The following is a 48,554-nucleotide window of genomic DNA, read 5'->3' as shown; positions in this document are numbered from 1 at the left end:
TCTCACCACCACCATCGGTGATCACGCTCCGGAATTTTTGTACCGCTTCCTTTGCCTGTGCTTCAGACAAAACGGGAGTTAAAATGAAAACGGTTTCGTACTGGTTTAACATAATGATTTAAAATTAATTAATTAATTTTTAGGCCTGCAAAGATAGAAACTTTTTCCTTTATTGAAAATTTTTTGGCATCCGATCAAGGAAGTTTACCATATTTTATGAGGAACATCTTTGTTAATGCCTTGTAAATCAAAAAGATAAATTTCCCCTTGCAAATTGACTGATCTCTTTCCATGCTGGCATGAATTGCAGGTTTGACACAATTCCGTTTTGCAAACAATTTTTCAGCTTGTTGGAGAAAATGCCAATCCTGTGGTTGCGAAACACGGGATACGAACAACATATTTTACTACATTTGTACCCATGGAACGATTCATTGTATCAGCCCGCAAATACCGTCCGGCAACTTTTGGCTCGGTCATAGGGCAGGAAGCAATTACAACCACTCTTAAGAATGCAATAAAAAACGGTCAGCTGGCGCAGGCTTACCTCTTCTGTGGCCCGCGCGGCGTAGGAAAAACCACCTGTGCCCGGATTTTTGCCAAAACCATTAACTGCTATCATCTTGACGAAAATACCGAGCCATGCAATCAGTGCGAATCCTGTCTGGCATTCAATGAATCGCGTTCCTACAATATCCATGAACTGGATGCCGCTTCCAATAACTCGGTGGATGACATTCGGAACCTGATTGATCAGGTGAGAATTCCTCCTCAGATTGGTAAATACAGTGTATATATTATCGATGAAGTACACATGCTGTCGGCTGCTGCCTTCAACGCCTTCCTCAAAACCCTCGAGGAACCTCCGCGGCATGCCATTTTCATCCTGGCAACCACTGAAAAACATAAGATCCTGCCAACCATACTGTCACGCTGCCAGATTTTTGATTTCAACCGGATTAAAGTTCGGGATATAGTGAATCATCTGGCCGATATTGCCGCCCGTGAACAGATAGCAGCCGAACCGGATGCTCTTAATATCATTGCATTAAAGGCTGAAGGCGCCATGCGGGACGCCCTTTCTATCTTTGATCAGATTGTCAGTTTTTCAGGGGGGCAGGTTACCTATGCCAATGTTATCAAAAGCCTTAATATTCTTGATTATGAATATTATTTCCGGCTAACCGACAGCTTCCTTGAAAACGACAGCGTTTCGGTTCTTCTTTTATTCAATGAAATTCTGGAACATGGATTTGATGCCCAGAATTTCATTATCAGCCTCGGAAACCACTTCAGGGATCTATTGGTATGCAAGGATCAAAAGACAATTGACCTGCTGGATGTCGGAGAAGGAATCAGGCTCAGATATCTGGAACAGTCGGCAAAATGCGACCCTGCGTTCCTGCTTCAGGCTATCGATATATGCACCCAATGCGATGTTCAGTTCAGATCATCCCGTAATCCACGGTTGCTTGTCGAACTGAGCCTTTTAAAACTTGCGGGTTTAACAGCTGAAAAAAAAAAGTATCCGGTAAACCCATCTGAAACCACTGCGCCTGCCGCTAAGGAGACCCCGGGTAAAACAACCGAAAAAAGCGTTTCTGACAAGCCGGATCAGAAACAACCGGCCGGCAAAAAACAGATCGTTATTACAAGCTCCTCCTCCCTTTCATTAAAAGACATCCTTTCGACGGGGAATAAAGCCACAGGGAAATCACCGGAAGGAGAGGAGGATGCCGATAATGCACCTGTGGTCGAAGAACCACGGGGGAATGAAAATGAAGCCTTTGGAGAAGACCAGCTCGAATCGGCTTACAGGGAATTTGTTCAGCAACTCAAATCGGAAAAACCAAGATTGCACAGTATCCTTTTATCAAAAAAACCTGTTTTGAAGGAGAATTTTTCTATTCATCTCCTGATGGACAATGAAACCCAACTGGAAGATTTTAACCTGAATGTAAAAGCGGATCTGCTGAACTATTTGCGTAAAACACTGAACAATTCCGCTGTCAGTATTGTTACGGAAATAGAAGAAAAGGAATCACCGAGAAGGATCTATACAGCCGAGGAAAAGTTTCAGGAACTGGCTTCCCGAAATCCTCTTCTGAACAGAATGCGCAAAGATTTTAATCTTGATTTTGATTAGCCATGAAGGGAGAAAAAATACGAAAGAAGGAAAATCAGCTGGAGGTTCCCGACTTTCCTGTCATTCCTTATATTGAAGGAGACGGAACCGGTCCGGACATCTGGTCAGCTGCCGTAAAAGTGTTTGATGCGGCTGTTGAAAAAGCGTATGGAACCACACGGAGAATAATCTGGAAGGAAGTATACGCCGGCGAAAAGGCATTCAAAAAGACCGGAAACTGGCTTCCTGATGAGACGCTTGATGCCATACGGGAGCATCTGGTTGCCATAAAGGGCCCGTTAACAACCCCTGTTGGTGGTGGTATCCGTTCGCTGAACGTTGCATTGCGGCAGTTGCTTGACCTTTACGTATGCCTGCGACCCGTCCGCTACTTCAATGGTGTTCCCTCACCGGTAAAGCATCCCGAAATGGTTGATATGGTCATTTTCAGGGAGAATTCTGAAGATATTTATGCAGGAATTGAGTGGCTGGCAGGAACCGATGAGGCAAAAAAAGTTATCCGGTTTCTCCAGGAAGAAATGAAGGTTTCCAAAATCCGGTTTCCCGAAACAAGTTCGGTCGGAATCAAACCGGTTTCAAAAGAAGGAACCGAGCGCCTGGTGCGCGACGCTATTCTGTATGCCCTTGCACATAAACGTCCTTCGGTTACCCTGGTGCATAAAGGTAACATAATGAAGTTCACGGAAGGAATGTTCAAGGTATGGGGTTATGAACTGGCTGAAAGGGAGTTCGGAGACAGAGTCTTTACCTGGGCTATGTATGACAGAATTGCTGCATCACAAGGACAGTCTGCCGCTGAAGAGGCAATGAACGATGCATCAAGGAAAGGCAAACTGATCCTTAAAGATGTTATTGCCGATGCTTTCCTCCAGCAGATTCTTCTGCGGCCCTCAGAATATTCTGTAATTGCTACACTGAATCTCAACGGTGATTACATTTCCGACGCTCTTGCCGCCATGGTCGGCGGAATCGGAATAGCTCCCGGCGCCAATATCAACTATCAGACCGGACATGCTGTTTTCGAAGCAACACATGGCACCGCACCCAAATATGCAGGCCAGGATAAGGTAAATCCCGGATCGGTTATTCTTTCGGGCGTCATGATGTTTGAGTATATGGGCTGGAATGAGGCCGCCCGGTTGATTGTGAACGGACTGGAAAAAACCATTTTATCCAAAAGAGTAACCTACGACTTTGAACGCCTCATGGAAGGGGCAACTTTATTGAAATGTTCAGAATTTGCAGCAGAAATCATTCATAATTTGTCGTAAATCCTTAAAAATCAATGAAATATGAACAAGAAAATTGAATCCATTCTCAACCGCCAGGTTGTGCGCGAAGGCTACTCCTCCCATCTTTACCTGGCCATGGCATCCTGGGCCGAAACAGAAGGCTATAAAGGGATTGCCGGATGGCTCTATGCCCAGGCAGAAGAAGAACGTCTTCATATGCTGAAGGTGATCAAGTATATCAACGAACGCGGCGGTAAAGCCATTATTCCCGAAATTGAAAAACCGCCCGTACGGTATGCCGGAGTGCTGAAAATGTTTGAGGAAGTACTTAAGCATGAACAATTTATCACGGCATCCATCAACGAAATTGTTCAAACCTGTCTGGAGGAAAAAGACTTTAATACTTATCAGTGGGTACAGTGGTTTGTCAACGAACAACTTGAAGAAGAAGCCTCTGTGCGTTCCCTGCTGGATAGTCTGCGCCTCGCCGGAGACCAGCATTTGTACCTTTTTGACCGCGATATAATGTCAATCCGTCAGAAAGAAAAAGATGCCGGTACTGCTGCTGAATAATGTTTACCTGGCTTTTTTCCAGATAAGGCTTTCAGTCAGTTTTTCCAGTTCTTCTTCGAATTTTTTGAGACCCGCCGGGGCGTTGTCATAATCAGTTATGATCCGGATGTTGCCACCGGAAATATATCGGATGTAAGTTGTTGGAAGATCCGGCCGGAGCGAAAGATAGGAATCCCTGAAGGAATCAAGCTGAGCCTCCCTGACCATATCATTCAGTTTTTTCATTTTTTCTTCCGGGAGTCTGGCATAATACCTGCCGGTGCGGGGAGCAAAGGAATATCCTTCGTATATGGCCCTTGCATTTGAATAAAAACTAACCTTGTATTCCGGACATTGTCCCCTGCACGAAGTTTTTTCCATCTCAAGCCAGGGTGTCTCATCCTTACTAAATGGATGAAAACTGCAGGAAAGGAAAAAAATTGTTGGCAGGAATAAAATAAATCGGCAAATTTGTTTCATGGTTTGGCGGTAAATATTCGATTGTAAAGATACGGTTTTGTTATGTCTTGCTAATGATAACGTTTTATGAGAAAGACAAGTGTTTTGTTTTCTATTTTACTGCTTATTTTTATAGGGAAGGGTACGGCCCAGGTAACTTTTTTCGGAGAACCGGTAACGTTTCCTCCTCCGGTATGTTATGGTTTGCCGGTTGATGCCAATACCAGAATATTACCACGCCCTGAATTACTATCCCGCCTCAAGTCTGCTTCTGTCAAAAAGGCGGATATCAGGGTAACGTATCATGACTTCCCTTCGGCGGCGAAAACCGCTTTTGATTATGCAGTGAGCCTCTGGGCTTCCATGATAACTTCTCCGGTGCCAATAAGAATTGATGCCACCTGGGAAAAACTGCCCTCCGGTGTTCTTGGAAGTACCGGTCCATCAGTATATTACAGAGGCTTTGACGGGTCTTCCGATGTATTTAAGTTTTTTCCCGTGGTGCTGGCAGAACGGATGCTTGGCCGCGATATTAATGGCGAAGACCAGCCTGATATTTACGGTTCTTTTTCTAATGATCTGTCCCTCTGGTATTTTGGAACCGATGGCAATTGCCCTTCCGGTAAGTATGACTTTGTAACAACTGTTCTGCATGAACTCTGCCATGGTCTGGGTTTTGTCAGAAGCTTTACGTATTATTCTGCCACGCGCGAAGGTGATTATGGACTTGGTTCTACCGGGATTCCGGTTATTTTCGATAAGTACGTAACAAATATCTATGGTCTTTATCTTGTCGACACGAATTACTATCCCCGTCCATCAACATTGCTCGGATCAGCGCTGAGAAGCAATAAGGTATATTTTGACGGAATCGTTGCCCGAAGCGCCAATTCAGGGTTTAATGCAAAACTTTATGCTCCTTCCAAGTGGGATCAGGGATCCAGTATTGCTCATCTTGACGACAGCAAATACGATGGGACTATAAACGGCCTTATGACACATGCCACCCAGACGATGGAAGTTATTCATGACCCGGGCCCGATTGCCCTCGGAATCCTCGGAGATCTGGGATGGATTCATACCTGGATCAAACACGATACACTGCCCGACATTGAAGATCTTACCTCACGGGTCACTGTTAGGGCTGTTGTTACCAGTGATACCGCTCTTTCACGTAATTCCGTGAAATTGTATTTTTCTTCTGATACTTTCAGAACCTCAACCGTAAAGCCATTGCTGCCAACCGGAAATCCCAATGAATTCTCTGCTGATATTCCTTTGACAAAACTGGGACAACGAATTTTCTATTATATTTCCGTAAAAGATACCTTCCAGCGTTTGTTTACTGCTCCTTCAGGGGCTCCTGATTTTGTTTACTCCTTCTATATAGGTGAAGATACCATCAAACCCTATATTCAGCATCAACCTGTTCCGTATGTTCTTGATGTAGCCGATTCTGTTATTCTGGAAGCAGTGGTGCGGGATAACCTGGGAGTGGATACAGCTTTTATAGAATATCTGGTGAACAAGACCCCTCAACCTGCCATAGGTCTCCGGCATGATTCGCTGGTTTATTATTCAGCCTCCATTCCTGTCAGATTGGCAGGTATTACAGCCGACGATACGATTTTCTATCGCATTGTGGCAAGAGACAAGTCAAAGGCGCATAACGAAACCCGTCTTCCCGAATCAGGATACTTTACTCTTCAGGTCGAGCCGGTCCCGGAACCTGTCCGCAGTTATCACAATGATTTTAATTCCGGAACATTTGATTTTCTGATGAATGGCTTTTCCATTGACCAGCCGTCAGGCTTCTATACCCTGGGATTGCACAGTGAACATCCTTACAAAAGTCCTGATATGGATAATCAGAAGCTGAATTTTACGGCTCAGTTGCGAATTCCGGTTATTCTTACAGGACCGGCAACCTACATGACCTTCTGGGAGATAGCCCTGGTGGAACCGGGAGAGGAGAACAGTGTGTTTGGCAGTACTGATTTTTATGACTATGTGGTGGTGGAAGGTTCTAAAGATGGAGGAAGTACCTGGAAACCATTCGTCCCCGGCTGGGATTGCCGTGCATACCCTGAATGGCTTGCAAAGTACAATAGTTCAAAAGATATCCGTGGTAATTCGCTTGCCGTTGGTGATATGTCGCTGTTTAAGGTGCGGGTTATCAATTTGCTTTCCGATCCCTATTTTCAACCGGAGGATACGGTTCTCATAAGGTTCCGCCTTTTCAGCGATCCTTATGCACATGGCTGGGGATGGGCCATCGACAATATTCATATTCAGGATTATGTGGATGTGCCTTCGGTTTCAGTTACACATGAGAATCTTTCGGTTTTCCCGAATCCTGCATCAGAGTATCTTTACATTTCGCTTAAAGGATTGCCAGTCAGAGACAAGGTTACATTGACCATCGTCAATCTGCTGGGACAGGTACAATGGTCGGAAACTTTGTCAGGAACTCAGAACGATGTGGCATTGAAAATTCCTGTACAGCAGTGGAAAGACGGCATGTATCTGATCACATTGTATACAGCCAGTGGAAATGTTTCCCGTCGCCTGGTAATTTCGCACTGAAAAACCCATGACGTTTTGTGCATTCTGGTCTGCTTTTTGCACAGGAAGTGCAATGTTTTTGGTTTTTCTCTTAAGGAAACAGTATTACTGTAATATTCATTACTTTTGTACTTTGTATTTTTTGAATCATTTTACTGATGAGCCTAATTAATAAAATTCTTTCCGGTTTTCTGGGCAATAAGTCCGAAAGGGATATCAAGGAGATAATGCCCATAGTTGATAAAATTCGTGATATTTATCCTTCCATTACCAAACTGTCGCATGATGAACTGCGGGCGCGTTCGGCAGCATTGCGGACCAAAGTTAAATCCAGTGTAGCTGATTTGGAAGCTGAAATTGCCCGCCTGAGGGAGGAAGTTGAGCGGACCGACGATTTTGACCAGAAGGAAAATCTTTATGAGCGCATTGACCGGATCGAGAAGGAAATTGATGCGCGGCTTGCGGCAGTGATGGATGAAGTTTTACCCGAAGCCTTCGCCATCATGAAAGATACTGCAAGAAGATTTGTGGAGAATGATGTGGTGGAAGTTACGGCAAATGATTTCGATCGGGAGATGGCCGCCAAATACGATCATGTTGAAATCAAAGGTGACAAAGCACTGTGGCATAGCAGCTGGATGGCCGGAGGAAACCGCATCCGCTGGGACATGGTTCATTATGATGTCCAGCTGATCGGAGGTGTGGTTCTCCATCAGGGGAAAATTGCTGAAATGGCAACCGGCGAAGGAAAAACCCTCGTTGCCACCCTTCCCGTTTTTCTCAATGCGCTTTCCGGCCGCGGTGTTCATATCGTAACTGTAAATGATTACCTCTCGCGCCGTGACTCGGAATGGATGGGGCCATTGTATCAGTTCCATGGTCTTTCCGTTGACTGTATTGATAAACACCAGCCCAACAGCGAGGCCCGCCGCAAAGCCTACCAGGCAGATATTACCTTTGGAACCAACAACGAATTTGGTTTTGATTACCTGCGCGACAACATGGCTCTCAGTCCTGAAGACCTGGTCCAGAGAGAACATATTTATGCCATTGTGGACGAAGTCGACTCGGTGCTTATTGACGATGCCCGCACACCACTTATTATTTCAGGGCCGGTGCCCAAGGGAGACGATCAGCTCTTTGAAGAACTCAAACCGCGTGTCGAGAACCTGGTCAATGCCCAGCGCAAACTGGTCAATCAGATACTGGCTGATGCCCGAAAATACCTTGCCGAAGGCAACCTGGAAAAAGCAGGATTCAACCTTTTGCAGGCATACAAAGGTCTTCCGAAACATAATGCCCTCATAAAACTGCTGAGCGAACAGGGAAACAAGGCGCTCCTGCTCAAGACGGAAAACTTTTACATGCAGGAGAACTCCAAAAACATGCATCTTGTTACAGATGACCTTTACTTTATTATCGATGAAAAAAACAACTCAGTTGAACTCACCGACAAAGGGATTGATCTGATTACAGCTGCCTCGGAAGACCCGCATTTTTTTATCCTGCCCGACATAGGTTCTGAAATTGCTGAAATTGAACGATCCAATCTCTCCAATGCAGAAAAACTGGCAAAGAAGGACCAACTGCTTCAGGATTACGCAGTTAAATCGGAACGTGTCCATACCGTTCACCAGTTACTGAAGGCATACGCGCTTTTCGAAAAGGATGTAGAGTATGTTGTAATTGACAATAAGGTCAAAATTGTTGATGAGCAAACAGGTCGTATTCTGGAAGGCAGAAGGTATTCCGACGGACTGCATCAGGCTATTGAAGCGAAGGAGCGGGTGAAGGTTGAGGCGGCTACACAGACTTTCGCCACCATTACCCTCCAGAATTACTTCCGTATGTACAAGAAACTGGCGGGTATGACCGGTACTGCCGAAACGGAAGCCGGTGAGTTCTGGGATATTTACAAACTGGATGTTGTTGTAATTCCCACCAATAAGCCCGTTATCAGAAAGGACATGGAGGATCTGGTCTATAAGACCAAACGCGAAAAATACAATGCAGTTATTGACGAAATTGAACATCTGTACAAGATAGGACGCCCTGTCCTTGTCGGAACAACGTCGGTGGAAGTATCAGAGCTTCTGAGCCGTATGCTGAAGCTCAGAGGTCTGAAGCACCAGGTGCTGAATGCCAAGCTACACGCCAAGGAAGCTGAAATTGTGGCCGAAGCGGGTAAAAAAGGCACCATTACCATTGCTACCAATATGGCTGGCCGGGGTACCGACATCAAAATAACAGAGGAAGTTCGACAGGCAGGCGGGCTGGCCATCATCGGCACAGAGCGGCATGAATCCCGCCGGGTTGACCGCCAGCTTCGAGGTCGTTCAGGTCGCCAGGGAGACCCCGGAACTTCCCAGTTCTTTGTTTCCCTTGAAGATGACCTGATGCGGCTCTTTGGATCGGATCGAATTGCCAACCTGATGGATAAACTGGGCCTTAAAGAAGGTGAAGTGATCCAGCATCCCATGATCACCAAATCAATCGAACGGGCCCAGCGCAAGGTGGAGGAAAACAACTTCGGCATCCGTAAACGACTGTTGGAATACGACGATGTGATGAATTCCCAGCGCGAAGTGGTTTACCGCCGCCGCCGTCATGCCCTCTTCGGCGAACGGCTGGAAGTCGATATCGCCAACATGATGTATGATGCCGTGCAGTCAGTTGTTGAAACCCACTATGGTGTTTCTGAATTCTCTGACTTTACCATGGATCTCATCCGGACACTCTCCATGGATGCTCCTGTTACTGAGGAAGAATTCAGGCAGAAAACCATTGAAGAACTTACCGACAAAATTTACAGAGCCCTGGTGGCCCAGTACAAAAGGAAATCTGAATTTATTGCTTCACAGGCATATCCTGTCATTAAGGACGTCTACGAAAAGCAGTCCCATATATACGAAAATATTGTTGTTCCTATAACCGACGGACAGCGGGTATATCAGATCATAACCAACCTCAAGAAAGCTTATGAAACAAAAGGAATGGAGCTGGTCCGTTCCTATGAGAAAACCATTATACTGTACACCATTGATGAGGCATGGAAGGAGCATCTGCGCGAAATGGATGATCTCAAAACGTCGGTGCAGAATGCAGCCTATGAACAGAAGGATCCTTTGCTGATTTACAAATTTGAGGCATATGAATTGTTTAAAAATATGCTTGATAAAGTGAACCGCGAAGTGGTCAGTATCCTGGTCAAAGGGCATATTCCGATCCGCGACAGCAGCCAGATTCAGAGGGCTCAGGCTCCCAGGCGTCTTGATCTCAGCAACCTTAAGGAGAGCAAGTCGGAATTCGGCTCATCCCTTTCCCAGGCAGGTGCACAGCAGCAGCAGCAGCCTCAGCGGAGCCAGCCGGTTAAGGTGGAAAAGAAGGTGGGACGAAATGATCCTTGCCCCTGCGGAAGTGGAAAGAAATACAAAAATTGCCACGGTAAAACTGTCCCCGTGAATTAACCCCAGAAAAGGAAAGCGGAGAATACTATTTCAATATTGCATCGGCGGCCGATGCCAGTTTCTGATAAGTGGCTTCGGTTACCGGAACAAGGGGCAACCGGAGTTCGTTTTTAGCCAGGCCCAGATGATGGAGCACGGCCTTTATACCGGCCGGACTTCCTTCAGAAAACAAAAGCCTTGTTACTTCCATCAATTGGTAATGATAGGGCAGAGCTCCCCTGAAATTTCCTTCCAGGGCATGGCGCACCATGGTACCAACCTGCCTGGGAAAAGCATTTGCCGAAACGGAAATAACCCCAGCCCCTCCGCAGGCAATAATGGGCAGAGTGAGCAGATCATCTCCTGAAATGACCAGAAAATCAGACGGTTTATCCCGTATGATCTGCATGATTTGTTCCAGATTTCCTGATGCTTCCTTTACGGCCACAATGTTTTTGATATCATGGGCCAGGCGCACCGTGGTGTCAGCAGCAAGATTAGTCCCCGTTCTTCCCGGAACATTGTAAACGATTACCGGTACTTTGCATTCTCCGGCCACTGCCTTGAAATGTTCATATAACCCTCTCTGGTTGGGCTTGTTGTAATAAGGACACACCGACAAAACTGCATCAACTCCTTCATAATCAAATTCCCGGATGTTTCTGAGAACTTCCTGCGTATTGTTACCGCCGATTCCTACTACAATACCGGCTTTCCCTTCTGCGGTATGAATAACTTTGTGTACAACCTGCTTTTTCTCTTCTTTCGATAAAACAACTGATTCGCCTGTGGTACCCAGTACAACTATATACTCTACCTTGTTGTCAACCAGATACCGTGTGAGCTTACTCAATGATTCAAAATCCACCGTCTTGTCCTCATGAAACGGTGTAACAATGGCAACCCCTGTGCCGGTCAAAAATTTTCTGTTCATTTTTCTGCAGGTATATGTTGGTTAATGTCTGTTTCATTGCCGGTTCGTAAATCCATCAGATAGGTTTTTATCTGTTCGATCAGATAACCAACTGATGTGTCGTCCTTCAGATTGATCATAAAGTCAAGATGCTGATGATAGGGGAAAAACCTGCCAACCTTAAAATATGCTTTCGAAAGGCTTGCAAGATAACGCAGGGGAAATAAATCTGCTGTATCAAGAGAAAACAGGATATCAAAATTCTTTTCGCAGAAATTGACAGCATGCTGGCTTACCGGCCTGAATGTCCAGCTAAGTTCGTTTTTGGAAAAAAAGTGAAAACTGCGCCGGAGAAGGTAGGAATCAGGGATTTTCTTATCGTTTATGTATCCAAGAACATGGGTATGAATGCCTTGATCCTGTAAAAAAGCGATGAACGATCGCACCGGTTCATATTTTTCCAGAGTGGTTGCATCAAAAAGAATTCCTACTTCTTTTGCCTGCCGGAGATTGAAAGCCTTTACCTGGCGATGTGTTTTTTTCATCTGCCTTCTGAGAGATGCTTCTCCCAGCTTATAGCGCCATTTTTCAAGAAATGCCACGGTCCGAAATTTGCCAGCCAAGTTACATGTTCCCGCTTTATTTTCCAAACCTACTCCAGCATTTTCAGAAACTCCTCCTCGGTTATTATTTTAATATTGAGTTTTTTAGCCTGTTCCATTTTGGCTGGACCCATGTTTTCTCCTGCCAGCAGATAGTCGGTTTTTGAGGTTACAGAACTCAGGTTTTTTCCTCCGTTTTCTTCGATGAGTCTTTTGAGTTCATCCCGCGAATGCAGACGGAAGACTCCGGAAATGACAAAGCTTTTTCCTGCCAGTTTATTACTTGCAGGCTGAACTGGTGCCTTTTCGGCAAATTGCAATCCTGCATGTTTTAAATCCTCAATCAGTTTCTGGTTGGAAGGTTTACTAAAGTACTGGCGGATGCTTTGTGCAATGGTCTCTCCGATTTCTTCGGCTTCGGTAAGTTCCGCCAGATCTGCCTTCATCAGATTATCGATACTTCCAAAATGCCGGGCCAGTTTCTTTGAAACGGTTTCACCCACATATCGGATACCGAGGGCATACAATACCCTGTGAAAAGGAACCTTTTTTGATTCTTCAATGCTTTTCAGAAGATTTTTCGCTGATTTTTCCCCGAACCGTTCCAGCTTGACGATTTGTTCAAATGTAAGTTGGTAGAAGTCGGCAGGAGTGCGCACCAGCCCGTTGCGGTACAGAAGGTCTATGGTTGCTTCAGCAGCATTAATGTCCATCGCTTTGCGGCTGATGAAATGCTCCAGCTTGCCCTTGATCTGTGGCGGGCATCCGTCTTCGTTCGGACAGTAATGGCGTGCTTCCCCTTCATTCCGCACAAGGGGTGTGCCGCATTCCGGACATTGGGTGATGAATTCAAGGGGTTTGCTCTGAGCCGAGCGTTTCGACACGTCCACGCCCACAACCTTGGGAATGATTTCACCGCCTTTCTCAACAATCACATAATCCCCGATACGGATATCCAGCAGAGCCATTTGATCTGCATTGTGCAGGGATGCTCTTTTGACGGTCGTCCCTGCCAGAAATACAGGCCGGAGGTTTGCAACGGGCGTTATGGCCCCCGTGCGGCCAACCTGATAACTAACGGATTCAAGCACCGTTACAGCCTGTTCCGCTTTGTACTTGTAAGCCACTGCCCAGCGAGGTGATTTGGCAGTGTTTCCCAGTATTCTTTGTTGCGCGAGGGAGTCCACCTTTATCACAACCCCGTCGATGTCAAAGGGAAGATTATTTCGTTCCGTTTCCCAGTATTTTATAAAGTTTTTTATTTCGTCAATGCTATGGCAAAGCCTGATCCATTCCGGTACCTTGAATCCCCAGGAACGTGCCTTTTTCAGGTTCTCAAAATGGGAATCCGAAGGCAGATCGTCTCCGAAAAGAGCGTAAAACATACAATCAAGCGGACGCCGGGCAACTTCAGAAGATTGCTGGAGTTTGATGGTTCCTGCCGCTGCATTGCGCGGATTGGCAAAAGGCGGTTCCCCGTTTTCCTCTCTCTCTTCGTTGATTTTGCGGAATGCATCATGGGTGAGGATGATTTCTCCTCTGATTTCAAATTCCGCCGGATAATCACCCTGCGACAGGACCATGGGAATGCTCTTAATAGTGCGGATGTTGCGTGTAACAACATCCCCCCGGGTTCCATCCCCCCGGGTCAGGGCCCGCATTAGCTTCCCGTTCCGGTATGTCAGGCTGATGGAAACGCCATCGTATTTAAGCTCACAACTGTATGCAACTTTGTCCTGTATGGTTTCATCAACCCTCCTTATAAAATCCAGCAGTTCTTCTTCACTATAAGTATTGCTCAGCGACAACATCGGATATTTGTGCTCACCCTGCTCAAATTCAAGGTTTCTGTCGTCGCCAACCCGCATGCTGGGCGAATTTTCATCAACCATTTCAGGATGCTTCTGCTCGAGTTCAATTAATTCCTGCATCAGGCGGTCATACTCCTGATCCGATATCACCGGCTGCGATAGAACATAATAGCGGTAATTGTGCTCGTGCAATACCTTTCTGAGTTCCAGTATCCTTTGCTGTTCCTTTTCTTTTTCCATAGGAATGAGAAATTTGTGCTAAAGATAATAAACAAGCACGCTTGTTTGATGTGAAAAAATTGTTTAAACATTTTTGTTCTCCTGATAACTACCGGATGAATTTATTGCTACTTTTGTCCTCAGAATGGTTTCACTGTCGTATAGCAAACGATGGTGATGAAAAGGGAATGCCGTGCAAATCGGCAACAGTACCCGCTGCTGTGAGCCCTTGTTTATGTTTTGCAGCAACCTGGCCACTGTCCGTTGAACCCGGGCGGGAAGGCGCTGCAAAGGGGTGAGTCAGAAGACCTGCCATTCGGATTTATCCGCCGGACTGCGGATAGATGTTCGGGTTAAACATTAGGAACTATGAAACATTCCTTACCTTTTTCTGTTGTATTGCTTTTTCCGGGCATGTTATGCCTTTCCGCCGTGGCGGAAACACCGGATACCCTTCTCAATTACTCTCTTAATGAGGTGTGCATCGTTCAACCCAGGGCGGTTTATTATTCCGATGCATTCAAGATTAGAACATTCGGCCGCGAAGATCTCGCTTCCGTTACCGCCAGGGATGCCGGCCAGCTTTTGTCATCGGTTTCTTCGGTATTTGTCAAATCATATGGTGCACCCGGCAATCTGACCTCCCTGTCCTTCCGGGGAACTTTCTCCAACCATACCCAGGTCACCTGGAACGGATTCCCTCTCAACAGCCCTACAACAGGAGATGCTGATCTCTCCCTGATACCTCTTACTATTGCAGACAAAGTCTCCCTTGTTTACGGTGCATCAGGATCCTTATATGGTGGCGGAACGTTCGGCGGATCGGTTGACCTAACATCTTCACCTTCCTCCGAACAGGGTTTCTCATCCGGACTATCTACCGAAGCCGGATCGTATGGTTCATGGTTTACGGCAGGAAACATAGGATATTCCGGAAAAAAAGTATTGGTTAAAAGCATCTTTTTTACACGCAACGCAGAAAACCGGTATCCCTACAAAGACATTTACAAGTATGGTTCTCCTGTGCTGACGTTGCATCATAACCAGCTTCGCTCGTACGGAATGTTCCACACGGTTTCCTTTAATATAAATCCTTCCCGGCAGATTCAGGCAGGTATCTGGTATCAGGACAGATTCAAAAACCTTCCTGCCGTCATGGGCTCGTATGTACCCTCTGTGGCAACCCAGAAAGATTCTACCCTGAAAATTTTCCTCCGGTATGTGCGCACCATGCGGCGTTCTTCCCTGGTTTTCAGGAATGCCTTTTTCAATGATAACCTTTTCTATAACGACTCTGTCAGCAGGGTGCATTCCGATATTTCTGCACAGCAATACCTTGCCGATATCAATTTCCGGAACATTGCCGGCAAAAGACTCACATGGGATGCAGGGGGAACATTCCAACATGTTCAGGCTCAGGTAGACAGTTACGGCCGGCGCATTGCAGAGGAACGGTTTGCTGTTTTTACCGCCGCGCGCATTGACCTGAAGGCTTTCATTATTAATACTGCTTTCCGCCTGGAAGTTATACCCAGTATTGCGCCGGTTCCATTGCCCTCAGCCGGAATCAGAAAGAACTTCCTGAACAACCATTCGTATGTTCGTGCTTCGGTAGCCGCCAAATATCGGCCACCGACACTTAACGAAAAATACTGGCAACCCGGAGGAAATCCCCATTTGCTTCCTGAAAAAGGGTATACCTCGGAAATCGGAACAGGACTTTCATTTACGGAACAGGATCGGTACAACCTGACCTTTGATCTGACGGCTTTTTCAACGCATATTAATGACCTGATAGTGTGGACGGGAGAAGGGAACTTTTTTAACCCCGTTAATTATAAGAAAGTATGGGCACGGGGAGCCGAATTCTCCTTTGCTCATTCCCTGGTACTTGGCAGTATAAAAATCCGCCAGCAGGGAGAAATTACTGCTGTCCGGTCAACCAGCACCGCAATCTACGACAATACTTCAGGAATTTTGGGTAAGCAACTTCGTTATGTTCCTCTGCTGAACGCTTTCTATTCAGGTACAGTGCAGTTGCGTCGTTTGTCGCTTACAACTTCTGTGAATTATACAGGCAAAAGATACATTACTGACGATCATTCCGGCAGGCCTTTGCCTTCCTTTATCCTGGCAGGCCTTTCGGCAGCCTTTCAGTTCAGGGCGCATACCCTGAACGGGCATCTTTATGCCAGAGCCGATAATCTTTTCAATACTTCCTACCAGATTATCAAAGGCTATCCCATGCCGGGCCGCTTCCTTGCCTTTGGTCTTCAACTTGGATTTCAGCGCTGACAATCAATCATAGTTTAAACCCTTAAATCATTTATTCTATGAAAAATACTGGAACTTTGCTTGTCGTGTTACTAATCAGCATTTTCGTGTTATCATGTGAGAAGCCGGACGATACCAGTAGTAACAATTCATTCCTTCACGGCATTATGATTACCAATGAGGGAAATTTCAGAGATAACAACGGTTCAGTCAGTTATATTCCTCTTACGGAAGATACCGTTATCAATAATATTTTTGAAGCGGTCAATAACCGGCCTCTGGGAGATGTGGTTATGTCATTTGCTTCATGGAAGAATAAAGGTTTCATTGTAGCCAATAATTCAGGGAAAGTTGAGGTGGTTGATCTGAAAACCTTTCAGTCGGTTGGAATAATTGAAGTATCTTATCCCCGCCATATTGTTGTTTCCAATGACGGGAAAGGATACATTACCTATGGTGCCTTTCCCGGGAAGGTAAAGGTTTTTAACCCGGAAACCCTCGAAGCGATAACCGACATCACTGTTGGCAATCAGCCGGAAAAAATGATTGTTGATGGTGACAAGCTTCTCGTGGCCAACGGGCAATGGGGAAATGACAGTACGGTGAGCATTATTGACCGAACCGCCAATGAGGTTGTATCAACCATTGTCGCCGGAGATGGCCCTGTTGCTTTTACCCGCGATGGCAGTGGCTCGGTCTGGGTATTGTGCCAGGGAAAGGTTGTTTACAGTCCCGATTGGTCATATATTGAATACGAAACGGATTCAAAACTGGTATCCCTGAAGCCGGGAACCTACGAACCTTCAAAAAGTTATGTAATTGGCCGTACAGGTGATTACTTCAATCCTTCTTCGGTAGCATCCGATCCTGGTGGCCAGTATGTCTATTTTGTTGAAAATGAAGGAGTATTTGCCTTCCGGATTTCCGATTCGCAGATTCCTGCAACTCCTTTGATAGCCGGATCGTTCAATGCAGTAAATGCCAACCCACTGAACGGGCGGTTGTATGTGACCGAGATCCAGGGTTATACGGCCTCGGGAAAAGTTCATATCTTTACCCCGGCCGGACAGGCTGTTAATACCTTTTTAGCAGGAATAGCACCCAACGGAATATATTTTTATTAATTAGCCGCAATAATACCCGCCTTTCGTGTTGTCAGATACGTTTCACATTGTTCTTAAACCAGGTGGTTCCCTGCCGGAGGAAAATTTTTCCGGCAGGGCAATACCATCGCGGATTATGGTTATGGTGTTATTTTTCCTTTTTCTTCCGGCCGGTCTTTTTCTGCAATCGGTAAATGCCCAGATGGAGCACGGAGGGTGGCCTCTCTCGGCAAGTCTGTCATCAAAAGGGAATGTGCCCGTTATTACGTTTCCCTCTGTTTCCCGCGATATGCTGACACCTGACGATGGCACCACTGCCAAGCCTTTGCAGTTCGCCGTTCCCTTTGACGGAAGATGGACCCCGGAAAACACTGGTATATGGACCGAATCGGGTAAATACCGTATCTGGCGTTGTGGTTTTCACGTTCCCGATGCCCTGTCAGTTGGAATTATCTTCAGCCATTTTGAGCTTCCTGAAGGGGCTTCTGTTTTTGTTTATACTGCCGGTTATCAGGATATGAAAGGGGCCTATACCTCTGAAAATGTTCTGCCTTCGCATTTTCTGGCCCTTCCTCATCTCCGCGGTTCCCTGTGCTATGTGGAGTACGATGTTCCCCCGGTGCAATATAAACCCAATCAATTGGCCATTGGACGTGTTGCCGGTGGCGTAATAGATGTCTTCGGCTTTCAGGAAAAAAACAATGAACAGATTGCTGTTTCCGGAGCGTGTGAGGTGGATATCAATTGTCCGGAAGGTACCTTATGGCAGAAGGAAAAGCGTGGGGTTGCAAAACTGCTGGTGAATGGTACCACGTTATGTACCGGGAGCCTTGTCAACAACACCGAACAAAACGGCAAGCCTTATCTGCTTACGGCAGGGCATTGTATTGCCGATCAGGATGATGCCTGGCGGACAGTTTTTACATTCAATTATGAACGTTCAGGCTGCGGAAGCGGTACTGCAAGCTCTTCACAAACAATCAGCGGTTCGGAACTGATCAGCACGGTCTCCGGCCTTGATTTCAGCCTGGTTCAGCTTACCGTACCACCGCCGCCTTCTTACAAACCCATTTACCTTGGGTGGGATCTGGATACCACGGGTGTGACTTCAACAGTTGCCATTCACCATCCTGCCGGAGATGTAAAGAAAATCTCAGTCGATAATGATGCTCCGGTTTACGGCAATTTCGGCGGAGGATATGACTATATGTCGCATTGGCAAATTATCCGGTGGGACAAAGGAGCCACCGAAGGAGGTTCGTCAGGAGCCCCTTTGTTCAACCAGAATCACAGAATCATCGGTACCCTTACCGGTGGGGATGCCAGCTGTTCCAACCCCGTTAATGATTATTTTCAGCGTTTCGACCGGTGCTGGGATGATTATTATCCTCCGGCCAACCAGCTTCGGGCATGGCTCGATCCGGGCCATACCGGAATTACGCATATTGATCATTTTGATCCGTATAATTATACCATTCTTAGTTGTGATACATTAAAAAACATTGCCCCCGGTGAAAAAACCGGTTTGAAGAACCTTGACTTCGGAGGATACGCATCAGGACATAACTGGCTGGGAATAAATGGCTTTGCTGAAAAGTTTATTCTGCCCGATTCGGCTACCCTGAGCGGGGTGTTCCTTTTTCCACTTAAACTCTATGACTTTAGCTCTGCTGACGGTTCATATATAACTCTGTTTGTTTCGTCTGGAAATCTTTCTCAGGAAAACCGGATTTATTCCGAAAAGATTCTGTTTACGGCACTTAAGGTGAATCAGCTGAATTTCATTCCTTTATGGCATTATCTTCCGGCAAAGGATACTATCTATGCTGGGTATGAAATCTATTACGGGAGTAAGGATACTTTTGCAGTGGCCCAGACGCTTGAACGTGCTCCGGGAAGCGCCAATTCTGCGTATGTTCGTTACCGGGACATATGGACTCCTTACGACACGGTTTTTTCTGTTCCTGCTTCCTTCTATATGGGCCTGCAGGTTTGCAATCTCACCTGGCTGAAGACAACCAGTGAAGAAAGTACCAGGCCGTATACAAAAGTTTTTCCGGTTCCTGCCACAGGGGAACTGAATCTTGTTCATAACGGATTATTTTCAGGGGATATAGTGGCCCGTGTGTTTGATCTGTCCGGGCGTCTCGTCTGGACTTCTTCATTGAACGCAGATGAAAACATGGCCCGTTTTTCCTTTGGATTCCTGAACAATGGGATTTATGTTCTGAAAATTACCACCCGGAACAATTCAGTATATTCTTTCCGTTTTGTCATTCAAAAATGAAACATACCGGTTGGCACATAATATTATTTCTGGCCCTGGCTCTGGGTTTATACTCCTGTATGGGGCAACCGGCAAGGAAAACAGTACGCGAGGCGTTCTCAGACAGTCTGGTTCCTCAGTATGCCGGGAAATTCCGCATTTATTTCACTCCGGAATATACCGTTTTCAGGGTTTTTTCTCCCTGGCAGGGTGGGAAGGGTACGACGGTTGAGTACTTGCTTGCTAATAACACAGCTTCTCTTCCCTTGGATGCGGTCAGGGGCAGGATTGTTATTGGTACCCCTGTAAAACGTGTGGTATGTATGTCCACAACCCATGTAGGAATGCTTTCCGCCCTTCAGCTTGATTCATCCATTGTTTCGGTTTCGGGAACACGATTCGTATACAGCGCAGCTATTCAAAAATTGATTCAGGACGGGCACATTTCCGAGGCAGGCTATGAAGGATCTTTCGACTTTGAAGGTATTGCAAGGTTAAAGCCGGATCTGATTTTTGCCTATGGAATCGGACCGGAAGTAACTTCCTGGTATGCACGGATGGAGAGTCTGCATATTCCTGTGGTTTATTTAGCCGAGTACCTTGAGGAAGAACCTTTAGGCCGGGCTGAATGGATCCGGTTTATCGGGAGAATGATGGGAGTTCCTCAGAAAGCCGATTCTTTTTTCTTTTCGGTCCGGGCTTCGTACCTTTCCCTCAGAAAGCTGGCAGAAAATAATACCCCGCAACCCGTTGTCATGACTGGTCTTCCATGGAAGGATGCATGGAATGTGCCCTCCGGCAATTCCTATACGGCCCGGCTTATATCTGATGCAGGCGGAATTTACTGGCGCAGCGATCTTACCGCCAGAGAAAACTATGAACTCTCAATAGAAGAAGCAGTTGGAAAGGCTTTTAACGCACAGATATGGATTAATGCAGGTACCGCGCGTTCACTGGCTGACATTAAGAACACCGACTTGCGCCTTGCTGCTATTCCCGCTTACCGCAACGGGAATGTGTTCAGCAACACTGCCCGTATTGGGCCCGGCGGGGGAAATGATTACTGGGAATCAGGTACCGTTCATCCCGATATTATTCTGAATGACCTGTACAGAATTCTGCATGGGCTGGCCAAACAGGAAAACGGATTGTTTTACTTTATTCATTTAAAATAACACTATTATGGCATCACGACGTAACCTTAAAAAAGACCTGAACTTCATTACCTGGGAACTGATATCAGAATGCCTGGTGTACCAGATTCTGCATCCTGAAGTTCCTGATGAGAAAATTATGCAGGCGATTGAAGAGATTGCAGAAAAACACAATGAACTTCTGGCGCTTGTCAATGCACCGGAAAATCGCCATGATCGTGCACTGGCAAAGAAAAACTATCTCGCTGTGAGAAAAGGTTTTCTTGACATGGTGCAGATCATCAATGCTCTTTCGGCTTCCTGAAAACCGTGTTCAAAATGCAGAAATGATCCGGCATAACAGCCTTTTATATATTTCTCTGGCGATTGTTCTGGTTATACTGGTTTGTGCTGATATACTGACAGGCACAACTCAGATTTCCCTGTTGGATGTCTTGCGCACTTTTACGGGAAACAACCGGGATCCCATGGTGCTGAACATACTCGTGGAATTCCGGATTCCGCGGGTAGTCACTGCACTGGTTGCCGGTGCTTCGCTCTCGGCGAGCGGACTTATGATGCAAACTTTGTTCCGTAATCCGCTGGCCGGTCCATATGTGCTGGGAATAAGCAGCGGATCGGCACTGGGTGTGGCATTGCTTACAATGGGGTTTCCGGGTTATGTGCTTTCCGGTTCCATACCCGGGCAGTTGAACCTTTTCCTGGCAGCTTTTTTCGGTGCAGCTGCAGTGATGGGTATTATGCTTCTGCTCTCCCTGCGCCTGCGAGATGTTTTCACCATGCTGATTATCGGAATGCTGTTGGGTAGCGCCCTCTCGGCCATTATAGGCATTATGCAATACCTTAGCAATGAATCGGCTTTGAAAGTTTTTGTCATCTGGACAATGGGCAGTTTGGGCGGAGTTACTTCAGATCAAATCAAAATTCTCGTTCCGGTGTTTCTCTTCGGGGTTATATTAACAATCGCGGGGATCAAACCATTAAATGCTCTTTTGCTGGGAGAACAGGAAGCCAAAACCCTGGGCATCAATATTATCAGAACGCGGATCTTGCTGCTTGTTGCTACCAGCATTCTTACCGGCCTTATTACCGGATATTGCGGCCCGATTGGTTTTGTGGGAGTGGCTGTTCCCCATATTGCCCGATGGTTATTTCGTACGGGTAATCATCGTGTGCTGGTGCCTGCCGCCATGCTCACAGGGGCTGCAGTTCTCGTCAGCAGTGACATAATTTCCCAGCTCCCCGGCAGGGGTATCATTCTTCCGGTAAATGCTGTTACGGCACTTATTGGTATTCCTGTTATTGTTTGGGTAATCGTAAGGCGACCCCTCTCTGCAGGCATCGACAGCTAATTCCAGGGAATATGATGCAAGAATCCAATAGGACAAGAAGAATCGATTTGATTATTTATTTCCGATTTTCCATTTCCAATTCATGGGGATTTGGGTTTCAAAGTATGATCCAATGCGAGAAATTGGAAATTTCCGGAAATTTATTCGGGTGATTAAAAGAGTATTTTTACAGGAAGGCATTGTATGATTTCCTTTCAGACGTTAACGACAGGGTATTTCAAAAGAAGCCAGCCGGTTGCTGTAAGCTGCGGAATATCTGCTTCGGCAGAAAAAGGGGAATTGATTGCCCTGATCGGATTGAACGGAACCGGAAAAAGTACGCTTTTGCGAACCCTGGCCGCTCTTCAGACTCCCCTTGTTGGCGAAATTCTCCTGGAAAACAAGAAATTGCGGTATTTTACCTCTGAAAGCCTTTCCCGTACCATTGCCTTTGTTTCTTCCTCCCGCGCACGGAGTCCTGCCGTAAAAGTCAGGGAAATGGTGGAACTTGGCAGATACCCTTATACAAACTGGGTGGGTAGTCTGACATCTGACGATAAAAGCAAGGTTCTGGAAGCACTTACCAGTGTGAATACCCTTCATCTGGCCGGTCAGCCATTGGATCAGATCAGCGACGGGGAATTTCAAAGGGTGCATATTGCAAGGGCCCTTTGCCAGGATACACCTGTTATTCTGCTCGATGAACCGACGGCATTTCTGGATGTAATCAACCGGTACGAAATTGTCGTGCTTCTCAGGGATTTATGCCGGCTGAAAAACAAAACGATTCTGTTTTCCACGCACGACTGGTCAGCAGCACTTCAGCTGGCCGACAGAATCTGGTATCTCCATGAAGGTACCCTGACGGAAGGAGCACCGGAAGATATTCTTATGACAGGACAGCTGGATGCACACTTTGACGGGAAAGATTTCTATGTCAATCCCGAAACAGGTCAGATCCGTTTTACGGAACACCCTATGTATCAGGTGGCATTGGACCCGGAAGCAGCTTCCAACGCCTGGTTAATGAAAGCTATGAAGAGGGCCGGGATTGTCCATAATCCGGGGGCGGAACTTTCAGTGGCTTTCCATGGAAATCAATGGGAATTAACATACGGCAGTAACTGCAGCAGGCATCAATCAATACTTGACCTGATCAACGCAGTGCGCAAAACTTCCCTAATAGCTTCACCTTCAGTGAACACATAGGAAGAAGTAGTGCATTTACCGGCTGTTCGCCTGAGAGAACCAGCAGCTGTTACCGGTTAACCCAAAAACAGTTCACGGTTTGGGAAATAATTTGTACCTTGGTGTGGTCAATCTGAACATTAAACTTTATACCATGAATCTTGTGAAGAAAATTACTTCCTATCTTCTGATTTTTCTGGTAGTATTGTTTACTACCGTGGCCCTTCTTGGTATCTGGGAGATTATCCCCCTGGAAAAGATAATGATTAAGATGATCTCCTCCCTGGTAGTGGTTTTTGCCTCTGCTGCCGTTGTCCTTTTTATTTTTTCTGTCCTGATTAAAGACTCCGATCACCAGCAGAATTCCTGAGTGCTTTCCGTTCTGATTACAGCCTTTAACGAAGACGTAGTTTCCCTGGTCGAATCTATAAGGACGCAGTGTATTGAAACTGCTGTTCCGTTTGAAATTATTGTATGTGACGATCATTCTTCTGAATTCTTCCGGAAGAAAAATGAAAGATTAGCCAACTACCCTGATGTCACCTACCGCTATCTGGAAAACAATATAGGAAGGGCCAGGATACGCAACCTGATGGCTTCCATGGCAAGGCACCAGTGGCTGCTTTTTGCTGACGGAGACTCGCGGGTAGTTTCATCTTTTTACATAAAAAAATACCTTGATGCACAGCAAGCTGGAACCGTACTATGCGGCGGGAGGGTATATGATCCGCAAAGGCCGCAAAAAAGGGAATTCCTTTTGCACTGGAAATATGGAATTGCCCGGGAACAAAAACCGGCAACCCTGCGAAACAGATTTCCCTACCGTTCCTTTATGACCAGCAATTTTCTGTGTCCTGCGGGTATTTTCTCTTCTGTAACCTTTGATGAATCCATTTCCGGATATGGACATGAGGATACCCTTTTTGGTCATATGCTGTGGCAAAAAGGAGTGCCGCTGGTACATACCGATAATCCGCTGCTGCACGAAGGATTGATACCGGCAGGTGAATTCCTGCAGAAAGGAGAAAATGCTGTTAAGAATCTCGCCGCTCTTTATATCCGTTTCAGGAAAGAAAGGGAACTCATTGAAGGAGTCCGCCTCCTGCGAACCTTTCTGCTTCTTGAAAAATGGCACCTGACTTCATTGATAGTCTTTTTTCTGCGCGTCTTTCACCCGCTTTTCATGAAAAACCTGAAGGGGAAGTACCCGGTTCTCTTGTTTTACGATCTGGTCAGGCTTTTATGGCTGATAGAGGAAGTCCGCAAACCGCATCTTTTATCTGCGCAACCGAGAGAATAATCAGTTTAATCCTGCCTGATTATCCAATTTGCTGTTAAACAATGTTAAAATTACTCTTCCGGTATAACTTTTTTTCATTTTGTACGTATATATTCATAGATCACAGGTTTTTCATAGGTTAGTTTTAGGGTTGGTAGGTTTAAAGTGTCGTCACTGCAATTGACGACACTTTTTTTATCTTTGCGACCTGACTTCTTTAAACATCCTCATGATTAGCATAGAGCAAAAAATATCCAGCGCTGTTGGCAAAGCGGCAACAGAATTATGGAATACCAGCCTTAACCCTGCAGAGGTGCAAATCCAGAAAACCAGGAAAGAATTTACCGGCGATCTGACAGTAGTGGTTTTCCCGCTGACGCGTCTCAGCAGAACGGGTCCTGAACAAACAGGAAAGGCCCTTGGAGATTATCTGCAGAAAGAATTGCCTGAAATCATCGATTATAACGTAATAAAAGGTTTTCTTAACCTGACGGTCGGGGAAGTGTTCTGGTCAGAGGTCATCAGGCATTTACGCACTGACAGTACATTAGGCTTATCTTCTCCCGGAGAATGCAGTGAAATGATTATGGTGGAGTATTCCTCTCCGAATACCAATAAGCCATTGCATCTGGGACACATCCGGAATAACCTGCTTGGTTTTTCGGTTTCCCGTATTCTGGAGGCCAACGGTAAAAAGGTCGTTAAGGTAAATCTTGTCAACGACAGGGGTATTCACATCTGTAAGTCAATGCTGGCATGGAAAAAATGGGGAAACGGGGAAACACCTCAGTCGTCAGGCATGAAAGGAGACCATCTGGTCGGGAAATATTATGTGCTGTTTGAGCAGGAGCTTAAAAAGCAACTGGCGGAACTGAAACAAAACGGGGGAGGAGAGGAGGAGCGTGCCGCCCGTACCCCGATTATGCAGGAAGCTCAGGAGATGCTGAGAAAATGGGAATCGGGTGACCCGGAGACCATTGCTCTCTGGAAGCAAATGAATGAATGGGTATATGAGGGATTTGACAAAACATACCGCGATCTGGGCGTAACCTTCGATAAGATTTATTATGAATCCGAAACCTATCTTCTCGGAAAAGCTATCGTACTTGAAGCTCTGAAAAAAGGGATTCTCTACCGGAAGGAAGATAATTCTGTATGGGCCGATCTGACAGATCGGGGGTTGGACCATAAGGTTCTTCTGCGTTCCGACGGAACTTCAGTTTATATGACCCAGGATATCGGCACAGCCGTTCAGCGGTTCAATGAATACCCTATCAGCCAGTTGATTTATGTTGTTGGCAACGAACAGAATTACCATTTTCAGGCTTTGTCCATTATCCTTGATAAGCTCGGTTATTCCTGGGCGAAAAACCTCCACCATCTTTCCTATGGTATGGTTGAGCTTCCCGAAGGCAAAATGAAATCCAGGGAAGGCACTGTTGTTGATGCCGATGACCTCATTGCCGAAATGATCGAAACAGCCAGGCAAATGTCGTCGGAACTTGGTAAACTGGACGGCTATTCACCGGAGGAAGCTGAACGAATTTACCGCACCATTGGTCTGGGTGCACTCAAATATTTCATCCTCAAAGTCGATCCGAAAAAGAACATGATGTTTGACCCGCGCGAATCAATCGACTTTAACGGAAATACCGGCCCGTTTATTCAGTACACCTATGCCCGTATCCGTTCTGTAATGAATAAGGCAGCCGAACAAAAGATTGCTGTAAATGAAGAAGCCCTCGCCAGGTGGAACATGAGTCCAAAGGAAAGAATGCTGGCCCGGCTGATATACGAATTTCCTTCAGTTGTTGAAAATGCAGCCGATACATACAGTCCCGCTGTTATTGCCAATTATGTCTATGAACTTGCCAAAGAATACAATCAGTTTTATCATGATTACAGTATTCTGAAAGCGGAATCCCCCGAGCTTGTCTCATCGCGGCTCCTGCTCTCCGAAGTCATTGGCAGGGTGATCGAAAAAGGCATGTACCTTCTGGGTATCGACGTGCCGGAAAGAATGTAAAATGGGAAAAAAGTATGTTTGAAAATTTAACTGATAAACTGGAAAGAGCCTTCCGGCTGATCAAAGGAGAGGGCCGGATAACCGAAGTAAATATTTCGGAAACGATGAAGGAAATCCGTCGGGCTCTTCTGGATGCCGACGTGAACTACAAAATTGCGAAATCATTTACCGATACGGTCAAGGATAAGGCTATAGGACAGGAAGTTCTCAAGTCGGTAAAACCCGGCCAGATGATTGTCAAAATAGTTCGTGACGAACTGGCCCGGCTGATGGGGGAGAGCGCTTCCGACCTGAACCTGAAAGGAAATCCCTGCATTATTCTCCTGGCCGGTCTCCAGGGTTCAGGAAAAACAACCTTTGCGGGAAAACTGGCAAATTATCTGAAGCAGAAAAGAGGACGCCAGCCGCTTCTTGTTGCCTGCGACGTATATCGTCCTGCCGCTATTGAACAGTTGCGGGTTCTGGGGGAACAAATCGGTATTCCGGTACATCTTGAACTGGAAAACAAAAATCCTGTTGCAATAGCAAAAGAAGCAATCAAATTTGCACGGTTGCGCGGATACGACACGCTCATTATTGATACGGCCGGTCGCCTGGCTATTGATGAAGCCATGATGGATGAAATCGCCTCCATAAAAAAGGCTGTTGACCCGCAGGAAATTCTTTTTGTGGTGGACGCCATGACCGGCCAGGATGCGGTTAATACTGCCAGGGCATTTCATGATCGCCTCCAGTTTGACGGGGTTGTACTTACCAAACTTGATGGGGATGCCCGCGGCGGGGCCGCCCTTTCCGTGAAAGCTGTGGTGGAAAAACCCATAAAATTCGTCAGCACAGGTGAAAAAATGGATGCAATCGATGTATTTCACCCCGACAGAATGGCTGACCGTATCCTCGGTATGGGGGATATCGTTTCTCTGGTTGAAAAAGCCCAGGAACAATACGACGAGGAAGAGGCAAGAAAACTGCAGAAAAAAATAGCCAAAAATCAGTTTGACTTCAATGACTTCCTTTCACAAATACGCCAGATCAAAAAAATGGGTAACTTTAAGGATCTGGCTTCCATGATTCCTGGTGTCGGAAAAGCAATACGCGATCTGGATATTGACGATAATGCATTTAAGGGCATCGAGGCTATTATCCAGTCCATGACGCCGGAAGAACGGAGCAATCCCGCTATTATAAACGGAAGCCGGAGGAAGAGGATTGCTGCCGGAAGCGGTACTACGGTTCAGGAAGTGAATCGTTTGCTGAAGCAACTCGACGAAACCCGGCGTATGATGAAAATGGTTTCATCCGCTGGTCAGAAAGGACGCATACCCGGTGGATTTTCTGGCAGACGTTAATTTCATGCGACCTTCTGAATGTCTGTAACCCCTCAGATCTTTTACACTGCAAACAACGAACAATCGATATAAACCAGGAAACGTAAAATCCGAAACCATATTAACACCCTTCCCGTTATGATATTGATTGACGGAAAACAGACTGCTGCCAACATCAGGAAAGAAATTGCCGCTGAAGTAGAAAGTATGGTACGGGCGGGCAAAAGACCGCCCCACCTTGCCGCTATCCTTGCCGGAAACGATGGAGGAAGCATTACCTATGTTAACAACAAAATCAAGGATTGTGCCGAGGTCGGTTTTACTTCTTCCCTGTTCAGATTTGATGAGTCAGTAACCGAAGAGGAACTTTTGCAGACTGTTGAAAAACTTAACCGGGATCCGGAGGTTGACGGATTTATAGTGCAGTTACCTTTGCCCCGTCATATAAGGGAGCCTCATATTATTGAAGCCATTAATCCGTCAAAAGATGTGGATGGTTTTCATCCGGTCAATGTGGGGCGCATGGCAACAGGCCTTCCCTGTTTTGTTTCCGCAACTCCGGCTGGTATAGTTGAACTGCTGAAAAGATACCAGATTAAAACTTCCGGTAAACATTGCGTGGTGCTTGGACGGAGCAATATAGTAGGCAGACCTCTGTCAATTCTTCTTTCACGGAAGGATGAATATGGCGATGCTACTGTAACTCTTTGCCACAGTCGTACGCCCAATCTGAAATACTTTACACTCCAGGCCGATATTTTGATTGCCGCAATGGGTCAACCAGGATTTGTCACGGCTGACATGATTAAAGAGGGAGCCGTGGTCATTGATGTAGGAACCACCCGCGTTCCTGCTCCACAATCCAAATCAGGATTTGTACTGAAAGGAGACGTACTTTTTGATGAAGTGGCTCCCAGATGCAGTTATATTACCCCCGTTCCGGGAGGAGTCGGCCCTATGACCCGCACGGCATTGCTCCTGAATACCCTGAAGGCAGCAAGAAAAGAAATCTAACCCTCTCTAAGGCATCAAACGCCTTAATATCGTAATAAGCAGATAACCGTTAGCAACCGCTGGTTATCGGGAAAAGTGCATTTACGGTTTATTCCTGTTCGGTCAGTGTATCCTCCTCTGACTCTTCTCCCTCTTGCTGAACATTGTTTCCCTCATCTTTGCTGGCTTTTTCCATTTCATTCAGCGCTTTTTCCCATTCTTTTGAGGTTTGTTCCATCTTTTCCCTGAAATCCTTTCCGTAAGGGTCCAAATGACGCACTGCTCTCCTTGCTCCCAGTCCAAGCAACATGAAAAGCACAAGCAAACCGGCGAGCACATACAGTACAATTCTGGTAGTGCCTTCTTTGGCCTGCAATGGTTGAACCAGAGCATGATACAGCATCCATAAACCGTACAGGTTAATTGCCAGGGAAATCAGGGAACCCAGAAGGTAATGAATGGAACCTGCAAAGCCAAAGAATGCGCTTATGGGCATTAGTACCATCAGGGCTGCCGAAACCCTCATGCAGGGTTCAAAGTCAGTCTTTCCGCCTGCAATGGCTGAAATGATCAGCACGATGACCGCACCGATAAAAACACCGATAACAGAAAAAATTATGGCAAAAAGCAGGACGGTAATTCCAACTGCACTGCCAAACATGCCCCCCACAGCCGCACTGACATGCAACAAACTCCAGATTAACCCAATGATTCCGGCTACTGTACCATAGATGAGAGCTTTAATAATCGGCTCACCCAGTCCGCCTTCGGTCTTCATAGAGGCAAAATATGCCTTCGGATTAACAAGGGAATCCTTTGATTCCTTTATGAATTCGTTGAAATTGAATGCATTTTCACTCATAGGCTAGTATTTTAAGGGTTATACATATGCAAGTTAAATTAAAATATCTAACTTACAATGATCATGATGTTAATTCTATCATTTTTGTATTTTCACCGCACGGAAGAACACAGGTATTTTAAAAGACAATTGACTTAATTGTGGCACAAACCGGTTTATAATGTACGAGAGGTGGGACATTGAGCAGTTGATTCTGAAGCATGCACCGGCCAAATACCGGCCCCTGGCAAAATTCATTAAAAAGGTCTTACGTCAGGAAAATTTTGCCCTTTTTCTTGAAAGCTGTAAGGATATTGAAGGGCAGGATTTTATCAGAGAAATCATCCGTTTTTTTGACGTTAAGATTAAATATAGCGGGATTGAAAATATTCCCGAAAAGGGACGGTACATTTTTGCTACCAATCACCCTCTGGGCGGACTGGACGGAGTTTGTCTTCTGGGGTTAATTTACTCCCACTTTGGCGAGGTAAAAGCAGTTGTAAACGAACTGCTGCTTTATATCGAAAACCTGAAGCCGGTTTTTGCGGGAGTTAATATTTACGGACGCTTCAAAAAATCCCAGTTGGTATCACTGGATGAATTATTCCGCAGCAACGATAATATTCTCGTTTTCCCGGCAGGAGTGGTTTCTATTTACCGAAGGGGAAAAGTTCGTGATTTACCCTGGCACAAAAGTTTCGTAGTCAAGGCCGTTCAGCATAAAAGAGATATTGTTCCGGTGTATGCTGACGCCCGCAATAGTTTTCTTTTTTACCTGATTGCTACGTTGCGCCGCTTCTTTAGAATTGATATAAGCTTTGAATCGTTTCTTCTTCCCAATGAAATGTTCCGCTTTAAAGGGAAGGAAATCCGCTTCTACTTTGGCAAACCTGTTTCATGGACCCATTTTACTTCGGAACGAAGCACCCGGGAATGGGTGGAAGAAATCAGACAAACAGTCGAACATCTCAGAAAACCCGATCAACCGATGAAAAGCTTTTCGTATGAAGAGATCCCGCAATCTGTAAAAAGAAGCCTTTTATAGATTGCCGGCACTGTTTCCCTTCCGGTTCCAGATTTCCCATGATTTTTCAGCCTGAAGTCTCAGCATCTCCAAACCGTTGCAAAAACCAGCACCTGCCTTTTCAGCGTAGGAAAGAAACAGGGTTTTTTCGGGATTATAAATCAGGTCATACAGCAAATGCCGGCTTGTAAGATGTTCGTAAGGAAGGGGAGGAGCCTGCTGCGTTTCGGGGTACATTCCAACCGGCGTACAGTTGATAATGAGGAGATGGTCTAAGAGGACCGTTCGGCTGAGTTCGTTATAGGTGAGCATTCCTTCCTGCCGGGTTCTCGATACAAAACGATAGTTTATTCCGATTTTTTTCAAAACCCATACCACAGCCTTTGATGCACCACCGGTTCCCAGAACAAGTGCATGCGTATGCCATGGCTTAAGGTGGTTTAAAAGGCTGAGCTCAAATCCGTAAACATCAGTATTATAGCCTTCCAGCAACCGGGAATTTCCATTGCGGATTACTGCAACGGTATTTACTGCCCTCACTTCACCGGCCACAGGATCCAAAATATCCAGAAAAGGGATAATCTTTTCTTTGTAAGGAATGGTAACATTGAGTCCCTCCAGATCGGGGTATTGATTAAGAAATCCCTTAAATTCACTGATGTCGGAGAGGGGAAAGTTTTCGTAAATACAATCGGTAATATTTTCCCGGGCAAATTTTTCAGTAAAGTATGCTTTGGAAAAGGAATGTCCCAGCGGATATCCGATGAGACCAAAACGTCGCATAGCCGGAGAATTATGGTTTGAATTTCTTCATTTCTTCCGGGAGAAATTCATAAAACGTATCTCCCCTCAAACCCAGCCGCAGCGCTTCAAGAGCTACCACCTCATTGGGGGGAATATTGCCCAGATTGACATTGGCTCCCAGCAGTTTGATGAACCATACCTGCTGGCTTTTCACCGGAGCTTCCCAGATGATGTTTTCCGTATTTACGTTGTTGATAATATCATCGATCAGCGCTTCGTTTGCAGTACCGTTTTCGTTATAAATCCCTATGTTCCCGCTTTCACGTGCCTCTGCAATTACTTTCCAGGCTCCTGCTGAAAGTTCGGCCTGCATCATGGCCACCCATTGTTTGGGAGGAATGTGCACTCCTTTTATCTTGCTTCCGACTTCAGAAATTACAGTTACCTGGCCAGACAGTATTTCAATGTACCTGAGTTTTTCTTCATGAGGGATATGGATGGAACCATCTGAAATTTCAGTATATTCCATTTTGTACTTGTCGAGCATTTTCCGGTAGTTGTCAAATTCGCCCCGTACCAGAAACATTTCAAACAAGGTACCACCGAAATATGGTTTTAAATTACCTTTCCGGTAAATGTTCAGTTTTTCCTGCAGTTCCCTGGTTATAAGGGCTGTACCAAATCCAAATTTCAGCAGGTCGGTATATTCTCCCGAAGATGCGACGAATTGTACTGCTTCACCGGCGCTAAGGCCTTTGTCCATTACCATGGTCAGGCCTTTTGAACGGGGCTTTGGTTCTCTTGAAGGAATATACGACAATTCAAAATTCATATGACTAAAGGTTCTTAAATGAATATTTCAGAATGAGATTTTCGATAACAGGATACTGGTCTGACTCAGGAAAATATTCAAAGAGAAGATACAGCAGATCGTAATTTTTCTTAAGGGCTTTCTCCAGGTGCTGCAATCCGTTTTCTATCTGTTTATGCTGAAAAAAGGCTGCAGCAGCTCTGTACAGCAGGTGGGCATCTTCTTCATTGTACACAAGAGCTTTTTCCAGAGCATTCAGCATGTCACTGTCTTTCCCCTGCATCTGAAATGCTTTTGCCAGGCCGAGCCAGCTTTTTGAATCGTGCGGATCCAGCTCACACGATTTTTCATAAGCCATCACTGCTTCATGCAGTTTGTCTGATTGAAAAAGGGCGTCGCCCAGAGTCCGCCAGAAAACCGGTTCCTGCTTGTTCATGGCAATGGCAGAACGTAAATACCGCAAACTGGCCTGAAAATTCTCTTCCATCAGGGAAACTACTCCCAATCCGTACCATGCATCAGGATTTTCGGGATCATGTTCCAGTGCCCGTTCATAAAAATCACGTGCTTTACCATAATTGGCCAGGTTTTCATAGCATTCACCTATGGCTGCCAGTACATCAGTCTGCTCGCCTTCCAGTTCAATGAATTCATTGAAAGCTTCAATTGCCTTATGGTATTCTCTCAGATTGGCATAGGCCAGCCCCTTATTGTAATATGCTACTTCATAGTTTTCATCAATGGCAGTTACAAAGTCGAATGCTTCCACTGCTTTCTGAAAATTCGACATACGCATGTAGACAATGCCAAGATAAAACCATGCCAGTTCGGAAAATGGATCCTTATCCAGATATTTCCGGTAAAAATAGATGGCCTTTCTGTTCTGGTTCAGCTTGTCATAAATGAAGGCCGTGTCAAACAGAAGGGAAGGCTCTATATGAGGCAGATAGTGGAGTGCCTGGTGCAGATATTTCAATGCCAGTCTGTATTCTTCGTTGCGGCTGAATGCTTCCGAAATCAAATGGTAGAGATTGGTTTTTTCCTCTTCGGTACGGGTCAGTGCCAGTGAAAAAAAACTGTCGGCTTCGGCAAATTTCTTTAAATCGGCAAAAGAAGACCCTTTCAGAAAAGCATATTCGGGCGACTCGGACTCAGGGAACGGAACCTTGGTAAGACAAACCAGCGCTTCTTCAGGTTTCCCTTCCCGCAAGAGCAGCTGGGCTTTTTGCATGGTCAGTGTACCTGACCAGGGAAACCGGCTCAGGCCAATATCAATAGCTTTCTGGGCTTTTCCGGGATTGTTAATTTCCAGATAATAATCAACAACTGTTTCAAATTCCTGCGAATCGAGAAATACATATCCCTCCGATTCGATCATTTGTTCGAATCGCTTAACCACATCAAGGGTTTCTGCATCCTCCCACCAGGCATCAAATTCTTCTTCCATAAATAAATTCCAGTACGTGCCAAAGGTAAGAATATTTTTGATGCATAAGGCCCTCAATTTACTAACAGGTCATGGCGCTGTTCCATTGGCATGAGCCTGTCAACTTTTGGAAGAGGGTGAATGTGAGGTGGTTAATCTACAGACTTATAACATCTATTCTAACGTATTGCCGAATGCAGTTATAAACATCCCGGTCAGATAAATGCCTGCAGTGATAGAGGAGACCAATCCCCGATAAAAATTTCAGGGGGGTAAATAATCCGGGTGAGAAAAAGTCCCTGGGGAGGAACAGATTCGCCCGCTTGCGATCGGTTGTGCGCCTCCAGAATATCATGCAGTTCATCAGGAGGCAGAGCTTCTTTCCCGATTTCAATCATGGTGCCGACAATGGCCCGTACCATGTTGCGCAAAAAACGGTCGGCAGTAATGCGAAAAATCAGCATATCTTCTTTCTCTGTCCATTCTGCCTCTTCCACTGCACACAGATGCGTCCGTGCCCCGGAATGCACTTTGCAGAAACTTGAAAAATCGTGTTTTCCGACAAGATATCCGCATGCGTTCTGCATAGCCTTTACATTCAGTTCTCTGTAGAACATCCAGGCATATTCCTGAAGGAAGGGATTCTTTCTGCGGCATATCCGGTATTCATATGTGCGCGAAATGGCTGAAAAACGCGCATGGGCATCATTTTTTACCGGTAAAATCCGGTAAACGGAAATATCAGACGGTAAAAACTGATTAATGTGGTAAAGAAAGGAAGTATCAGCATGCAGGTTCTCCCTTATGCTGTCAAAATGTCCGACGTAATATAAAGCATGTACTCCGGTGTCTGTCCTTCCGGCCCCTGTAACCTGTATTTCTTCTCTGAGGATGGATGAAAACCTTTCATTCAGTACTTCCTGCACCGAAATGGCATTTTTCTGAATCTGCCATCCGTGGTACCTTGTTCCTTTAAAGGAAATTTCGGCAAAATACCTGTATTTCTGTTCGTCTGCCATAGAAGGTTTTGGCAAAACTAAGGAGAATTCCTGTTAATCACTTCTTTAAGCTTAACAAAATTTAACAACGCGCAATGCAAATAATTGCCATTTTTGCATCGCCGGACGCCCTGCGTAAACAACCGGTATAAATTTTGCAGTACATGTAACATACTAATTTTTCCGATATGAGTGACAATGTGAACATCAAGGAATTGAATGAAAGAATTCAGAAAGAAAGCGCTTTCGTTGACCTGATTCAGATGGAAATTGGGAAAGTTATTGTCGGTCAGAAGCATCTTGTGGAAAGCCTGCTGATAGGTTTGTTGTCCGACGGACATATTCTTCTTGAAGGTGTACCTGGACTGGCTAAAACCCTGGCTGTTAAAACGTTGGCAGAAACTATCGATGCCAAATTCAGCCGCATACAGTTCACTCCCGACCTGTTACCGGCTGATCTGATCGGTACCATGATTTACAGCCAGAAAAAAGAATCGTTTGAAGTACGCAAGGGGCCCATCTTTGCTCATCTGGTACTGGCTGACGAAATCAACCGTTCGCCTGCCAAAGTTCAGAGCGCTCTTCTGGAAGCCATGCAGGAAAAGCAGGTTACCATTGGTGAACATACTTTCCCCCTGGAACAGCCTTTTTTGGTGCTGGCTACCCAGAACCCGATCGAACAGGAAGGAACCTATCCGCTTCCTGAAGCCCAGGTAGACCGCTTTATGCTGAAAGTAATCATTTCTTATCCGCAGAAGGAAGAAGAAAGAATTATCATGCGGCAGAATATTGCCAGGGAATTGCCCCACGCTTCCCGGATTATGAAACCGGAAGACATTTTCAAGGCACGTTCTGTGGTAAAGGACGTATACATGGACGAGAAAATCGAACAGTATATTCTTGATATTGTATTTGCTACGCGAAATCCTTCCCAGTACAAGCTGGAGAAATATGAAAACATGATTTCCTACGGTGCGTCACCCAGAGCATCCATCTACCTTGCCATGGCATCCAAAGCCTATGCTTTTATCAGGCGCAGAGGGTATGTAATACCGGAAGATGTGCGTGCCATATGCTATGACGTTCTGAGGCATCGTATCGGATTGACCTATGAGGCTGAAGCTGAGAATATTACTACCGAGCATATCATTACCGATATTCTTAACACAGTGGAAGTACCTTAATTCAGCATCCGGCTCTCAGGCACGAAACTATTTGTAACCATCATAATTGCAACCTATGCCGCGGATCCTTTTCATACTGATCCTCTTGTCCGGAAGCCTGTTTATCGCTTCTGGCCAGCATTTTGTCGGGTTGCCCAAAGATTCTGTGATGGTTCACGTACGAAAAGAGATGCGTTTTTTCCTTCCTGACAACAGCGGGAAAAATGATATGTACAGGTATCTGAAATTTGTTGATAAAATCAATGAGGAAACCTTATACTGTTTCCTCTCGGAAAAGGATATCTGTACCTCAACCCGTCTGATCAGCGATTACTCCAACCTTTACAAAAGGCTGGAGTGGCTGGACAAAAATTATAAAAGACAGAACGATTCAACCTGGTATTATTTCCGTAATGGAAAAAAATACCAGATTATCCTCCGGAAAGAGGAATGGTTTTTTGTTCTGGTAACCAAACCGTCTGAACAATAAATAACAGGTGCGTTGTGGAAGCAACAGAACTACTCAGGCAGGTAAGAAAAATTGAAATCCGTACAAGGGGATTAACCCGCCATATTTTCGCCGGGCAGTACCATAGTGCCTTCAAAGGTCGGGGTATTGCTTTCAGTGAGGTGAGAGAGTATCAGTATGGAGATGATGTCCGGACGATTGACTGGAACGTCACTGCCCGTTTCAATCATCCGTATGTGAAGGTTTTTGAGGAGGAACGTGAACTGACGGTTATCTTACTGGTGGATGTCAGCGGATCAGCTGTTTTTGGAAGCCGGCAACGGACTAAACGTGTGAGGATTGCTGAAATTGCTGCTCTTCTCGCTTTTTCGGCTATCCAGAATAACGATAAAGTTGGTGCCGTCCTGTTCAGCGACCGCCCTGAGAAATTTATTCCTCCAAAGAAAGGCCGTCAGCATATACTTCGCATTATCCGGGAACTAATTGAATTTCAGCCGGAACATCCTGCCACCAATATCGGTGAAGCTATGCGCTATCTCACCAATGCAGTGAAAAAACGTTCCATCGTTTTCCTTATTTCCGATATGTATGACAGCTTCGACAGCCGGCCCCGTTTCGAAGAACAGCTTAAAATCATCGCCAGGAAACATGATCTGATTGCTGTAAAAGTATTTGATAAACTGGAAAGGGAACTTCCCCGGGCGGGGTTGCTTTTCCTCCAGGATCCTGAAACGGGTCAGCAAGTGCTTGTCGATACCTCCGACAGGACTTTCAGTCAGAGGTACCATCAGCACATTCAAATGTATGATGAAGCGTTGAAAAACATTTTTGCACGGTACGGAATCGATAGCGTTGAAATAGCAACCGACCAGGACTACGTGCCTCCGCTGATACAGTTGTTTAAAAAACGATAGGATTTGAAAAACCAGTGACTGTATGAAAGGTGTCAGAGAAACACATTTTTGGGTAGAAATCCTTCCCGGTAAAACCCTTCTGTGCATCGGGCTGGCCGTTTTTCTTTTTGTGAATAAAACCGTTGCCCAGGAGGCCGAAATCAAGGTAAAAACCGATACCTCCTCTATACTTATCGGTGATCAGATCGGCCTTACCCTCGAAGTAGATGCCGAAAAGACCTGCCAAGTAGAATTCCCTCATCTGAATGATTCCCTTACACCAAACATCAGGGTAGTTCGCCGCATACAGGCTGATACCCTTATGTCAGGTACCCGCCAGAAAATTATTCACCGTTATCTTATTACATCTTTTGACAGCGGACTTTTCGAAATACCATCTTTACCCTTCAGATTAAACAGGGGAAATAATACAGATACGCTCTTTTCAACACCCGTGCAGCTTTCGGTTACATACCCCCCTACTGATACCATACCGACCCTATTTGACATTAAAAAACCTCTGCCTGCTCCCTATACGCTGGAGGATTACCTGCGCATAATTCTTCCGGTTCTGCTGGCAGCTCTGATCATATTCCTGATAATAAAATATGTGAAGAGGAAGAGAACCCTCAGGGACAAACAGGCTGAGCCGGAAAAACCTTCAGAACCGGCACATGTTATTGCCTTGCGTGAACTGGACAGATTGAAAGAAGAAAAACTCTGGCAGCAGGGACTCGTCAAGGAATACTATACCCGGCTTACTGAAATCATCCGGCGGTATATTGAACAGCGTTTCCATGTGCCGGCAATGGAGCAGACCAGTACCGAAATTTTGCAGAGCATGAAGCCGTTCGTCCTGGAGGAAGATACCCTCAGGGCCTTGCAGGAGCTTTTATTACTGGCCGATATGGTAAAATTTGCACGGGAACTTCCCATGCCTGATGAAAATGAATCGAATATGCTGAATGCATATGTTTTTGTAAATCATACCATTGAAGGACATACTCCAGGAAATGTAACTGCAAACAACCAAAAAGAACAGATGTAGTATGGGGAATCTGTCGTTCGTTCATCCGGAATTCTTTTTGCTGATTATTCTGGTATTGCTCGCTGCTGGCTGGTACATATATTCCTTCCGCTCCAGAAATCCGGTCATGATGTTTCCTCTGACAGGACAACTGAAAAAATATGCCGGTGGCTGGAGAAAAAATTTCGTTCATGTTCCATTTGTTTTGAATGCGGTTGCATCCGTTTTGCTGATTATTGTACTGGCACGTCCTCAATCATCCAACCGGTGGAAAGATACTTCGGCCGAAGGCATTGATATTATGCTTACCATGGATATTTCGGGTAGTATGCTGGCCGAAGATTTTAAGCCAAACCGTCTCGAAGCAGGGAAGAAGATTGCCGCTGAGTTTATTGCCGGAAGAAAGAATGACCGGATCGGTCTGGTGGTTTTCAGTGCTGAAAGTTTTACCCAATGCCCTGTTACCACCGATCACGTTACATTGGTCAATTTGCTGAATGCTGTAAAAAGTGGCATGATTCAGGATGGAACTGCTTTGGGCGACGGACTGGCTACAGCTGTTGGCAGACTGAAGGAATCGGCAGGGAAAAGCAAGGTGGTGATCCTGCTTACTGACGGTGTCAATAACACCGGTTCTGTCGATCCTCTTACTGCAGGCGAGCTGGCCCGTACGTTTCATATCCGGGTTTATACCATTGGAATCGGCACAATGGGTACCGCTCCTTATCCGGTACAGACTCCTTATGGAATTCAGTATCAAAACGTTCCTGTTGAAATCGATGAGCCGGTACTCAGGAAAATAGCCGATTTAACCGGAGGAAAATATTTCCGGGCTACCGACAATGATAAACTCCGGGCCATATACCAGGAAATTGATCAGCTGGAAAAAACTCGGGTCGAAGTGCGTGAGTATGCTAAAAAAGAGGAAGAATATGCTTTGTTTGCAACAGGAGCATTCCTGTTACTGGTGATCAGCGCAGGAATCAAATTATTTATCATCAGAACGATACCTTAAACTGTTTTGTGTATGTTCCGGTTTGCTCATCCTGAGTGGTTATATGCCCTGCTGATGATACCCGTCATGGTTCTGCTGTTTATGTTGAACCGGGCTCTGAGAAACAAAACTTTGCAGAAACTTGGCGATAAAAATCTTCTTCAGGAGATGATGCCCGGCTATACTCCGGTGCGCCCCCTGGTACGTTTTGTCTTGCTCATGTTGGCCGTGGGTTTTCTGATCGTGGCCCTTGCCAGGCCTCAGGTTGGCTCAAAGCTTACGCAAGTCAAACGGAAAGGCATTGAACTGTTTATAGCGTTAGATGTTTCCAACAGCATGCTGGCGCAGGATGTTCAGCCATCACGTCTGGAAAGGGCAAAACAGGCAGTAGCGCGTCTGGCTGACAAACTGAGCAATGACAGGATCGGGCTGCTCGTGTTTGCTGGTTCTCCTTATATTCAGGTGCCTGTAACAACCGATTATGTTTCCATAAAACAATTTCTTGACGGGATTCATCCGGGCATGGTCCCTGTACAGGGAACTGCCATTGGTGCTGCTATACGGCTTGCCGCTTCTTCTTTTGATCCGCAAAGCGGTTTGAAAAAGGCAATTGTAATAATTACCGACGGTGAAAATCATGAGGACGATGCAGTGGAAGCCGCACGGGAGGCTGCTGAAAAAGGAATTGTCGTTTTTGTCATCGGTGTCGGAACTCCTTCGGGTGCCCCCATTCCGCTTCCGGGAGGCGATCAGCAGAACTTCCTCAAAGATCAGTCAGGCCAGGTGGTGGTTACTCGGCTTGATGAAGCTCTTCTGAATCAAATCGCTGCCGCAGGCAATGGGACGTACATCAGGGCTACGGCCCTCCGGTTCGGTCTGGAAGAAATCCTTACAAAAATTGATGAAATGGACCGGAAAGAATACAAAGCCCAGATATACTCAGAATACGATGACCAGTTCATGTATCCTGCCGGCCTTGCGCTGTTTTTCCTCTTATTCGAATTATTTTTGCAGGACAGACGAAATCCCTGGTTGCGTAAATTCAATCTCTTCCGTCTTAAACTGTAATATTATGACTGCTCCAAAATATATATTGTTATTTGTCCTCCCGCTCATGCTGAACGGAATCCTTACTGCCCAATCATCAGCAGAACGAAGATTCGTCAGGCAAGGGAACAAACTGTATGAGGCAAAAAAATACAATGAGGCTGAAGTCAGCTACCGAAAAGCATTGCAGGAAAAGGGTGGTTCCCACCGGGCCCTGTTCAATCTGGGTGATGCACAATACAAACAGGGACGTTTTTCGGAAGCTGCAAACACCTTCGCTGACCTGACCGGTGATAAAACCAACCGGCAGATTCAGGCAAAGAGTTATTATAACCTGGGAAATGCACTGTTCAGTGATAAAAAAATTGAGGAAAGTATTGATGCATACAAAAAATCTCTTTTATTGAATCCTTCGGATATGGAGGCGAAACACAACCTGATGATCGCGCAAAGAATGCTCCGGCAGTCACAGCAGCAACAACAGCAGAACCAGAATAAAAATCAACAGCAGAATCAGGATCAGCAAAAACAACAAAACCAGCAAAATCAGCAGAATAAGAATGATCAGAATCAGCAGGACAAGCAGCAGCAGCCACAGCCACGGAACGAGATATCGCGCCAGGATGCGGAAAGAATCCTTCAGGCACTTTTAAACAATGAGAAACAGACAAGGGAAAAACTGAACCGGCAGCAGGCTGTTGCCAGGCGTACAACTGATAAAAACTGGTAAAAATGAGAAAGGAATTCAGATACGTTCTTCCTCTGGTACTGGTGCTGGTAAACTCTGTTACTCAGGTTCCGGCCCAGGATGTTGATTTTAAGGCATCAGCTCCTTCGGTAGTGGCAACGGGTGAACCTTTTGAAGTAGTTTACACCCTCAATGCAAGGCCTGAACAGTTCCGGCAACCCGAATTCAGCCCGTTTGAACTGCTCGGTGGTCCGTCAACCAGTACCAGCACTAGCGTCCAGATGATCGGAACCCAGATCCGGCAGAATATTACAGTGAGTTATACCTACTATCTCCGGGCAAATTCTACCGGAAAGTTTGAAATACCTCCGGCTCAGGCCACAATTAAAGGGAAGAACTTTTCATCCAATGCCCTGTCCATTGAAGTGGTGAAAGGGAGTACTCCTGCTTCTCAACCGCAACAGGGAGCCCGGTCCCCTTCAGGGGAGGAAGCAGAAAGTATTAAGGGGGGAAAAGATCTTTTTGCTGCATTCCTAGTTGATAAACGGAACGTCTATCTCAGGGAACCGGTAATAGTTACTCTTAAAGTATACGACAGGATGGGCCTTTCGCGGCTTGCCCCTCCTAAATTGCCTGCTTTGCAAGGATTCTACAAAAACGATATCCCAACTCCGGAACTTCGCCAGCTTACCCGGGAAAATGTGAACGGACAAATTTACAATACCGGTGTTATTGCACGGTTTATTCTTTATCCCCAGAAAACAGGCGATCTGACCATTGGCTCGGTTGAATTTAACGGAGCAGTGCAGAGAACGGTAACCAGACGTTCAAGAAGCTGGTTCGATTTTGATTTCGATTTTCCTACCATACAGGAACAACCTGTTACCTTCCGGTCTGAACCGGTTACAATCCATGTGAAACCCCTTCCGCCGGGGCAGCCTGCCAATTTCAGCGGTACAGTTGGCGATTTGTCGATGGCAGCTTCCATCGATAAGCCTGAACTGAATACCAATGATGCCCTCACGTTAAAGATTAAGCTGACGGGGAAAGCAAATATGAAAATGATCAATCCCCCTGTTGTTTCTTTCCCTGCCGATTTTGATGCCTACCCGCCAAAAGCAAATGTTCAGGAAGAATATACAACAGAGGGAACAACCGGATCAGTCACATTTGAGTATATTGCCATTCCACGACATCCGGGAACCTTTACCATTCCGCCGGTATCCTTTAGTTATTTCTCTCCCCGGAGCAATGAATATAAAACATTGGCATCCCAGCCCTTTTCGGTTACTGTAAACAAGGGTCGCGAAGATACAACCATTACCGTCGTATCGGGTCTTTCACGGGAAGATGTTCGTTTGCTGAACCAGGATATCCGGTATATTAAGCGAAATATACCCGATTGGAAAAACAAACAACTCCTGCTTGACAGCCATTTATTTATTCTGTGGTATGTTGCTCCTTTGGTTCTTTTTGCCCTGCTGATCGGTATCCGGAGGAAGACCATTCGCGAACGGGCAGACGCAGCCAGAATGCGCCATAAACGGGCTGCCCGCCTTGCCGCAAAACGCCTCAGAAAGGCTGAAAAGGCTATGAAAAACCAGCAACAGGATGAATTTTATGAAGAAATCTTAAAGGCTATCTGGGGCTACCTGAGCGATAAGCTTATGATTCCTCTGGCGAATCTGTCGCGTGATAATGCATGGCAGGCTCTGTCAGAAAGAGGAATTTCCGGGGAACTCAAAGAACAACTTGGCAAAATTATTGACACGTGCGAATTGGCAAGGTTTGCTCCTGCCGGTACCCTTCCTTCCATGAAGGAAACATACGAGAATGCGGTCGTTCTGATGGAAAAAATTGATCAAAACCTGAAGTAATATGCGACATATCAAAATAATCTTGTTGCTGTTCCTTTTTACGCTTCCGGCCAAAGCTGAGGTGATACCTGATTCCCTGTATAGCATGGCTAACAAATTCTATTCCGAAGGCCGGTATGCTGAAGCAGCCACTTTATATGATTCTCTGATTAACTCCGGTTATACTGCACCTGAGGTATATTTCAACCTGGGAAATGCCTGTTTCAAAATGCGTCAGATCGGGAAAGCCATACTGAACTATGAAAGGGCTAACCGTTTGAAACCTTTTGATGAGGATATACGCTTCAACCTTCAGCTGGCCCGCGCATATACTGTAGATAAAATTGAAAGTCTCCCGGAATTTTTTCTGACGGCATGGTGGCGTGCATTTCGTTCCTTGATGGACTCCGATCATTGGATGATCCTCAGCATAGTTCTTTTTTTTGTAAGTCTTACGCTGATTCTGTTGTTTCTGTTTTCCGCACAGGTAAACCGTAAAAAGATTTTCTTTTCCCTGTCGGTTCTTTTTCTGCTGGGAGCTATCCTTACCGGCATATCCGGTTACCGTCAGAGTAAGGAATTCCATGCACGAAACGAAGGTATTGTAATGGTGCCTTCTGCTACCGTGAAAAGCTCTCCTGACGCCGGATCGTCAGATCTGTTCGTCCTCCATGAAGGAACAAAAGTGCGAATTGAAGACGCTGTCGGACAATGGGTTGAAATCCGAATAGCCAACGGAAATAAAGGTTGGATTGAATTCTCAACTATCGAAATCATATGAGCCGGATGATGACTGTTAGAAAACCTACTCAGGCCGAAATTGAAATGGCCGCGGAATGGGATACCTGGGAAAAAGAACCTTCGGAATTTCCCTGGTATTACGATCAGAAAGAGACCTGTTACATTCTGGAAGGCAAAGCCAGGGTCACTGCTCCGGATGGTTCGCATATTGAATTTGGTGCAGGCGATTGGGTAGTTTTTGAGCAGGGACTGAAGTGTACCTGGAAAATTACCGAAAGAATCAGAAAACATTACATGTTCGGATAAGGCATCCTCAACTTCAGGAATGCTTTTATCTTCTGATCTCAAAATCAGGAAAGTGACCTAACGGTGCTTCCTGGACAAGAACCTCCTTTACATAAGCATAGCCGGGTCCTTGTCTGCACCATTCAATAAATTGCAGAACTTCCTCTTCTTCCCCTTCTGCTTCAATATATACACTTCCGTCGGGCATGTTGCGGACGAATCCCTTAATTCCAAGTTCTTCCGCGGCTTCCAGAGCCGAATAGCGAAATCCAACCCCCTGAACCCTTCCCCTTACGGTGATGTTCACATGTTTCAGCATATGTTGGAATTGAAAGCTCTACTTGTTTAATAACCAGTAAGAACCATTAAGAATCGACGCAAATGTCACCCACAGCAGGTAGGGAATCTGCAAGAGCCCTGCGGTGCGGCTGATCTTATAAAAAACAATGATCATGACAACGATGCTGATCCATACGAGCAAAATTTCTGCAAAGGCCCAGCCGATCCGGTGAAAACGGAAAAAGATAAAACTCCAGAGAAAATTGAGTATCATCTGGATGGCAAATACCCAGAGGGCCAAAGTGCGCAGGTTTCCCGGCTGTGATTTCCAGATCAGATAGAGCGAAATTCCCATAAGGATGTAAAGCACCGGCCAGACAATCCCAAACAAATAACCAGGAGGATTGAAAGAAGGTCTTGTTAGGCTGTCGTACCAGCCATCTGTTTTGCTCGTAGCCATACCTGAAATGGTTCCAATCACCAGAGGAATTGCCAGGCAAAGAATGAACGATATAATCGATGTACCTTTTATCATAATTATTGAAAATTGTTTCCTTAAATTTATAAAAAAAAACAACAGGGTATGAAAGAAGCACTTTTCTATGAAAAGTTGGATGACCAAAGGGTACATTGTTTGCTTTGCCCTCATCATTGTGTTATCAGTGAAGGCAAATATGGCATCTGCAGGGTACGAAAAAATGCCGGAGGAGTATTATATACTGAATCATACGGTGTGTTTTCTGCTATTCATGTTGATCCTGTTGAGAAAAAACCTTTATATCATTTTTATCCCGGTAAGATGATTCTTTCGGCAGGCAGTGTGGGATGCAATCTTTCCTGCATTTTTTGCCAGAATTATGAAATCTCCCAATCAGGTACTGAAGAATTCCCATCACTTCAAATGATTGATCCCCCAAAACTGGCTTCCCTCTCCCTTCGGAATCGTGGAAATATTGGCCTGGCATATACATATAATGAACCATTTATGTCGTTCGAAATGATCAGGGACACAGCTCCTCTTATTAAAGAGCAGGGACAGAAGAATGTGATGGTTACCAACGGTTTCATGGATCCGAAACCTCTCAGCGAGTTGCTTCTATGGATTGACGCATTCAATGTTGATTTAAAAAGTTTTAATGAATCCTTTTACCGAAAATACACCCGCTCCCGACTGTCTCCTGTTCTGGATAGCCTGAAACAAATCAGAAAGGCTGGAGCCCATCTGGAAATTACAAATCTTATTATACCTGGTGCAAACGATGATGAAATGGTCTTTACCTCCATGGTCAAATGGATTGCCAGTGAATTGGGTAAAAACACCGTTTTGCATCTTTCGCGTTATTTTCCGGCATATAAACTCACCAATCCGCCCACACCTTCTGATACCCTTATCCGGTTTTACCGCATTGCACGCAACGAACTGAATTATGTGTATGTCGGAAATATTGATATTCCTGACACCCAGAACACCTATTGTCCTTCCTGCGGTGCTCTTCTTATCAGAAGAATAGGTTACACAACACAGGTAGTTGCCCTGGATGAAAACGGGTCATGCAGTAATTGTGGATACAACACAGGGATACAGATTGCATGAAATTCAGAAAGCCATAAAATGTTTTTCTTTTTTTTCAAATTTGATTGACGAAAACTGGGATTTCGCTTCTTGATATGCTAAAAACTCTTATTTTCGAACAATAAATTTTTAGTTTATGGCAATTGGTTCCCAATTTCTCGCTTTTGATCTGGGGGCTGAAAGCGGTCGTGCTATCCTTGGAACGTTAGACGATAATAAAATTTCTCTGAGTGAGATAGCCAGATTCCCGACGGGAATGCTCTTTGTTAACGGCCATTACCGCTGGAATATTTACCGTTTCTATGAGGAGGTGCTTGCGGCTATGAGCAAGGTTTCCGCCCAGAACTCCAAACCACTTTCGGTCGGATTTGATACATGGGGGGTTGATTTTGCCCTGCTGGCAGAAGACGGATCATTCCTTGACATGCCGGTCTGTTACAGGGATTCCCGTACCGACGGAATGATGGAAGCTTTCTTCCGGCTGATCCCCAGGGATGAGGTTTATCAACTCACAGGAATTCAGTTTATGCAACTGAATACCCTTTTTCAGCTATACTCTCTGGTTTACTCCGGATCGCCACTGCTCCGGTATGCAGCTCATCTGTTGTTTGTACCCGATATTTTTCATTACCTCTTTACCGGTGTGCGGAAATCGGAGTTCACTTTTGCCACTACTTCCCAGTTGTTTAATCCCGTGAAAAATGCCTGGGAGACGAAGTTTTTCGATGCCATGAATCTTCCGGTTTCCCTGATGCAGGAGATTGTACAGCCAGGTACCTTCATTGGAAAAATTAAAGAAGAAATAGGAAGGAATACCGGCCTGGGGCAGGTACCCGTGGTTGCTGTCGCCACACACGATACAGGTTCTGCCATTGCTGCCGTTCCGGCCAGGGGGAAAAACTGGGCTTACATCAGTTCAGGAACCTGGTCACTTATGGGTATTGAATCTTCTGTGCCGCTGATAAATGAAAAAACCTATGCATTTAATCTTACCAATGAAGGCGGAGTGGAACATACCTTCAGAGTGCTGAAGAATATCATGGGTTTATGGCTGATCCAGCAGTGCCGTGCTGCATGGGGTAGGGAAAAATTCTCCTATGCCGGCATAGTGGAAATGAGCAAAAAAGCCCGCCCCTTTTCAGCTTTTATTGACCCTGATGCCTCCGCCTTCCTGAATCCTCCCAATATGCCGGCCGCCATTCTTCAGTATTGTCGGTCAACAGGGCAAAGTGTACCGGAAGATGAAGGAACCATTTCCCGCATCGTTTACGAAAGCCTTGCCCTGAAATACCGTTATGTTCTGGATCAGTTGCGGGAAATTTCAGGATTTCCCATTGAAACCATCTATATTATCGGTGGAGGAGTTCAAAATGAGTTCCTTTGCCAGTGCACGGCCGATGCCTGCGGTATTCCCGTGGTAACAGGCCCTTCGGAAGGAACTGCCCTGGGCAATATTATGGTGCAGGCTATGGCTGCCGGAAAGGTCAGTTCACGTGCCGAGATTCGGGAAATTATCAGAAATTCATTTCCTGTAAAAATGTATGAACCATCGGATACCTCATTATGGGGAGATGCATATGAAAAATTTAGAAAAATAGTAACCAACTAACCATTCAATCGTATGAAAAACCAGAAAATTGAAAAAGCTTATTCTGCGGCCAGGGAACGTTATGCATCTCTGGGTGTGGATACCGACAAGGCACTGGAAACCCTTCAGCAGATTTCCATATCACTGCATTGCTGGCAGGCCGATGATGTGGGAGGTTTTGAAAAGCCGGATGCTGCCCTCTCCGGCGGCGGTATTCAGGCCACTGGTAACTACCCGGGCAAAGCACGTACTATTGATGAACTCCGCAACGATCTGGAATTTGTCTATTCACTTATTCCGGGCAAACACCGGTTTAATATGCACGCCAGTTACGGTGATTTTGGAAAGAAAACAGTTGACCGCAATCAGATCGAACCAAAACATTATAAAAGCTGGATAGATTGGGCAAAAAACAATGAACTCGGGCTTGACTTCAACTGTACATGCTTTTCCCATCCGCTGGCCAATGACGGTTTTACCTTGTCGAGCAAGGATAAAAAAATCAGGGAATTCTGGATCGAACACGTCAGGCGCAGCCGCGAAATCAGCGCATTTATGGGAAAAGAACTGAAAAAAAGAACCGTGCACAATATATGGATCCCGGATGGTTCCAAAGACCTCACTGTGGACCGCCTGAATCACCGTGAATTGCTCCGGCAATCCCTGGATACCATCTTTGAGGATGATTACAATGAGAAACACATGGCCGATTCGCTCGAAAGCAAATTGTTCGGAATCGGAAGCGAAGCTTTTGTTGTCGGCTCCCATGAGTTTTATATGGGGTATTGCTTTACCAGAAACAAAATGCTGTGTATCGATATGGGGCATTTTCACCCTACAGAATCTGTGGCCGATAAAGTTTCTTCCATCCTGCTTTTTTCAAAGGAAATCATGTTTCATCTAAGCAGAGGCATTCGCTGGGACAGTGACCATGTCCTTTCATTGAATGACGAACTGACTCAACTGAGCCTTGAAATTGTTAGGGCAAATGCACTTAAAAAGGTGAATATCGGATTGGATTTCTTTGATGCCAGCATCAACCGAATTGGTGCTTACGTAATCGGAACCCGAAACGCACAGAAGAGTTTTCTCTTTGCTTTGCTTGAGCCTTCAAAGGAACTCAGGGCTTATGAAGATAAGAACCAGGGCTTTCAGAAACTTGCCCTCATGGAGGAAGCAAAAGCTCTTCCATGGGGTGCTGTGTGGGATTATTTTTGCCTGAC

General features: G+C 45.6%; 43 protein-coding genes and 1 riboswitch. Of the genes, 31 read left to right on the top strand and 12 right to left on the bottom strand.

What is annotated here, in order from left to right; translation table 11 throughout:
- Positions 1 to 112 (bottom strand): 30S ribosomal protein S6 (locus tag GX419_03535; GenBank protein NLI23764.1); only part of this gene is annotated, 112 nt, incomplete at its 3' end.
- 309 nt (positions 113 to 421) lie between these two features.
- On the opposite strand from GX419_03535, the gene GX419_03530 reads away from it, so the two are divergent.
- From GX419_03530 to GX419_03520, 3 genes are read left to right on the top strand one after another with little or no spacing between them, the layout of a single operon-like run.
- Entirely contained in the window at positions 422 to 2,146 is a 1,725-nt protein-coding gene (locus GX419_03530) for a DNA polymerase III subunit gamma/tau (protein ID NLI23763.1), read from the top strand.
- Positions 2,147 to 2,148: 2 nt separating this feature from the next.
- Positions 2,149 to 3,417: an NADP-dependent isocitrate dehydrogenase gene (icd, locus tag GX419_03525; GenBank protein NLI23762.1), complete on the top strand. Its 1,269-nt coding sequence runs from the start codon at positions 2,149 to 2,151 to the stop codon at positions 3,415 to 3,417.
- Positions 3,418 to 3,438: 21 nt separating this feature from the next.
- Positions 3,439 to 3,951, top strand: coding sequence for a ferritin (locus GX419_03520; GenBank protein NLI23761.1), 513 nt, complete (start codon positions 3,439 to 3,441; stop codon positions 3,949 to 3,951).
- Positions 3,952 to 3,954: 3 nt separating this feature from the next.
- Here GX419_03520 and GX419_03515 read toward each other — a convergent pair whose 3' ends face one another.
- The gene (locus GX419_03515; GenBank protein NLI23760.1) at positions 3,955 to 4,311 is read right to left on the bottom strand and encodes a hypothetical protein; all 357 of its coding nucleotides are present in this window, start codon (positions 4,309 to 4,311) and stop codon (positions 3,955 to 3,957) included.
- 165 nt (positions 4,312 to 4,476) lie between these two features.
- On the opposite strand from GX419_03515, the gene GX419_03510 reads away from it, so the two are divergent.
- A complete protein-coding gene (locus tag GX419_03510) occupies positions 4,477 to 6,975 on the top strand; it encodes a T9SS type A sorting domain-containing protein (GenBank protein NLI23759.1) in 2,499 nt (832 codons plus the stop codon).
- Between the two features lie 137 nt (positions 6,976 to 7,112).
- Complete coding sequence (secA, locus tag GX419_03505; protein ID NLI23758.1) at positions 7,113 to 10,421, top strand: preprotein translocase subunit SecA; 3,309 nt, start codon at positions 7,113 to 7,115, stop codon at positions 10,419 to 10,421.
- A 25-nt stretch (positions 10,422 to 10,446) separates the two neighbouring features.
- Here the strand turns inward: secA and GX419_03500 are convergent, their stop codons facing one another.
- From GX419_03500 to ligA, 3 genes are read right to left on the bottom strand one after another with little or no spacing between them, the layout of a single operon-like run.
- Positions 10,447 to 11,334: a 4-hydroxy-tetrahydrodipicolinate synthase gene (locus tag GX419_03500; protein ID NLI23757.1), complete on the bottom strand. Its 888-nt coding sequence runs from the start codon at positions 11,332 to 11,334 to the stop codon at positions 10,447 to 10,449.
- The gene (locus GX419_03495) at positions 11,331 to 11,915 is read right to left on the bottom strand and encodes a hypothetical protein (protein ID NLI23756.1); all 585 of its coding nucleotides are present in this window, start codon (positions 11,913 to 11,915) and stop codon (positions 11,331 to 11,333) included. Before GX419_03495 ends, GX419_03500 begins: the two co-directional genes overlap by 4 nt.
- A 50-nt stretch (positions 11,916 to 11,965) precedes the next feature.
- On the bottom strand, positions 11,966 to 13,966 hold the full coding sequence (gene ligA / locus GX419_03490; protein NLI23755.1) for an NAD-dependent DNA ligase LigA: 2,001 nt from the start codon (positions 13,964 to 13,966) through the stop codon (positions 11,966 to 11,968).
- A 108-nt stretch (positions 13,967 to 14,074) separates the two neighbouring features.
- Positions 14,075 to 14,277, top strand: a riboswitch (cobalamin riboswitch).
- A 37-nt stretch (positions 14,278 to 14,314) separates the two neighbouring features.
- On the opposite strand from ligA, the gene GX419_03485 reads away from it, so the two are divergent.
- The 12 genes from GX419_03485 to GX419_03430 all read left to right on the top strand — a co-directional run bounded on the left by GX419_03485 (position 14,315) and on the right by GX419_03430 (position 28,905).
- Positions 14,315 to 16,240 carry a TonB-dependent receptor plug domain-containing protein gene (locus tag GX419_03485; protein NLI23754.1) on the top strand — a complete coding sequence of 642 codons (1,926 nt, stop codon included), beginning with the start codon at positions 14,315 to 14,317 and terminating at the stop codon, positions 16,238 to 16,240.
- A 38-nt stretch (positions 16,241 to 16,278) separates the two neighbouring features.
- Positions 16,279 to 17,343 carry a hypothetical protein gene (locus GX419_03480; protein NLI23753.1) on the top strand — a complete coding sequence of 355 codons (1,065 nt, stop codon included), beginning with the start codon at positions 16,279 to 16,281 and terminating at the stop codon, positions 17,341 to 17,343.
- A gap of 28 nt (positions 17,344 to 17,371) precedes the next feature.
- A complete protein-coding gene (locus GX419_03475) occupies positions 17,372 to 19,609 on the top strand; it encodes a T9SS type A sorting domain-containing protein (GenBank protein ID NLI23752.1) in 2,238 nt (745 codons plus the stop codon).
- Positions 19,606 to 20,763, top strand: a complete 1,158-nt coding sequence (locus GX419_03470; protein NLI23751.1) for an ABC transporter substrate-binding protein — start codon at positions 19,606 to 19,608, stop codon at positions 20,761 to 20,763. Before GX419_03475 ends, GX419_03470 begins: the two co-directional genes overlap by 4 nt.
- 7 nt (positions 20,764 to 20,770) lie before the next feature.
- Positions 20,771 to 21,046, top strand: a complete 276-nt coding sequence (locus GX419_03465; GenBank protein NLI23750.1) for a hypothetical protein — start codon at positions 20,771 to 20,773, stop codon at positions 21,044 to 21,046.
- A gap of 22 nt (positions 21,047 to 21,068) precedes the next feature.
- The gene (locus tag GX419_03460) at positions 21,069 to 22,094 is read left to right on the top strand and encodes an iron ABC transporter permease (protein ID NLI23749.1); all 1,026 of its coding nucleotides are present in this window, start codon (positions 21,069 to 21,071) and stop codon (positions 22,092 to 22,094) included.
- A gap of 183 nt (positions 22,095 to 22,277) precedes the next feature.
- Positions 22,278 to 23,282 (top strand): ABC transporter ATP-binding protein, encoded by a 1,005-nt coding sequence (locus GX419_03455; GenBank protein ID NLI23748.1) that lies wholly within the window; start codon positions 22,278 to 22,280, stop codon positions 23,280 to 23,282.
- Positions 23,283 to 23,361: 79 nt separating this feature from the next.
- Positions 23,362 to 23,631 (top strand): hypothetical protein, encoded by a 270-nt coding sequence (locus GX419_03450; protein ID NLI23747.1) that lies wholly within the window; start codon positions 23,362 to 23,364, stop codon positions 23,629 to 23,631.
- The gene (locus tag GX419_03445) at positions 23,632 to 24,561 is read left to right on the top strand and encodes a glycosyltransferase family 2 protein (protein NLI23746.1); all 930 of its coding nucleotides are present in this window, start codon (positions 23,632 to 23,634) and stop codon (positions 24,559 to 24,561) included.
- Positions 24,562 to 24,772: 211 nt separating this feature from the next.
- Positions 24,773 to 26,566 carry an arginine--tRNA ligase gene (locus GX419_03440; GenBank protein ID NLI23745.1) on the top strand — a complete coding sequence of 598 codons (1,794 nt, stop codon included), beginning with the start codon at positions 24,773 to 24,775 and terminating at the stop codon, positions 26,564 to 26,566.
- A 14-nt stretch (positions 26,567 to 26,580) separates the two neighbouring features.
- Positions 26,581 to 27,912: a signal recognition particle protein gene (ffh, locus tag GX419_03435; protein NLI23744.1), complete on the top strand. Its 1,332-nt coding sequence runs from the start codon at positions 26,581 to 26,583 to the stop codon at positions 27,910 to 27,912.
- Between the two features lie 117 nt (positions 27,913 to 28,029).
- Complete coding sequence (locus GX419_03430; GenBank protein NLI23743.1) at positions 28,030 to 28,905, top strand: bifunctional 5,10-methylene-tetrahydrofolate dehydrogenase/5,10-methylene-tetrahydrofolate cyclohydrolase; 876 nt, start codon at positions 28,030 to 28,032, stop codon at positions 28,903 to 28,905.
- A gap of 88 nt (positions 28,906 to 28,993) precedes the next feature.
- Here GX419_03430 and GX419_03425 read toward each other — a convergent pair whose 3' ends face one another.
- Positions 28,994 to 29,746, bottom strand: coding sequence for a YIP1 family protein (locus GX419_03425; GenBank protein NLI23742.1), 753 nt, complete (start codon positions 29,744 to 29,746; stop codon positions 28,994 to 28,996).
- Between the two features lie 160 nt (positions 29,747 to 29,906).
- Between GX419_03425 and GX419_03420 the strand changes: the two genes are divergently transcribed.
- Positions 29,907 to 30,770, top strand: coding sequence for a glycerol acyltransferase (locus tag GX419_03420; protein ID NLI23741.1), 864 nt, complete (start codon positions 29,907 to 29,909; stop codon positions 30,768 to 30,770).
- On the opposite strand, the gene GX419_03415 is transcribed toward GX419_03420, so the two are convergent.
- The 4 genes from GX419_03415 to truA all read right to left on the bottom strand — a co-directional run bounded on the left by GX419_03415 (position 30,765) and on the right by truA (position 34,749).
- A complete protein-coding gene (locus GX419_03415) occupies positions 30,765 to 31,532 on the bottom strand; it encodes a shikimate dehydrogenase (GenBank protein NLI23740.1) in 768 nt (255 codons plus the stop codon). The genes GX419_03420 and GX419_03415 overlap by 6 nt on opposite strands.
- A gap of 10 nt (positions 31,533 to 31,542) precedes the next feature.
- A complete protein-coding gene (locus GX419_03410) occupies positions 31,543 to 32,325 on the bottom strand; it encodes a phosphosulfolactate synthase (GenBank protein NLI23739.1) in 783 nt (260 codons plus the stop codon).
- A 4-nt stretch (positions 32,326 to 32,329) separates the two neighbouring features.
- Positions 32,330 to 33,751 carry a tetratricopeptide repeat protein gene (locus GX419_03405; protein ID NLI23738.1) on the bottom strand — a complete coding sequence of 474 codons (1,422 nt, stop codon included), beginning with the start codon at positions 33,749 to 33,751 and terminating at the stop codon, positions 32,330 to 32,332.
- A 194-nt stretch (positions 33,752 to 33,945) separates the two neighbouring features.
- Positions 33,946 to 34,749, bottom strand: coding sequence for a tRNA pseudouridine(38-40) synthase TruA (truA, locus tag GX419_03400; protein ID NLI23737.1), 804 nt, complete (start codon positions 34,747 to 34,749; stop codon positions 33,946 to 33,948).
- A gap of 167 nt (positions 34,750 to 34,916) precedes the next feature.
- On the opposite strand from truA, the gene GX419_03395 reads away from it, so the two are divergent.
- Genes GX419_03395 through GX419_03350 form a run of 10 tightly spaced genes read left to right on the top strand, consistent with a single transcriptional unit; the run spans position 34,917 to position 43,912 of the window.
- Entirely contained in the window at positions 34,917 to 35,912 is a 996-nt protein-coding gene (locus tag GX419_03395; protein ID NLI23736.1) for a MoxR family ATPase, read from the top strand.
- 55 nt (positions 35,913 to 35,967) lie between these two features.
- Complete coding sequence (locus tag GX419_03390; protein NLI23735.1) at positions 35,968 to 36,381, top strand: hypothetical protein; 414 nt, start codon at positions 35,968 to 35,970, stop codon at positions 36,379 to 36,381.
- A 14-nt stretch (positions 36,382 to 36,395) separates the two neighbouring features.
- The gene (locus GX419_03385; GenBank protein ID NLI23734.1) at positions 36,396 to 37,274 is read left to right on the top strand and encodes a DUF58 domain-containing protein; all 879 of its coding nucleotides are present in this window, start codon (positions 36,396 to 36,398) and stop codon (positions 37,272 to 37,274) included.
- 22 nt (positions 37,275 to 37,296) lie between these two features.
- Positions 37,297 to 38,301 (top strand): hypothetical protein, encoded by a 1,005-nt coding sequence (locus GX419_03380; GenBank protein ID NLI23733.1) that lies wholly within the window; start codon positions 37,297 to 37,299, stop codon positions 38,299 to 38,301.
- A 10-nt stretch (positions 38,302 to 38,311) separates the two neighbouring features.
- Complete coding sequence (locus GX419_03375) at positions 38,312 to 39,295, top strand: VWA domain-containing protein (GenBank protein ID NLI23732.1); 984 nt, start codon at positions 38,312 to 38,314, stop codon at positions 39,293 to 39,295.
- A 12-nt stretch (positions 39,296 to 39,307) separates the two neighbouring features.
- Positions 39,308 to 40,342, top strand: coding sequence for a VWA domain-containing protein (locus GX419_03370; GenBank protein ID NLI23731.1), 1,035 nt, complete (start codon positions 39,308 to 39,310; stop codon positions 40,340 to 40,342).
- Positions 40,343 to 40,346: 4 nt separating this feature from the next.
- A complete protein-coding gene (locus tag GX419_03365; GenBank protein ID NLI23730.1) occupies positions 40,347 to 41,051 on the top strand; it encodes a tetratricopeptide repeat protein in 705 nt (234 codons plus the stop codon).
- 2 nt (positions 41,052 to 41,053) lie between these two features.
- Entirely contained in the window at positions 41,054 to 42,886 is a 1,833-nt protein-coding gene (locus GX419_03360; GenBank protein NLI23729.1) for a protein BatD, read from the top strand.
- 1 nt (position 42,887) lies between these two features.
- The gene (locus GX419_03355; GenBank protein NLI23728.1) at positions 42,888 to 43,646 is read left to right on the top strand and encodes a hypothetical protein; all 759 of its coding nucleotides are present in this window, start codon (positions 42,888 to 42,890) and stop codon (positions 43,644 to 43,646) included.
- An 8-nt stretch (positions 43,647 to 43,654) separates the two neighbouring features.
- The gene (locus GX419_03350; protein ID NLI23727.1) at positions 43,655 to 43,912 is read left to right on the top strand and encodes a DUF861 domain-containing protein; all 258 of its coding nucleotides are present in this window, start codon (positions 43,655 to 43,657) and stop codon (positions 43,910 to 43,912) included.
- A 25-nt stretch (positions 43,913 to 43,937) separates the two neighbouring features.
- Here the strand turns inward: GX419_03350 and GX419_03345 are convergent, their stop codons facing one another.
- Positions 43,938 to 44,210, bottom strand: coding sequence for an acylphosphatase (locus tag GX419_03345; GenBank protein ID NLI23726.1), 273 nt, complete (start codon positions 44,208 to 44,210; stop codon positions 43,938 to 43,940).
- A gap of 18 nt (positions 44,211 to 44,228) precedes the next feature.
- Positions 44,229 to 44,705 carry a tryptophan-rich sensory protein gene (locus GX419_03340; GenBank protein ID NLI23725.1) on the bottom strand — a complete coding sequence of 159 codons (477 nt, stop codon included), beginning with the start codon at positions 44,703 to 44,705 and terminating at the stop codon, positions 44,229 to 44,231.
- 48 nt (positions 44,706 to 44,753) lie between these two features.
- On the opposite strand from GX419_03340, the gene amrS reads away from it, so the two are divergent.
- The 3 genes from amrS to GX419_03325 all read left to right on the top strand — a co-directional run.
- On the top strand, positions 44,754 to 45,764 hold the full coding sequence (amrS, locus tag GX419_03335) for an AmmeMemoRadiSam system radical SAM enzyme (GenBank protein NLI23724.1): 1,011 nt from the start codon (positions 44,754 to 44,756) through the stop codon (positions 45,762 to 45,764).
- A gap of 115 nt (positions 45,765 to 45,879) precedes the next feature.
- Entirely contained in the window at positions 45,880 to 47,352 is a 1,473-nt protein-coding gene (locus GX419_03330; protein NLI23723.1) for a rhamnulokinase, read from the top strand.
- A gap of 12 nt (positions 47,353 to 47,364) precedes the next feature.
- Positions 47,365 to 48,554, top strand: a 1,190-nt coding sequence (locus tag GX419_03325) for an L-rhamnose isomerase (GenBank protein ID NLI23722.1), incomplete at its 3' end; no start/stop codon positions are given.

It is taken from the genome of Bacteroidales bacterium, assembly GCA_012517825.1.
In the GTDB taxonomy this organism is placed as follows: domain Bacteria; phylum Bacteroidota; class Bacteroidia; order Bacteroidales; family JAAYUG01; genus JAAYUG01.
This window is presented reverse-complemented; position numbering and strand designations above follow the sequence as displayed.

Bases quoted from the DNA above. Each gene is read 5' to 3' on its own strand.
- GX419_03380 (NLI23733.1), top strand. From the start codon at position 37,297: ATGAAAGGTGTCAGAGAAACACATTTTTGGGTAGAAATCCTTCCCGGT.
- amrS (NLI23724.1), top strand. From the start codon at position 44,754: ATGAAAGAAGCACTTTTCTATGAAAAGTTGGATGACCAAAGGGTACAT.
- GX419_03430 (NLI23743.1), top strand. From the start codon at position 28,030: ATGATATTGATTGACGGAAAACAGACTGCTGCCAACATCAGGAAAGAA.
- GX419_03355 (NLI23728.1), top strand. From the start codon at position 42,888: ATGCGACATATCAAAATAATCTTGTTGCTGTTCCTTTTTACGCTTCCG.
- GX419_03365 (NLI23730.1), top strand. From the start codon at position 40,347: ATGACTGCTCCAAAATATATATTGTTATTTGTCCTCCCGCTCATGCTG.
- GX419_03345 (NLI23726.1), bottom strand. From the start codon at position 44,210: ATGCTGAAACATGTGAACATCACCGTAAGGGGAAGGGTTCAGGGGGTT.
- truA (NLI23737.1), bottom strand. From the start codon at position 34,749: ATGGCAGACGAACAGAAATACAGGTATTTTGCCGAAATTTCCTTTAAA.
- GX419_03455 (NLI23748.1), top strand. From the start codon at position 22,278: ATGATTTCCTTTCAGACGTTAACGACAGGGTATTTCAAAAGAAGCCAG.
- GX419_03510 (NLI23759.1), top strand. From the start codon at position 4,477: ATGAGAAAGACAAGTGTTTTGTTTTCTATTTTACTGCTTATTTTTATA.
- GX419_03330 (NLI23723.1), top strand. From the start codon at position 45,880: ATGGCAATTGGTTCCCAATTTCTCGCTTTTGATCTGGGGGCTGAAAGC.
- secA (NLI23758.1), top strand. From the start codon at position 7,113: ATGAGCCTAATTAATAAAATTCTTTCCGGTTTTCTGGGCAATAAGTCC.
- GX419_03340 (NLI23725.1), bottom strand. From the start codon at position 44,705: ATGATAAAAGGTACATCGATTATATCGTTCATTCTTTGCCTGGCAATT.
- GX419_03390 (NLI23735.1), top strand. From the start codon at position 35,968: ATGCCGCGGATCCTTTTCATACTGATCCTCTTGTCCGGAAGCCTGTTT.
- GX419_03410 (NLI23739.1), bottom strand. From the start codon at position 32,325: ATGAATTTTGAATTGTCGTATATTCCTTCAAGAGAACCAAAGCCCCGT.
- ligA (NLI23755.1), bottom strand. From the start codon at position 13,966: ATGGAAAAAGAAAAGGAACAGCAAAGGATACTGGAACTCAGAAAGGTA.
- GX419_03530 (NLI23763.1), top strand. From the start codon at position 422: ATGGAACGATTCATTGTATCAGCCCGCAAATACCGTCCGGCAACTTTT.
- GX419_03515 (NLI23760.1), bottom strand. From the start codon at position 4,311: ATGGAAAAAACTTCGTGCAGGGGACAATGTCCGGAATACAAGGTTAGT.
- GX419_03500 (NLI23757.1), bottom strand. From the start codon at position 11,334: ATGAACAGAAAATTTTTGACCGGCACAGGGGTTGCCATTGTTACACCG.
- GX419_03360 (NLI23729.1), top strand. From the start codon at position 41,054: ATGAGAAAGGAATTCAGATACGTTCTTCCTCTGGTACTGGTGCTGGTA.
- icd (NLI23762.1), top strand. From the start codon at position 2,149: ATGAAGGGAGAAAAAATACGAAAGAAGGAAAATCAGCTGGAGGTTCCC.
- GX419_03420 (NLI23741.1), top strand. From the start codon at position 29,907: ATGTACGAGAGGTGGGACATTGAGCAGTTGATTCTGAAGCATGCACCG.
- GX419_03460 (NLI23749.1), top strand. From the start codon at position 21,069: ATGATCCGGCATAACAGCCTTTTATATATTTCTCTGGCGATTGTTCTG.
- GX419_03465 (NLI23750.1), top strand. From the start codon at position 20,771: ATGGCATCACGACGTAACCTTAAAAAAGACCTGAACTTCATTACCTGG.
- GX419_03480 (NLI23753.1), top strand. From the start codon at position 16,279: ATGAAAAATACTGGAACTTTGCTTGTCGTGTTACTAATCAGCATTTTC.
- GX419_03425 (NLI23742.1), bottom strand. From the start codon at position 29,746: ATGAGTGAAAATGCATTCAATTTCAACGAATTCATAAAGGAATCAAAG.
- GX419_03470 (NLI23751.1), top strand. From the start codon at position 19,606: ATGAAACATACCGGTTGGCACATAATATTATTTCTGGCCCTGGCTCTG.
- GX419_03370 (NLI23731.1), top strand. From the start codon at position 39,308: ATGTTCCGGTTTGCTCATCCTGAGTGGTTATATGCCCTGCTGATGATA.
- GX419_03405 (NLI23738.1), bottom strand. From the start codon at position 33,751: ATGGAAGAAGAATTTGATGCCTGGTGGGAGGATGCAGAAACCCTTGAT.
- ffh (NLI23744.1), top strand. From the start codon at position 26,581: ATGTTTGAAAATTTAACTGATAAACTGGAAAGAGCCTTCCGGCTGATC.
- GX419_03350 (NLI23727.1), top strand. From the start codon at position 43,655: ATGACTGTTAGAAAACCTACTCAGGCCGAAATTGAAATGGCCGCGGAA.
- GX419_03415 (NLI23740.1), bottom strand. From the start codon at position 31,532: ATGCGACGTTTTGGTCTCATCGGATATCCGCTGGGACATTCCTTTTCC.
- GX419_03520 (NLI23761.1), top strand. From the start codon at position 3,439: ATGAACAAGAAAATTGAATCCATTCTCAACCGCCAGGTTGTGCGCGAA.
- GX419_03485 (NLI23754.1), top strand. From the start codon at position 14,315: ATGAAACATTCCTTACCTTTTTCTGTTGTATTGCTTTTTCCGGGCATG.
- GX419_03395 (NLI23736.1), top strand. From the start codon at position 34,917: ATGAGTGACAATGTGAACATCAAGGAATTGAATGAAAGAATTCAGAAA.